This window comes from Deltaproteobacteria bacterium (assembly GCA_019308905.1).
Classification (GTDB): Bacteria; Desulfobacterota; BSN033; order WVXP01; family WVXP01; genus JAFDHF01.
This window is the reverse complement of the sequence record JAFDHF010000035.1, coordinates 1-41,295: the sequence shown is the minus strand read 5'-3', so window position 1 is coordinate 41,295 and position 41,295 is coordinate 1. Positions and strand designations below refer to the sequence as shown.

36 protein-coding genes and 1 pseudogene are annotated in these 41,295 nt (G+C 56.3%); all 37 read left to right on the top strand.

The window, feature by feature from the left end; translation table 11 throughout:
- Positions 1 to 179 (top strand): transcription termination/antitermination factor NusG (locus JRJ26_12255; GenBank protein MBW2058257.1); only part of this gene is annotated, 179 nt, incomplete at its 5' end.
- A 237-nt stretch (positions 180 to 416) separates the two neighbouring features.
- Complete coding sequence (locus JRJ26_12250; GenBank protein MBW2058256.1) at positions 417 to 2,210, top strand: hypothetical protein; 1,794 nt, start codon at positions 417 to 419, stop codon at positions 2,208 to 2,210.
- 51 nt (positions 2,211 to 2,261) lie between these two features.
- Positions 2,262 to 3,137: an ABC transporter permease gene (locus JRJ26_12245; GenBank protein ID MBW2058255.1), complete on the top strand. Its 876-nt coding sequence runs from the start codon at positions 2,262 to 2,264 to the stop codon at positions 3,135 to 3,137.
- 122 nt (positions 3,138 to 3,259) lie between these two features.
- Positions 3,260 to 3,904, top strand: a pseudogene (locus tag JRJ26_12240) (ABC transporter ATP-binding protein).
- Positions 3,905 to 4,444: 540 nt separating this feature from the next.
- Positions 4,445 to 5,746 (top strand): polysaccharide pyruvyl transferase family protein, encoded by a 1,302-nt coding sequence (locus tag JRJ26_12235; GenBank protein MBW2058254.1) that lies wholly within the window; start codon positions 4,445 to 4,447, stop codon positions 5,744 to 5,746.
- A gap of 86 nt (positions 5,747 to 5,832) precedes the next feature.
- A complete protein-coding gene (locus JRJ26_12230) occupies positions 5,833 to 6,861 on the top strand; it encodes a hypothetical protein (GenBank protein MBW2058253.1) in 1,029 nt (342 codons plus the stop codon).
- Entirely contained in the window at positions 6,842 to 8,008 is a 1,167-nt protein-coding gene (locus tag JRJ26_12225) for a phosphotransferase (protein MBW2058252.1), read from the top strand. The genes JRJ26_12230 and JRJ26_12225 overlap by 20 nt, the downstream gene beginning before the upstream one ends.
- Positions 8,005 to 8,655, top strand: coding sequence for an acylneuraminate cytidylyltransferase family protein (locus tag JRJ26_12220; protein MBW2058251.1), 651 nt, complete (start codon positions 8,005 to 8,007; stop codon positions 8,653 to 8,655). Before JRJ26_12225 ends, JRJ26_12220 begins: the two co-directional genes overlap by 4 nt.
- A 2-nt stretch (positions 8,656 to 8,657) precedes the next feature.
- Positions 8,658 to 9,386, top strand: coding sequence for an SDR family oxidoreductase (locus tag JRJ26_12215; GenBank protein MBW2058250.1), 729 nt, complete (start codon positions 8,658 to 8,660; stop codon positions 9,384 to 9,386).
- Entirely contained in the window at positions 9,383 to 10,159 is a 777-nt protein-coding gene (locus JRJ26_12210; GenBank protein ID MBW2058249.1) for an SDR family oxidoreductase, read from the top strand. The genes JRJ26_12215 and JRJ26_12210 overlap by 4 nt, the downstream gene beginning before the upstream one ends.
- A 42-nt stretch (positions 10,160 to 10,201) precedes the next feature.
- On the top strand, positions 10,202 to 11,071 hold the full coding sequence (locus JRJ26_12205) for an N-acetylneuraminate synthase family protein (protein MBW2058248.1): 870 nt from the start codon (positions 10,202 to 10,204) through the stop codon (positions 11,069 to 11,071).
- A 191-nt stretch (positions 11,072 to 11,262) separates the two neighbouring features.
- Positions 11,263 to 12,060: a hypothetical protein gene (locus JRJ26_12200; GenBank protein MBW2058247.1), complete on the top strand. Its 798-nt coding sequence runs from the start codon at positions 11,263 to 11,265 to the stop codon at positions 12,058 to 12,060.
- 9 nt (positions 12,061 to 12,069) lie between these two features.
- A complete protein-coding gene (gene asnB / locus JRJ26_12195) occupies positions 12,070 to 13,989 on the top strand; it encodes an asparagine synthase (glutamine-hydrolyzing) (GenBank protein ID MBW2058246.1) in 1,920 nt (639 codons plus the stop codon).
- Positions 13,962 to 15,020: a glycosyltransferase gene (locus tag JRJ26_12190; protein ID MBW2058245.1), complete on the top strand. Its 1,059-nt coding sequence runs from the start codon at positions 13,962 to 13,964 to the stop codon at positions 15,018 to 15,020. Before asnB ends, JRJ26_12190 begins: the two co-directional genes overlap by 28 nt.
- A 58-nt stretch (positions 15,021 to 15,078) precedes the next feature.
- Positions 15,079 to 16,281: a glycosyltransferase family 4 protein gene (locus JRJ26_12185; protein MBW2058244.1), complete on the top strand. Its 1,203-nt coding sequence runs from the start codon at positions 15,079 to 15,081 to the stop codon at positions 16,279 to 16,281.
- A gap of 35 nt (positions 16,282 to 16,316) precedes the next feature.
- The gene (locus JRJ26_12180) at positions 16,317 to 17,453 is read left to right on the top strand and encodes a GNAT family N-acetyltransferase (GenBank protein ID MBW2058243.1); all 1,137 of its coding nucleotides are present in this window, start codon (positions 16,317 to 16,319) and stop codon (positions 17,451 to 17,453) included.
- A 66-nt stretch (positions 17,454 to 17,519) separates the two neighbouring features.
- The gene (locus JRJ26_12175) at positions 17,520 to 19,043 is read left to right on the top strand and encodes a B12-binding domain-containing radical SAM protein (GenBank protein MBW2058242.1); all 1,524 of its coding nucleotides are present in this window, start codon (positions 17,520 to 17,522) and stop codon (positions 19,041 to 19,043) included.
- A gap of 29 nt (positions 19,044 to 19,072) precedes the next feature.
- Positions 19,073 to 20,086, top strand: coding sequence for a hypothetical protein (locus tag JRJ26_12170; protein MBW2058241.1), 1,014 nt, complete (start codon positions 19,073 to 19,075; stop codon positions 20,084 to 20,086).
- Positions 20,083 to 21,306, top strand: coding sequence for a glycosyltransferase (locus tag JRJ26_12165; GenBank protein ID MBW2058240.1), 1,224 nt, complete (start codon positions 20,083 to 20,085; stop codon positions 21,304 to 21,306). Before JRJ26_12170 ends, JRJ26_12165 begins: the two co-directional genes overlap by 4 nt.
- Positions 21,290 to 22,744, top strand: coding sequence for a DUF362 domain-containing protein (locus JRJ26_12160; protein ID MBW2058239.1), 1,455 nt, complete (start codon positions 21,290 to 21,292; stop codon positions 22,742 to 22,744). Before JRJ26_12165 ends, JRJ26_12160 begins: the two co-directional genes overlap by 17 nt.
- Positions 22,745 to 22,846: 102 nt before the next feature.
- On the top strand, positions 22,847 to 23,950 hold the full coding sequence (locus JRJ26_12155; protein ID MBW2058238.1) for a hypothetical protein: 1,104 nt from the start codon (positions 22,847 to 22,849) through the stop codon (positions 23,948 to 23,950).
- Positions 23,934 to 24,488 carry a methyltransferase domain-containing protein gene (locus tag JRJ26_12150; protein ID MBW2058237.1) on the top strand — a complete coding sequence of 185 codons (555 nt, stop codon included), beginning with the start codon at positions 23,934 to 23,936 and terminating at the stop codon, positions 24,486 to 24,488. Before JRJ26_12155 ends, JRJ26_12150 begins: the two co-directional genes overlap by 17 nt.
- Before the next feature lie 104 nt (positions 24,489 to 24,592).
- Positions 24,593 to 25,720, top strand: a complete 1,128-nt coding sequence (locus tag JRJ26_12145) for a glycosyltransferase family 4 protein (protein ID MBW2058236.1) — start codon at positions 24,593 to 24,595, stop codon at positions 25,718 to 25,720.
- A 101-nt stretch (positions 25,721 to 25,821) separates the two neighbouring features.
- Complete coding sequence (locus JRJ26_12140) at positions 25,822 to 26,901, top strand: glycosyltransferase family 9 protein (protein ID MBW2058235.1); 1,080 nt, start codon at positions 25,822 to 25,824, stop codon at positions 26,899 to 26,901.
- 1 nt (position 26,902) lies between these two features.
- The gene (locus JRJ26_12135; protein ID MBW2058234.1) at positions 26,903 to 28,129 is read left to right on the top strand and encodes a glycosyltransferase family 4 protein; all 1,227 of its coding nucleotides are present in this window, start codon (positions 26,903 to 26,905) and stop codon (positions 28,127 to 28,129) included.
- Between the two features lie 113 nt (positions 28,130 to 28,242).
- Positions 28,243 to 29,526, top strand: a complete 1,284-nt coding sequence (locus tag JRJ26_12130; protein ID MBW2058233.1) for a hypothetical protein — start codon at positions 28,243 to 28,245, stop codon at positions 29,524 to 29,526.
- A complete protein-coding gene (locus JRJ26_12125) occupies positions 29,513 to 30,175 on the top strand; it encodes a class I SAM-dependent methyltransferase (GenBank protein MBW2058232.1) in 663 nt (220 codons plus the stop codon). The genes JRJ26_12130 and JRJ26_12125 overlap by 14 nt, the downstream gene beginning before the upstream one ends.
- Positions 30,172 to 32,313, top strand: a complete 2,142-nt coding sequence (locus JRJ26_12120) for a bi-domain-containing oxidoreductase (GenBank protein MBW2058231.1) — start codon at positions 30,172 to 30,174, stop codon at positions 32,311 to 32,313. Before JRJ26_12125 ends, JRJ26_12120 begins: the two co-directional genes overlap by 4 nt.
- Positions 32,288 to 33,181 carry a sulfotransferase gene (locus tag JRJ26_12115; protein MBW2058230.1) on the top strand — a complete coding sequence of 298 codons (894 nt, stop codon included), beginning with the start codon at positions 32,288 to 32,290 and terminating at the stop codon, positions 33,179 to 33,181. Before JRJ26_12120 ends, JRJ26_12115 begins: the two co-directional genes overlap by 26 nt.
- A gap of 64 nt (positions 33,182 to 33,245) precedes the next feature.
- Positions 33,246 to 34,355, top strand: coding sequence for a glycosyltransferase family 4 protein (locus tag JRJ26_12110; GenBank protein MBW2058229.1), 1,110 nt, complete (start codon positions 33,246 to 33,248; stop codon positions 34,353 to 34,355).
- An 11-nt stretch (positions 34,356 to 34,366) separates the two neighbouring features.
- Complete coding sequence (locus tag JRJ26_12105; GenBank protein MBW2058228.1) at positions 34,367 to 35,524, top strand: delta-aminolevulinic acid dehydratase; 1,158 nt, start codon at positions 34,367 to 34,369, stop codon at positions 35,522 to 35,524.
- A gap of 4 nt (positions 35,525 to 35,528) precedes the next feature.
- The gene (locus JRJ26_12100; protein ID MBW2058227.1) at positions 35,529 to 36,314 is read left to right on the top strand and encodes a WecB/TagA/CpsF family glycosyltransferase; all 786 of its coding nucleotides are present in this window, start codon (positions 35,529 to 35,531) and stop codon (positions 36,312 to 36,314) included.
- Positions 36,311 to 37,921, top strand: coding sequence for an undecaprenyl/decaprenyl-phosphate alpha-N-acetylglucosaminyl 1-phosphate transferase (locus JRJ26_12095; protein ID MBW2058226.1), 1,611 nt, complete (start codon positions 36,311 to 36,313; stop codon positions 37,919 to 37,921). The genes JRJ26_12100 and JRJ26_12095 overlap by 4 nt, the downstream gene beginning before the upstream one ends.
- Before the next feature lie 23 nt (positions 37,922 to 37,944).
- On the top strand, positions 37,945 to 39,093 hold the full coding sequence (locus JRJ26_12090) for a nucleotidyltransferase family protein (GenBank protein MBW2058225.1): 1,149 nt from the start codon (positions 37,945 to 37,947) through the stop codon (positions 39,091 to 39,093).
- Positions 39,094 to 39,367: 274 nt separating this feature from the next.
- The gene (locus JRJ26_12085; GenBank protein MBW2058224.1) at positions 39,368 to 40,024 is read left to right on the top strand and encodes an OmpA family protein; all 657 of its coding nucleotides are present in this window, start codon (positions 39,368 to 39,370) and stop codon (positions 40,022 to 40,024) included.
- Between the two features lie 202 nt (positions 40,025 to 40,226).
- Positions 40,227 to 40,643: a hypothetical protein gene (locus JRJ26_12080; GenBank protein ID MBW2058223.1), complete on the top strand. Its 417-nt coding sequence runs from the start codon at positions 40,227 to 40,229 to the stop codon at positions 40,641 to 40,643.
- 150 nt (positions 40,644 to 40,793) lie between these two features.
- Positions 40,794 to 41,219, top strand: a complete 426-nt coding sequence (locus JRJ26_12075; protein MBW2058222.1) for a transposase — start codon at positions 40,794 to 40,796, stop codon at positions 41,217 to 41,219.
- The last annotated feature ends 76 nt before the right edge of the window (positions 41,220 to 41,295 follow it).

Genomic DNA, 41,295 nt, shown 5'->3' with positions numbered 1-41,295 from the left:
CCTATGAGCTGAAACCGGCAGATCCTGTGAGGATTCGGATCGGGCCCTTGAGGGACCTTATCGGGATTTTTGAGCGGTGGCTTCCCAGGGAGGGGAGAATCAGGATCCTTCTCAATCTGCTTGGTTACCAGACAGGCGTCGAGCTCGACTATCTGCAAGTGGAAAGGATCTGGAACTGACGGCTCTTGCTTTGGTGCAGGCGGCCCGTAGCCTCTAGCCCGTTGCACTTGAACGGACGGACAAACCCCATCTCCTCAGTGGACCGGATGGACGACCCCATACGGAAGGGCGGTAGCCTGCCCTGGGGGCTTTGACCCCGAATTCGAAGCAGCCCGGAGATCCGCTTCGAGAAATTAGCTGTTATATCGAATCCGGAGAGCACACGATGAAGCTTTTTGCCACGATTCCGGTTTGCAATGAAGCCGGCATTAGCGCATACCTTGAAGTTTCCTCCAATAATTAGTCTGGTCAAGAATAGGCCCACGCATCACAACGGTGATGATAGAATCTATTTATACACCGCGATTGTCCTGCTCTTCCTATATCTTTCTCCGAAAATCCTTTTTGGAGAGAATAGCCATGTAATAATACATGATAATCTAGATTGGATCGTAGCTCCCTACAAGTTGCTTGGGGAAAAATACGCGAGATTGGACTTCAAGCTGGAAATTGAGAGTTTCATGATGGGCACCTCTCGGTTTCCTATGCAGAGTGTCTTGAACCCAATCATATGGTTGTATGCGTTTTTCAAACCTTTTGTGGCCTACGTTCTCAATGAAATCATTATCCGTGTTTTTGCCCTTTTCGGGATGTACATATTACTTCGGAAACACATAATACATGATAGAAATAGTGACCTAATTGCAGCTGGTGTTTCATTTTGTTTCTCCATTTTACCATATTACCCATTGTTCGGTTTGACAATAGCAGGACAACCGAGTCTGGTACATGCGTTTTGGAATATCCGGGATGGCAGAGACAAGGCACTTGACTGCATAACCATAGTAATCTTCGCATTCTACTCGTCTCTTGTATTTTCAGGAGTTTTCATTTTGTTCGGTTTGACGATAGTTCTATTGTTAGACTGGTTTAGTAAGCGGAATTTCAATCGACAGTTTTTTGCTGGGATATTGCTCCTATTTTTGCTGTATGTAATATCTGAATACGGCATCATCTCTACTTTCTTAGATTCATCATTCATCTCCCATCGTTCCCTGCGTGACGGAACTTGGGGAAGCAAAACGTTTTTTCAGTCGGCCGTGCAGATATTAGGAAATGCTGTAAACGGACATTATAACGCGGCCAGTCTACATAAATGGATTCTGTTCTTGGCAGTCCCACTGGCGTTCGTTACGTCTGGGACAATGAAATCGAACACACGGCCGTTGTTTGTCCTGTTGACCATTTCCTTCATGATCTCTGGATTTTTCGGATTGTGGTTTTGGCGGGGTCTAGTGCCAGTAAAGAACAGCATTCCCATACTCAAAATCTATGGCTTCTATCGGTTCATCTTTCTCCATCCCTTATTGTGGTATCTGATATTTGCGCTATGCCTGGTTTCGATGTCCGGCCTTGACGGGATATATTCCCACCTCGGAAGAAACCTCATTTACTTTTTGATAATCTTTCAGGCAATATTCATCATAAGCCATAATAGAGAGCTAGTGCTGGACATGAAAAGTGCCTATCTCCTTGTGAGAGGGAAAAAGGATAATTCAATCACTTATAGAAAATTCTTCTCGGAGGGGCTGTTCCGGGATGTGATGGATTACATCGACGAGCCACCTGATGAGTATCGTGTGATTTGTGTTGGTCTCCATCCGGCTGTTGCGCAGTACAATGGATTCTATACATTGGATGGTTATAGTTCGTATTATTCGGCAGAATACCACGAGAGGTTCAGGAGGTTAATAGTCCAAGAATTGAAGAGGAACGGCATATGGAAGAAGTACTATGACAACAGAGGGAGCAGATGCTATGTGACGTCATGGGAATTCAGTCATCCGTTCAACCTCCATGATTATACAAAGTACAAGAATAGGTCGATCAAGGACTTGAATCTCAATTATGATGTTTTTAGGAAGCTTGGAGGAAGATACATCTTGTCCTGCGTCAAAATAGTCAATTTGAAAAGGAATCCAATACGTTTGCTCAAGACTTTTGAGTCGTGGGAATCTCCATGGCGAATCTTCCTCTATCGAATCATGTGAAGGTTGGATTTGTATCAGGATGGTCTTTTTCGGTATTGCCGCGACCTGGACATGGACCATTTCAAGACACGGGAAGACAAATCGGTTGAGGTTCGCATCACCAAAATAAGACCCTCAAAGGGATGGGTCTCTCTCGGCCTGAAGGAACTCTGGGAGTACAGGGAACTCCTCTATTTCCTGATCTGGCGCGACGTAAAGGTCCGTTACAAGCAGACCGTGCTCGGGGCGGCGTGGGCCGTCATCCAGCCATTTTTCACCATGGTGGTTTTCACCATATTCTTCGGCCGCATGGCAAAGATCGGGTCCGACGGGTTACCCTATCCCATTTTTTCCTACACAGGACTCCTCCCGTGGTTGTTCTTCGCCCATGGGCTGAACCAGTGCTCCAACAGCCTGGTCGGTTCATCGAATCTGATCAAGAAGGTCTTTTTCCCCCGTCTCGTGATCCCCGTCTCTGCGGTTCTTTCCGGGGTGGTCGACTCTGTAATCGCTTTCAGTGTGCTTCTCGGGATGATGGCCTGGTATGGGATCTGGCCCACTCCGGCCGCCGTCCTGCTCCCCCTGCTCCTCCTTCTCGCCTTTGCCACCGCTCTTGGCACTGGCATGTGGCTCTCTGCGCTGAACGTTCAGTTTCGTGATATCAGGTACGTGGTCCCCTTCTTTGTCCAGTTATGGCTCTTTGCAACCCCTGTGATCTACCCGATGAGCCGGGTTCTCGCCCTTATCGAAAAACACGGGCTGCCCGGGTGGCTGCTCGGTCTCAATCCCATGGTCGGCGTGGTGGGCGGATTCAGATGGGCTCTTCTGGGTACGGAGACTCCACTCGGGTCGATCATCATTGCATCGAGTCTCGTGGCCCTGAGCCTTCTGACCGGTGGCGCCTTCTACTTCCGACGGATGGAGAAGACCTTTGCAGACGTAGTGTGAAAGGAAGATGGTTGAAAACTCGGGGAAAGACCAATAACCTCGCCATTCGCGTGGAGAACCTTTCAAAAAGATACCAGATCGGCGGCCCCAGGGAGCGGTATCGGACCTTTCGCGACACGCTTATGAATGCCGCGGCTTCTCCCTTTCTCAACGTGTGGAACCTTCTGCGGGGTGCGCATACCCCTCCGGGCACAGGACCCAGAGAAACGATCTGGGCTTTGAAAGATGTGTCATTGGAGGTCAAAAGGGGAGAGGTTGTAGGTATAATCGGCAGTAACGGAGCAGGCAAAACCACACTGCTCAAAGTCCTCTCCCGCATCACGGAACCGACCAGGGGGTGCGCCGATATCTACGGACGGGTAGGATCGTTGCTGGAAGTCGGTACGGGGTTCCATCCGGAATTGACAGGCAGAGAGAATATCTACCTCAACGGGGCGATCCTGGGGATGAAGAAGGCCGTAATCGACCGCAGGTTTGACGAAATCGTGGCCTTTGCAGAGGTTGAGAAGTTTATCGATACCCCGGTGAAACACTATTCCAGCGGCATGTATGTCCGTCTGGCCTTTGCCGTAGCTGCCCACCTGGAGCCTGAGATCCTGCTGGTGGACGAGGTATTGGCAGTGGGCGATGCCTCTTTCCAGAACAAGTGTCTAGGAAAGATGGAGCAAGTGGGGGGAGAAGGCCGTACGGTCTTCTTCGTCAGCCATAACCTGAGCGCTATTCACAGGTTGTGTCACCGTGCCATCCTGTTGGAAGGGGGGAAAGTGGTTTCTGACGGGGCAACAGAGTCAGTCGTGGGCAGATATCTCATGAGAAACACCGAGTACAAGGGCTCTTTCAAGAAAGAACCCGCTGAATCCGGGAAGAACCAGATCCTGGAGGTCGTCGTGAAGACGAGAAACGGCCGGGTGATCAGTTCCGATTTTGACGGGTCGCGGCCTTTCGACTTGTTGATAGGGATAAACATCTCGAAAGTAATGCCGGACGCCTACCTGACTGCCTCGGTGAGGGATGCCTTCGGCACTCTGATCCTGATTTCCGATCTCCGGGACAGCGTCGGCCAGGGCCTGCCCAAGGGTCGCTCGAGCTACCTTGTTGAGTTTCCGGCCAGGCTGTTTGCGCCGGGGGAGTATCTGTTTACCGTGGCGATCTATTCACCAACATACGGGCAGATCGATATAGCGGCCAATGTCGTAAAGATCAGTATTCGCGACTTCACCTCTGAAAGAGGAGAAAAGCGACTCGGCTATTTCGGTGCACGACTCCCCTGGTCAAGACTGCAGCCTAGCAAGAGCTAGAAGAGCGGAATGAGGGTTTTCTTTGTCGGTGACAATTCGGACAACCCCAATTGGGGGTGTCGGTCAACGAGTCTTGCCCTACGTAGAATGGTGGAGGAGTCGGGGGGAGAGATAGCCCATACCTTGTTTTGGAGCCGCATGGGGAAAAGGGATCGTTACGTGCCGGGGAAGGTTCCCCGGCTTATTGAGCATCTTCTTGGAGCCGCCGTCGATTCTATTCCCAGGGCAAGGGGCACGGTCAAGCTCATCGCTCGGAGGGCCTTCGGCTCAACGTGGGATCGGATCTCCGGCGCACACGATACGGTGCCCCGCTCCTTTGCAGAATTCGAACCCTTCGCCGAAAAGGTGATCAAGGATGAGATCTTTCAACCGGAGCGCCGGGCACTGGAGGAGTGTGACCTGGTTGTCATAAACGGTGAGGGAAGCATTTACGACACCCAACGAACGGGTCGGATGAATCTCTTTATCGCATATCTTGCAAAACGCCACTTCGGCAAGCCCTGTATCCTCGTGAACCACACGGCAGACATCGGCAATGAATGCATGGCCGAAATGGTATCGCGTGTCTACCCCCTTTTGGATGATATCGTATTCAGGGAGCATCTTTCCGCCGAGAAATGTTCGGCTTTTGTCAGAGGAGATAACTCCACCCTTGGAGCGGATGCGGCCTTTACTTACAGGCCGGCAAAGAACCCTGCCTGGTCATGTGTTGCCGCGCGGGAAGGTTATTTCAGCGTGTGGCCGGATTCAGCCTCCGGATTCAACCCCCTGGAGCCATACGTATGTGTGGGGGGTAGCTCCATCTACCTCCGCCCGGATCGACCCCAGTACGATCCTGTTCCAGGCTTCATAGCCCTTTGCGAGATGCTGCAGAAAAAGGTCGGCCAAGTCCTGCTTACCGCTCCCTGTACGACGGACGAAAAGATCTTTCGTCCCATATCCAGGGAGTTGCACCTCCCTCTTATAGGGCTCGCCACTCCCACACAACAGGCCGTCGACATTCTGGGCCACGCACGTGCCTACGTGAGTGGGAGATGGCATCCCAGCATCTTCGCCTTGACCGGGGGAACCCCCATTGTCACTCTCACGGCCAACACCTTCAAGACAGACGCACTCAACAGGCAGGCAGGCCTCGAGGGGCAGACCTTCGACGCCCTGAAACTGCATGAAGAGATAGAGCCGATCGTTGAGCTCACGCGAACCTATGTCACACAGGGGGAAGCTCTCCGAAGGAGGCTCCGTAACCGGGTAAGGAGCCTGTCGAAGCTCGCCTGGAGGAACGTCAGGTACCTGAGAGACAGCATGACGTGACCCTTGTGGGCGGGGCTCCGGGATTCCTGCACCGTGAGGTTTGGCGTGAGGAGCCGGCATAGCAGGATCCCCACGCCGGAGGTGTCGTGAAGGCTCGCCTGAGTGTACTGGGTCTCAGATCTGGGATGGCCAGAGGAATAAAGACCGTACTAGGGATCCCATGGTTGAACCGGGCCGTCTCCCGTATTATCGCTACCAGCGGTCTTCTTGAGGAGTACAGGAATCATTTGCTTTCGACTCACCATGATCCGGTTCGTAGAAGCTTACTTGATCGGCTCCTCTATCCAGGTGTTTTGAGATATTGGCTGGCCGAGAAGTACTACCCGGAAAGGGACCCGATGGTTCGCGAGAGGATGAAATCGATCCTGATAGAACCCGGCAGTCGATCGTGGGCTTCAACATACGACAGGCAACCCTTCAACCTGGGATGTCCCTTGACAGCTGAGCTGACACTGGGCGAAGCCGTGCCCCTTTACCTCAGGCTGAGAACCCGTATCGAAGAGTACACGGGCAAACTGGACAGGCAGGAAAAAGAGGGGAGCAAAAAGGGTGCGGCGAGAAAAGATCCCTTGATCATTCAAATCGGAGTCGGCTCGGGCCGGGAGCTAGCGTGGTTTGCACGACAATTTCCTGGCATAACGTGCATCGGGACAGACGCCTTCTTCGGTGCGGTGAGTTACGCCGGAAGCAGGTACAGACTTCCCAACCTCGAGTTTCGCCTTCTTCCCCTTGAAAGGGCTTCCGAACTGCTGGAGGACCAGAGAGAGGGGCGACTGTTTCTCTACACATCGGGTCTCTTCCATTTTGTGCAGCCCGAATCCGTAGATGGTTTTCTCGCCTATGTATCCACCTTCCCGGAACTGGAGCTATTCGTATCAGAACCTGTGTCACTTCCGAGATTGGAGGAAGAGGCTTTCCCTGAGAACTCGATGCCGCGGGCAAAACCTCTTTCCTGGACCCATAACTATCCTCGCCTTGTCAGGAGAAACCATTTGACCATCCACGAACTCATCCTCACGAACCATCCCTATGATGACAGACCGGGAGAATTCGGGAGCGTCAATTGTTTCATCCACGCCACACCGGCGGGAGCCTGTGAGAGTATCGACGAGTAGATCCGGAACTTCGAGGGGCTACAGATACGTCAGGATACGGGGGTGGTATTTCTCTCTGCAGCGGAACCCCACAGTGCTCGGTGCCCTTCTCTACTGGAGAGGAAAGCCCTTTGGTTTTCACAGGGCAGGCCTGGGTGTCAGGCCGAGTTTGCAGAGAATTGCTTTTGTCACGGGAAAACTCCTCTATCACCGGTTTAACCCTCCACGCGGTGAGGTGCTGCTTGACCTGCCCGTCCACGGACATCTCTGCTGCGAAGTCCACAGGGGGTACAAGGTATTTGACCTCGCCAGGGGAGTTGTCACGAAGGTCTTCTCGCCGGAGGTCACCCCTGAGGTTGTCCGGCAAGAAATAGAGCGGGCAAGAATCGCTGGCAGGTTCTGTTTTGCCCCATCCCTTCTTCGGTGCCAGCCCGAGGAAAGCTGGTACGAAGAGGAGTACGTGAACGGTTATCATCTTGATGGTTCCAGCTGGAGTGGTTTTCTAAGGGCACTGGAAGAAGATCTCCTCCCCGTTCTGACGGCCATGATAGTTGGCTCTGAGCCACGTCCTGTCGATCTGTCAGGCTATTGCGGCCAAAGGATGGATCTTCTCCGTCATGAGGAGAGCAGACTGCACGCAGAAGGGCTCGAACCTTCCGAGATCGCCCAAGTCAGAGGCTTTATCGAGGAAGCGGCCAGGGAGGTTTGCGCCATGGGAGGCAGGACAGTCCCTCTGGTCTTCTCTCATGGTGATTTTTCTCCAAAACACGTACTCATCACGAACCGCGGCCACATGGTTGTGGACTGGGAGACTTTCGGGTACAGGAGCGTGCTTTTCGATCTCTATAACGCGTTTTTCCAACAGATCTGGCTTGGACGTGAGGTTCCGGGCATATCCCGTGAAATGAAGAGAGCCATACTCGGTTTGGAATCCACAATTGCCACAAGCGCTCCGTCTATTGCACGGCATCTCACCCCCCTTTCTTCCTCGGCCCGGCTCTATCGGTTGCTCTACTACATCGAAAGGGTGAGCAGAATCCTGGAGTCTCGCGAGCCCTCCCATGAGACATTGGACACCATTTTGAGATGGATCGAGGCTTTCAAACGATACGAAGGGATCGAACCGGGCGAGGGGTCGGCTATGAGAGGCAACGGGGCTGAGCCGTGACTTTCCACGGGAGAGATTCTCGGAAGATAGTCTCCATCATTCCCGCACGGGGGAAGAGCAAGGGGATTCCGAGAAAGAACCTGGTTCTGCTGAGGGGGAGGCCTCTGATCTACTATGCCATCAAGGCCTCCCTCGATTCCCAGGTGGAGCAGACCTGGGTCAGTTCAGAAGACGACGAGATTCTCCGTATCGCAGAGGATCTGGGGGCAAGAGCGCTCAAGAGGCCGGAGGAACTGTCAACCGATACTGCCTCGAGTGACGCCGTCTTGCTCCACTTTGCAGAAAGGGTTTGGTTCGATGTGCTCGTGTTTCTACAGGCCACCTCCCCTTTGACGACCGGCGAAGACATTGACAGGGGGATTTCAATGCTGGATGAGTACGACTCGGTCATCGCGGTTTCCCGACTTACCCAGTTTGTATGGACCGACGGTCGACCCAATTACGACATACAGGACCGGAAGAGGAGGCAGGAGTGGAAGAGTACCTTCCTTGAGACGGGGGGCTTCTTCATAACCACGAGGGACAACCTCTTGAGATACAGAAACCGGATCGGGGGGAGGATAGGGTTCTGTGTGGTACCGAAGATACGGTCTTTTGATATCGATTCATACGAGGATCTGGAAATCGTGGAAAGACTGATGGCCTGACTATGCACGGGGTATTGCAAAATAGGAACTGTTTCCTCACGGGTGCCACAGGCGGACTGGGACGGTGCATCGCTCTGCAGATGGCCGGCGAGTCTTGCAATCTCTTTCTCACCTCCAGGAGCACCAGCAGGCTCAAGGCCCTCAAGAGGGAGTTGGAATCCGCCGGAGGGGGGGAAAAGGTGGGGATCGGTCTTGCTTCAGGAGACCTCAACCGCATCGAAGATGTCGAGAGGATCATCAGAAGTGCAAAAAACCGGTTTGACCACATCGACATTCTGATAAACTGCGCGGGTGTCTTCCCCGTGAAAAGCCTGTTCAGATCGAGGCTGAGTGATTTCGACACCTGTTTCAACGTCAATGTCAGAGCCCCCTTTCTCTTCTCGAAGGCCTTTTCTCCTGGGATGGCAAGGAGGGGATGGGGGAGGATAGTCAACATAGGCTCTTCCTCCGCCTATCAGGGTTTCGGTGAAACCGGAATCTACTGCGCCTCGAAGCACGCACTCCTCGGCCTTTCGAGATCCCTCCATGAGGAGCTCAAGGGGGAGAATGTAAGGACTTTCTGCATCTCTCCTGGTTCCATAAAGACCGAGATGGGAAGAAAGGTGAGAGGGCAGAGCTATGATTCCTTCATCGATCCCCGGGAGGTCGCCCGATTCGTCGCCTTTGTCATCTCCTTTGACGGGGAGATGATTTCCCAAGAGATCAGGTTGAACAGGATGAAGACCCGATGACCTACCTGGAATCGCTGTTTTCCCTGGAAGGAAAGAAAGCCGTGGTCACGGGTGCCGCCAGGGGCAATGGGAAGGCGATTGCAGCGGCCCTTCTGGGGGCGGGTGCCGAGGTTGTCCTGGTCGACATTCTCGGGAGGGAACTGGAAAGGACGACCCGCTTCTTCCGGGCAGAGGGGCTTCGAGCCGTAATGTACCGATGCGACGTAGGGGACCGGACCCAGGTGCAGGAACTTGTCGAATTCCTGAGGAGAGGGCCCGGCCGGGTTGATGTTCTGGTCAACAACGCCGGGGTGACCTTCAGCCACCCCCTCTTCGATTACCCGGATGAGTTTTGGGAGAGGACGTATGCGGTCAATCTGAGAGCCCCCTTTGAACTTTCCAGGGAAATAGGCAAGTTGATGAAAAGGAACAGATCAGGTGTCATTATCAATATTACGAGTCTCAATGCGGAGCTCGCCTTCCCGGACAATCCAGCCTACGTCTCCTTCAAGGGGGCTCTGCGCCAGTTGTCAAAATCCCTTGCCCTCGATCTGGGCAGGTACGGGATCAGGGTCAACAGCGTAGGACCGGGATATTTCAGGACCCACATGACCAGGAAGAGCTGGGGTGATCCGTCCCTTAACAGGACGATCAGAGAAAAGACCGCCCTCCGTCGATGGGGGAGACCGGAAGATCTGGCGGGTATCACCATACTCCTGGCGTCGGACGCCTCTTCCTACATAACGGGCCAGGACATTTACGTCGACGGAGGTTGGCTTGCCAAAGGTCTGTAGAGTCAAGACCTGGACGGAGCGGCCGGATGGAGGAGAGTGGTAATGGCAGAGAGGGTGAGGATAGGAGACCGGTTGGTCGGTGATGGTGAGCCCTGTTTTGTGGTGGCCGAGATCGGCATAAACCACAACGGAGACCTGGACACCGCGAGAAAGCTGATCTCGGCGGCCGTGCTGGCCGGTTGTGACGCGGTCAAGTTTCAGAAGCGCACGGTAGAGGTGGTCTACACACCGGAGGAGCTGGCCAGGCCGAGAGAAAACCCCTTTGGAGAGACCAACGGAGACCTCAAGCGCGGACTGGAACTGGGCTGGGATGAGTACGGGGCGATCGACGATTTCTGCAGGCTCAACCGGATCATGTGGTATGCTTCGTGCTGGGACGAAGAATCTGTCGATTTTATCGCCCGATTCGACCCTCCCTGCTTCAAGATAGCCTCTGCCTGCCTGTCCGACGACGACCTGCTCCGCCATCACCGGCTCTATGGAAAACCGATCATCCTCTCCACGGGTATGAGCACATTGGAACAGATCGACCATGCGGTTGAGATCCTCGGCACCGGGGATCTGATCCTGATGCACTGCACCTCCACCTATCCGGCCAAACCAGAGGAGCTCAACCTGAAGGCCATCCAGACACTCAAGGAGCATTACGGCGTTCCTGTGGGATATTCAGGCCACGAAGTCGGCCTCCCGACTTCCCTGGCCGCTTCCGCGCTGGGGGCGTGCATGATCGAAAGGCACATAACCCTGGACAGGGCAATGTGGGGAAGCGACCAGGCCGCTTCGGTGGAGCCTCACGGGTTGGCCCGGCTGGTGCGCGAGATCCGTGCCATCGAGGCCGCCATGGGAGACGGGGTGAAACGGATCTTTGAGAGCGAACTGCCCGTCATGAGGAAGCTCCGCAGGGTGGGGTAGCCAATGCCCGGAGTCCGGAGTTTCCTCACTTCTCGATCAGAGATTGCCGCGGGCTATCGGCTTTGGAGTTGTTTTTCTCTTTGACATGAGGACATTCCTGTCCTATCCCTTGGCTCCCGACTCCGCGTGGTGACCCTCTCAGTATCCGCCGCGTGATGAGGCAGGCATAGGGCCCGGCCACTTTCAGGACATTGGGCGAGATATTCGTTATAGGCAGCGGAGCTTCTCTGAACAGGATTACAGAGGACGAAGCGTACTACGTCAACGGCGCCGAGGCGGTTATCTCCTTCAACATGTACCTCATATTCTGGAAAAGAGTGGGCATCGTGCCCACGCACCACATCATGCTCGACTACGTCCACAATCGTTTTGTATACGAGATGGTCTTTGATACCTGCAGGAAGAACGGATTCTGGAGAACTCGATTCCTGCTGCACAGATACTGGGAAGGCCGGATCTACACAGATCCCGCGGTATTTTACTGGAGGAAAGTGAAGAGAGCCCTTCGAGGAAGAGGGCCGACCGATATGGTGGTGGTGGACAGCAGATTGGAGATCGGCTATCTCGATATAGGCCCCTGGGACAGACTCGAGTACCTCTGGGGCAGGGGGCTGGACGAGCGGCTGTTCCACTTCCGTGGAACCCTCACCACGGCGATAAACGTGGCCCATGTTCTGGATCCCCATGCCACAATCAAGCTCCTGGGAGTCGATCTCAACACCCCGGACTATTTCTTCCAAGACCAGATGCCCAGACTCATAAGACTCAAGAGGAAGGAGGGTTCTTCAGACCTGGATTGGGAGTACAACCTCAGGGCCGGCCGGCACGGCACGGTGCTTCCCTACGGGGAGCTCCCGCCCATGACGGCCGCTTTTCCCTTTATCAGGCAGCAGGTGGAAGCGACGGGGGGCAGGATCTTCTGTTGCAACAAGGAGAGCCTCCTCGTGGAGGAAGGCCATCTCTCCTACGGCCCTGTGATCGGAGATTGAAGGAACACGATGTGTGGAATTGCCGGAATACTGTCCAGTGACGGACCTGTTGACAGGCAGGCCCTCCGGCGCATGACAGAGGCTCTCCGCCACCGGGGTCCTGACGATGACCGTGTCGTCATCATGGAGGACCGCGTCGGTTTCGGTCATGCCCGTCTCTCGATCATCGATTTGGCCGGAGGCAGACAGCCCATGGCATCGCATGACCGGAGATTCTGGATAACCTATAACGGCGAGATATACAACTACCGGAGCCTGCGGGCTCGGCTCCGGGAAATGGGCTGCTCTTTCCGCACGGATTCCGACACGGAGGTCGTGCTGGAGGCCTTTCGCACCTATGGTTCCCGATCCGTGCACGAGCTCGACGGGATGTATGCCTTCGCCATCTGGGACAGCCGGGAGCAACTCCTCTTTGCCGCCCGTGATCCCTTTGGCAAGAAGCCCTTCTATCATGTAGAGTCCCCGGACGGGACCTGGTTTTTCGCCTCGGAGATCAAAGCCCTTCTTGCCTCCCAATCGATCCGGGGGGTGGTGGATTACGGGGCCCTCGACGACTATCTGAGGCTCTCCTACATTCCACCCCACCGGACGATCTACAGAAACATCTCGGTCCTGCCTCCCGGCCATCATCTTACTCGACAACGGGGGAGATCGATTCTGGAAAGGTACTGGACACCGGAATTCGGCTGTCCGGGCGGGCCCGATGCCCCTGAACCCGAGATGGTTGAAAGGCTCCGGATTCTTGTCACAGAGGCGGTCAAGAAACGGACGCTCGCCTCCGACGTACCTGTGGGGGCTTTTCTCAGCGGGGGACTGGATTCATCGACGGTCGTTGCCCTTATGAGCCGGCTGTCAGAAAGGCCCGTGAAGACCTTCACAGTGGGGTTCGGCAAATGGGTAAACGAGCTCCCCCTTGCAAATGCTGTGGCCCGTCGATACGGGACCGAGCACCATGGGATCCAGCTCGATGTGGATGCGGCCGACCTGCTCGTCGAAATGGGGAGGACCTATGATGAACCCTTTGGCGATTCGTCGAGTATCCCCACCTTCCTGATCTCGAGATTCGCGGGGCAGGAAGTGAAGGTGGTCCTGACAGGGGACGGGGGGGACGAGCTCTTCGGGGGATACACCTGGTGGTACGGCCCCTTGATCATGGCCGAGAGGGTCGACCGATCCGTGAGGGCGGAATCCCGGAGAAGGATGAGGCTGAGACTTTCGAGAAACCTCAAGAGAATTCCGGCTCTGGGTGGTTTTTTCGAGGCCGCGTACAGGCGCCTGCTGAGGGAATCATCGGCTGCCCGGCTGGCCCGGGATTTTCAGGACCCCTGGGATCGCCATCTGGCCCAGATGACTCACTTCGGCCAAGAGGAGCGGGCTTCCCTGTGGAGGTACGGTGACAAGAGGTCTCCCACCGATTTCGAGATGTGGCGTCCCCAGGCGGGTGAGGGAATCGACAGGGCCTTGTATCTCGACGCCTGCCTTTATCTTCCAGGTGACATTCTCCGCAAAGTCGACCGTGCTGCCATGGCGAACTCCCTCGAGGTTCGGGCCCCTCTGCTCGACAGGAGGCTTGCGGAGTTCGCCTTCTCCCTGCCACACACGGTGAAGTTTAACAACGGAACGAGCAAGTACCTCTTCCGAAAAGCCTTTTCCCACCTTCTCCCGGAATCTCTCTTGCACCAGCCCAAGCTGGGATTCGGAGGACCTGTTGCGCAATGGCTGAGAAGTGACAGGGTCCGGCAACTCAGCCACGATCTGATCAATTCCCCTGGTGCCCCCCTCTGGGGCGTACTCAAAAGGGATGCCCTGCTCAGGCATTTCGACCGGTTCTACAAGGAGGGGATAAGGTCCGAAGCCTACCGGGTGTGGGGGCTCCTGTGCCTGCTTGTGTGGGAAAGGGAGTGGAGTGGCCACCAGCAGTGGACGTGACAAGGACGAGAGTCACGGTTCTCATGTCGGTCTACAACGGGGAACGGTTTCTCTGCCCGGCGGTGGAGAGTATCCTGAACCAGAGTTTCGGGGATTTCCACTTTCTCATAATAGACGACGGCTCTACAGACAGCACGCAAGAGATCCTCAAGTCCTATGCAGACCCCAGGATCGAGGTGATAAGAAACCCGTCGAACCTCGGCCTCACCATATCGCTCAACCGTGGGCTCAACCGTGCAAGGGGCGAGTATGTGGCGAGGATGGACGGGGACGACCTATCCATGCCCAGGCGCCTCGCCTGCCAGGTGGAGTTCCTCGACGAGAACCCGGAAGTCGTCATCGCCGGGTCGTACTATATCAAGATAGATACCATTGGCAGGAAGGTCTCGGAGATCATGATCCCCCAGGGGGGAGACCGTATTGTGGCACAGCTCCTTTTTGAAAACCCCTTCTGCCATGGATCCCTCATGTTCAGGACCGATGCGGTCCTCGGCATGGGAGGGTATGACGAGTCCATTCCCTACGGGCAGGACTACAACCTCCTGGTCAGGGCCGCTCGAATCGGCGAGCTCGGGGTCGTCCCCCGCTTCCTCTACCAGCTCCGGCTGGTTCCTGAGGGGATTTCCACACTCAGGCATCGGGAGCAGTTGGATGGCGTTCTGCGGTATTCGTCGGACTTCCTGAGGCTCTGTCTTGACGACCCATCGGGCGAAGAAGTCGACGCCTTTGCCCGTTTTCAACAGGCCCGTCTGACCAAGGATTGGTCCCTTATCCGTTCGGGAGACATGTCCAGGATCAGGCCGGTCTTCTCTTTTATCTCCAAGACCTCCTTTGGCCGCCGGTACTGGCGAAAGCACCTGTTTTCCTGGGCCGTCCACCTGCTCAGGCACAGCAGGACCAGCTCGCTGGAGCTTTTTTCCGTTCTTCTCAGGGAATTTTGCGGGATCTGTGAGCCCAGACAACTCCTCCGCTATGCTTACCACTACGCCAAGGCATGTCTTGCCCATTCCGGTGTCACAGGAAACGGCTAGGGACCTGAAGGCTGCATGGACGGCTTCGGATCGCCGGGATCCTGAATCGAGGGGTGGGTTGTTCGACAAGAGGATAGCCTTTGTGACAAAGAGCCCTTTTGGGCCTGCCACGACGACCATAGGGGGAGTGGGGTCGATCATCCGGTCGGTTGCCACAGAGTCCAAGCGTCTCGGTGCCCGTCCGATGGTGATCGTAGACCAATACGTAAAGGATGCACCTTCCGCCAAGCGGTGGGTTCGGGACGGCATTCCCGTCTATCGATTTCCCCTTCTCAGGAGTATTCCAAGGAGCGCCCATCTTTTCGGAAAGACACGCCGCCGCCAGTTGGCCGCCTGGATGGGCCTCCCCCGGGTCTTGAAATGGATTCGTCCGGATCTAATATACTTCAATGTCTCGGGGGATGGCAGGCTCAGGTTCGCCTACGAGATCAAGCGCCGCTTGGGCTCGAAGATCGTCGGCGCCTCTCACGGCCTGGGCGGGCTGGTCCTCCACAGGGGAGAGAGGTTCAGGGCCAAGGATCTCCATCCATTCTGGATTGAGTCTGTGGAAGCCGTGGATGCCTGGGTTCCCTGCGGGCCCAACGACGAGAGGGGACTGCTCTCATGGGGCATACCGGAGGAGAAGGTGGTGCCCGTATACAACGGCGTCTTTGTCCCGGACGAGCTCCAGCCCCTCGATAAACCCATCCGCCAGGCGGGGAGACTCAGGGTCGTTTTTGCAGGGCGGCTCATAGAGGAGAAGGGGATCCTCGAGCTTGCCGACGCCATGGTCGAGGTCGCCGGACTCCTCCCGGACTTTGATCTCCATCTTTGCCTGGCAGGGGCATTCACGGCCGGGATGGACCGTATCGTGGAGGCAAGGCTCACCAGAGGCGGATGCCGGCTCGACTGGGAGATTCCGGGGGAGGTGCCCCCTGAGGAGGTGGAAAGGCTTCTCTTGTCGTCTGACATCTTCTGCCATCCTTCAAGAGGACCGGAAGGGCTTCCCCTGTCGGTCCTGGAGGCTGGCGCCTACGGGTGCCCCCTGGTCCTTTCGGATATTCCCGCACACCGGAGCGTGTTTGAGGCGGGTGTCCACGCCTTGTTCCACAGGGCGGGCGATGCCTCGGAACTCGCACTTTCCATTGCGCGCCTCGCCACGGACGAAGAGCTCCGCCTGAGGCTGAGGGCCAATGCCCACGGACTCGTCAAGAGGCGGTACAACAGGGAGAAGATGTTGAGACGGTACATGAAGCTCTTCGATGAGCTTCTTTCGTGCTGATCCCTGTTTGCGGGCGCGGCGAGCCCGGCTGATCCATGAAGATACACGAGGTGAGACGTCTCGACGAGGTTTCCGGATTCAGATCCGAATGGGAAGAGATCCTATCCGACCGGGGAGGTGCGAACGTACACTACCTCTATGACTGGATATACCTTCTTTACAAACACATGGGAGACGAAGAGCGCAACAGGCTCTACGTTGTCGAGGACGGCAACAAGGTGATGGGATTCGTTCCCCTGATTCTGACTACCTGGAAAACAGGAGGTCTCCTTCCCCTGAGACAGCTCTCATTCATCGGGGTGGGTAACGGAGTGACCGACTTCTGTGATTTTGTCATAAGAAGAGGCGCAGAGGAGATCATAGAGTATTTTTTCCGTTATATGAGGGAAGAAAACAAGAAGGCATGGCATCTTCTTCACTTCAAATACCTTACCGAGGGTAGTTCGAACCTGACCGAGATTCGGAGGGTCCTGAAAAGAGATTCGATCGACCATGAAGAGACCATTGCATCAAGGATCCTCTACATCGATCTCGAAGCTTACGGAACCTGGGAATCCTATTACCAGAGCCTGGGGAGAAATCTGAGAAGGGATCTGAGAAAGAGATGGAACAGGATCCATGCCTATCACGACTACAGGTACGAAAGAAACGGCCGTCTCTCATCCGGCGAACTTCTCGAGACCATGGGTAGACTCTACACCGGGCGGCAGAGGCAGATGGGAAGGGAAAGCCCCTTCGAGGATCCTGTCACACTGGGATTTCTCAGGGAGATGATCGACCTCTTCAGGAAAAAGGGCATCCTCGATTTCTCGCTTGTCTACCTTGAGGGGAAGCCCGTTTCCTACACACTCGGCTTTGTGTACAACAACATTTATTACCACTGGAGCATCGGCTTCGACACGGGGTATTCGCATCTCTCTCCTAACAAGGCCCACCACGGGATTCTCATCAGGGACTGCTTCGAAGAGGGGATCTCCGAGTTCAATTTCATGCGGGGGGACTCGGAGTACAAGTTCAAGTGGACCAAGACGTATAGAACGAGCTACCAGATAAGGGTGCCCAACGCCTTTTCGTCTTACGGTAAGCTTGTCAACGGCCTGAGAAGAATCAGGGCAAGGCGGGCATCGGTTAGATGCTCACCCCACGATGCGGTTTCTTCTCCTCCTCCATGAAAGTGTGTTTGTGAGGGCAAAAGAACGTCCCCGAGTCCGGGGGATCTGAACCTCCCGAGGCATGGCATGAGGATTCTCTTTGTCTTTCTCTATAGCGGTGTACCCCAGTTTCCCATCGGCATCGGGTCCATCTCTTCGGTACTCAGGCAGGGCGGCCATGAGACGGGGTTGTGCCCGGTCGAATGGAGCCAATCTTCGGAAACAGTAGCCGACAGAGTGGATGCCTGGCAGCCTGAACTAATTGGGTTCACCTCCATGTCGTCCATGTTCAACCGGATAAGGGAGATTTCCCTTTTGCTGAGGCGGAGGTTCCCCGGCCTTTTTCAGGTCTGCGGAGGAATACATCCCACTGTTGTGCCCGGGTGTATCGAGGAGGCGCCATTCGACGCCATATGCCAGGGTGAAGGGGAGTACGGCCTCCTCGAGCTGGCAGACAGGCTGTCGCGATCAGAGGACTACAGGGACGTGGAGGGATTTTGGTTCAGACAGGGGGGAGAAACCATCGAGAACCGGGTGAGACCCCTCATCCAGGATCTGGACCGGCTCCCCATTGCTGACCACGATATCTACCAGTCCTGCGAGATTCCCGGAAGGATCGAGGGACAGGGGGAATTCATGTTCTGCCGGGGCTGCCCTTTCGACTGCACCTATTGTTCGAACCATGCGTTGAGGAGTATCTACCCGGGCCAGAACTACGTGCGGTACCCGAGCGTGGAGAAGGCCGTGGAAGAACTGGTGTGGGTGAAGAAGAGGTACCGAATCCGCCATGTGGTGATTCACGACGACGTTTTTACCCTCAACAGGAAGTGGTTCCATGACTTCTGTGAAGAATACAGGAGAAGAGTCGACCTTCCCTTTTTCTGTTGTATCCGTCCGGGTACCTGCACGGGGGAGATGTTCAGGGCACTGAAGGATGCCAACTGTCAACGGGTATCGATAGGTGTCGAATCCGGCAATCCGTTCATAAGGGAGAAGATCCTCAACCGCAGAATCAGCGATGAGGAGATGGTCGAGACCTTCCGCCTCGCCCGTGAGGCCGGTCTTGAGACCTCCTCTTTCATCATGTTGGGCCTCCCCCATGAGACAAGGAAGGCCCTTGTCGATACGGTGAGACTCACCGCGAGATTGGGGGCTCAGAACAAGACCCAGCGTTACATATTCCACCCCTACCCGGGGACGAGACTCGAAAGGCTCTGCCGCGAACAGGGATGGGAACCCGTTGGGTCGCCGGGTTCGGGCGAGAGGCGCGAGGCGGTCCTGAACCTCCCGTCCATTTCCCGCCGCGATATACAGGCCTACTACGACTATTTCAATACCCTTGTGAAGGTGGAAAGGCTCGCCCTGGCAAAAGGGGAAAAGAGTATCGCCCGGCTCGTGGCAAGGCTCTTCATCCTGCCCAGGCTCTTCTTTTTGATAAGGGCCTACTACCGTGCACACAAGGCACGAACGTATGGATTGCTCGGGACTCTCCGCCGGATCCGCGGGCGGCTGCTTACCACCGGGAGGCCTGCGGCCGTAAAACCGGTGAGACACGGCCCGGAGAGGATCCGACAGGATATCCCTGGTTGTCCGATTCAGAGAATCCGATGAGGCACCGGAGAAACCCTGGGACAGGGCCGTTGGAAACACAGCCGCAGACGGTCTTTGTCTGTGTGACCGTAGATACGGAGTGCGACAGGGATGCCTACTGGGGAGTACGCCGCCCCATCCGGTTCAGGGGTGTGTACGAGGGGATCACAGAGACCCTTCAACCGGTCTTTGACGATTTCGGCGTGCGACCGACCTACCTTCTGAGCCCGGAGGTCATTTTAGACCCCAGGTCTGTTCAGAGCCTCAGGAATCTGGGAGACAGGGTCGAGCTGGGTACCCACCTCCACGGGGAATTCATCGAGCCTGAAGCTCAAATGGATGCTGAAGTAACGTTACAGATGCAGAGTTCACTCCCTCTGACAGGGGAGAAAGAGAAGATCGAGAATCTCACCGGGCTCTTCGAGAAGACCTTCGGCTACCGGCCCTTGTCCTTCCGGGCCGGTAGATTCGGCTTGAGCAGGCATACCCTCTCGATTCTCGAGGAACTGGGCTACAGGGTGGACACAAGCGTCGTCCCCCTCCACGGAGAGGCAGACCCTGGTGGATCCGTGTCCTTTCTTTCTGCCCCGTTCAAGGCATATTTTCCCTCCTCAGATGATTTTTGCAGACCAGGGGGTCTCTCGGTCCTCGAGCTCCCTGTTACTGCTGGCATGTCTATCTGGAGCGAGATACCTTCCGCCTTGAGGCCGTGTGTCATGAAAAGCAGGATCCTGCGGTCGTTGCTGTGCAGGATGGTCGGCAGGAGAAGGTGTGTGCCGGTCTGGCTGCGCCCTACGAGGCGAAGTGCAGAGGAGATGATGAATCTCTCCACGTGGTGGGTGGAGAGAAACCCGAAGGAAAGGGCTGTCATCTTGGTCATGATGTTTCACAATATCGAGGCTGTTCCCGGATGCAGCCCCTACGTGCACACGGAGGGGGACGCAAGGGAGTTCATCGGTTCCCTCAGGACATACCTAGGCCGTGCACTGGAGAGAAACTGGCGATTCGCAACACTCTCAGAGGCAGCTTCCTACCACAGAGAGAGGGGAGCGGTCGATCGATGAAGAGGAGGATAATCCACCTGATCGACAACGGCCGGATGGGCGGGAGAGAGAAGCAGCTCTACCTGGTTGTGCGGTGGCAGTCGGGTAAGCCTTGGAACGAGGTTTCGGTGCTGTTTCAAAGACCATACGGAGAGGCTTTCGAGTGGATAAGGGGGCTCCCAGGGGTGAAGGTATGGGAACTACCCAAAGAGGGGGACCTCAGCCCGGCAAGCATGTGGACGTGCCTCGGCCTGGTGCGCAGGTCTGATCTGGTCTTCCTCCACAGTCCGAGGGCCGTCTTTATGGTCCCCCTTCTTCTTGTCAGAAAACCCCTGGCCTACCGGCTTTCGGGAATGCAGATAGGTCCTCCGTCTTTTTTCAGATTCCTTCAAAAGCACCGGTCCGGAAAGCGTAAGGGCCGCCGGACCGGACCACTTCCACACTCGACGGGTCGGCCGAGAATCCGGCCGGGAGGTCTCTGGTCGAGGAGAATAGGGCGTGTTGTTCGATGGCTTCTCTTTCTATGGGTAGTGAGGCGGAGGGCCGATCTTGTCCTGGTCAATTCGCTTTTCTTGAAAGATCTGGCAACGAGGGAGTACGGTGTTCCCGATTGCAGGATGCGCCTTGTGAGGGGCTTTATCGATCCGGCCTTCGAAAGGAAGCGCATGGACTCTGCCCGGCCGTACCGGAAGGTAGATCGACCCTTCACCGTAAGCTTTGTCGGGAGGTTGGATCCGAGGAAGCGCATAGACCGCCTTATCGACGCTCTTCCGCCACTGTTCCAGCAGGGACTTTGCTTGCGTGTTCTCGTGGCGGGCGACGGTGACGCCGGACTGAAGGAAGATCTGGTAAGGCGGACCCGCATCCTCGGACTCGACGGGCTGGTCGAGTTCCTGGGGGCGGTGGAGAATCCATACACGGTTTTGAAGGTGACCGATCTCTTTGTTCTCCCCTCTGACAACGAGGCCTTCTCGAATGCCGTGCTGGAGGCGATGTTTGCAGATGTTCCGGTCGTGCTCTTCAGAAATGGATGCGGAAACGCCGAGGTTCTTCGCCATGGAAAAGACGCCTTCTTCGTCTCCACGGTGGAAGAGTTGAGCGCACTTATCGGGAGACTCGCAGGTGAAAGGGACACCTGTCTCAAGGTGGGCCGCGGTGGAAGACGAGCTCTTTACAGGCAACGGCTCACCCCGGACAGCCAGATGGAGCAATTGGAGAGGGTTGTTGAAGAACTCGCATGACAGCCGGGTGTTCATTGTTGGGGGCATTACATACCCTCCGAGGCTGCCATTTTCCGCCTCGCGGGCTTATCCGGAGGCTCCGTACAATGAAGCAACTCCCGAGAGTCCGAATCCTGTCTATGGAGGCCTGAGGTCGCTCTTCTACCGGGCCGGCTTGGACAGCACTCATTTTGATACCCCCTGTTGGAATCCTCTCGGGGAGTTCATCAGGCCAGGTGACAAGGTCCTCATCAAGCCGAATTTCGTCAAACACCGGTATCTCCCCGAGGTTGATATCGAATGTCTCGTTACACATCCCTCTCTGATCCGTGCCGTTCTCGATTACGTGGTGATCGCTCTAAAGGGGAAGGGGAGAATCACCGTCGGTGACGCCCCGGTTCAATCCGCGGATTTCGGTAGCCTCGTTGAAGAGAACGGGACCGCCGAGGTGGTACGCCACGTCTCGCAGTCGTCTGGGATGGAGGTCGGGTTGAGGGACTTTCGGGCCGCGGAGAGAGAAATGCTTGGGAATCTCCCCGTGGGCCTCAAAAAGAGAGAGGTGGAGCGGACAGCGGTCAGTCTGGACGAGAGGAGCGCACACTTTGATCTCAAGGGGATGGGCCGTTTTTGTGTGACAGACTATCCCCCTTCGACTCTCCAGGAGCATCACAACACCAAAAGACACGAGTATCTCATTGCAGGGGAGATCCTCGCGGCGGACGTGGTCATCAACATTCCAAAGCTCAAGTCCCACCGGAAGGCCGGCATGACCTGCTGCCTGAAGAATGCGATGGGTATCAACGTCTCAAAGGACTGGCTTCCCCATCACAGGAGAGGGTCGATTCTAAGCGGGGGAGACGAATACCTCTATCCCAGCCTGTTCAAAGCCCTGCGCAGCTCCCTGCTCGCTCTGCGGGAGACCTCTTCAAACCTTACCGCCAAGAGACTGTGGCAGGGTCTGGCAAGGATGGCAAAAAGGATGGATCGGTTCAACCCTGGCAGAAGGGATCCCTTTACCGAGGGGAGTTGGTACGGCAATGACACCCTCTGGCGCACGATCCTCGATATAAACAGGGTTCTCTTCTACGCCGACAAGGACGGGGTGATCCGGGACGAGCCGCAGCGGAGGATCATTTACGTAGTTGACGGGGTGACAATCGGGGAAGGAGAGGGGCCCCTCAACCCCACTCCAAGGCACCTCGGCGTCCTCATGCTCGGAAGGAATCCTGTAGCCGTCGATGCCTGTGCCTCGGGTCTTATCGGATTTGATCCTTGCAAGATCCCGGCAATCGACAAGGCCTTCTCCACGGGAGATCCACCTCTGGCTGGGTTTGGGAAAGAGGATATAGAGGCGATATTCGGGGAGAAGACGGTGCGGCCTTATCTGGATCTGCGCCAAATGGTCCTTACCCGAGCAAGGCCGCCTGATTCATGGGCGGGCCATATCGAGTTGAGATAAGGGCCGTATTGTCCCCCCGGGGATTCTCATGCGAACAGGGTGAGCTTACGGCCGAAACACGCAACGAGGAGGATTCTGTAAGGTCCTGTAAAGGGGTTTTGGGTGCTGATAGGCATACAGCCTGACAGAATGGGAGAGCAGTCCTATAGCGAGAAGTGGTCCGTCTTTCTCCAGGATTGTGGAGTCGATTTTGAGTTCATCGACCTCCTCGGGTTGGAGGACCTGTCACTATTGAGAAGGTACGACGGAATCATGTGGCGGTGGGATCTGTCCCATCCCTGGCGGCAGGTCGCTCCGAGGATTTTGGATGCGATAGAAAAGGAACTCAGGATACCGGTCTATCCTGATTACAATACCCGATGGCCCTGGGACGACAAGATCAAACAGCACTACCTCTTGGGGATTCACGGGATAAGGACGCCCAGGACCTGGATCTTCTGGCATAGAGAGGATGCCCGTAACTGGATCAGGGAGACGGAATTTCCCAAGATCTTCAAGTTGGCCGTGGGAGCCAGTTCGAGGAACGTGGTTCTTGTCAACGACAGGCGGGAGGCCTCTCGGCTGGTGGACAGGATGTTTTCGAGGGGCATATCGACCGCCGAGAGGCTCGATGAAGTAAAATCGGGGCGCATCCTCAGGCCCTTTGCCCGAAACGTCAGGGGCAGGCTCTTTGCCAGACACAGATACGAGGAGAGCAGGCGGAAGGCCATCATTGAGAAAAACTACGCTTACTTCCAGGAGTTTGTACCTGGAAATCCCTGGGATACGAGGGTCACGGTGATCGGAGATAGTGCCTTCGGGTTTAGGAGAATAAACAGACCAGGGGATTTTCGTGCTTCAGGGAGCGGCAGGATCGATTTCGACAGAACCAGAGTCGACCTGAGGATGGTGGAACATGCCTTCTCAATCAGCGAGAAGTTGAAGGTGGACTGCATGGCCTATGATTTTCTTAAGGACAAGAAAGGGGAGATTCTCCTTCTGGAGATGTGTTGGACCTTTGCGGACTCCGCTGTTCAGAAATGCCCGGGGCACTGGGACAGAAGCCTGGCCTGGCATCCGGGAAGCGCCTGGGCAGAGGAATTTCAGATCAAAGAGTTTCTGGCCAGGATAAGGTCGGGTTGCAGACCCGGGCCTCCTGGTCCACACACGTCAGGACAGGTGGAGCCTGGCAAGCCTATGGAAAAAAGAAATGGCATCGAGGCTTAACCTCGGTTGCGGGCTCGATATCCGGAAGGGTTTCATAAATGTCGACCGGTGTGTACTGGAAGGGGTAGACCTGGTGTGTGACCTGAACACGTTTCCCTATCCGTTCAGAGACGACACCTTTGACGAAATACGGGCCTATTCGATCATCGAGCACCTTCACGATACAATCGGAGTGGTGAACGAGTTGCACCGGATATTGAAGGACCGAGGTGTGCTCAGGATCCTGGTCCCGTACTGGAACAGCAGAAGCGCCTTTGGAGACGTGACGCACGTAAGGTATTTCGATTTTGAGAGTTTCGACTTTCTGGACGACAGGAAACCATCTGCAAGAAATAGAGGCTATTACTGCAGGGCTAGGTTCAGAATCGAGCAGATGGACTATCTCGTAAACCTCGGTTTTCTCGGCAGGGGCAAGACCCTCTATTTCCGCGGGTCCTTTTTCAGCGGTATTGTGAAGGAGTGCCTCAAGTATATTCCCAATACGATCCAAGGACTGTTTTTTGAGCTCCGATGCTTGAAATCAGGCAGCCTGCCCTAGCCTATGGATACCCGGAAGACCACGGAATTTACCAAACAGTGAGAAGAGGTAGTTTTGCCTTTGTCATCCACGGATTTCTGAAGGACCCTCGGGGAGGCCCCACCGTGGGCCCCCATGTCCAGACCTACCTCCTTGCAAGAGAGCTTCTGTCCAGAGGCTGGTCAGTCTCATACATCTCGCTGGGTGCTGACCGGGCATCGATCGAATACCGGTGTATCGACGGCATTGGTGTTCACTTCATCCCGAAGAAGTTTCGCCTGCTCCCGGCGAACAGCCTGTGGGAGGGGCTGGAAGTCCAAAAGATCTTGAGAAAGATCACACCTGATGTGGTCTACACTCGGGGGCGTTCGCTCCTGCCCTGGGCGGTTTCGAGATACGGGAGAGGAAACGGGGCCTTGAGCATCTGGAATGCTGCTAAGGACAGGGATTTCAACCGCTACGAATACCCCAGGACCAAGAGCCGTCACGGCGGACCGGTTCAAAGGTGGGCGAAATATCTCCTTTTTTCCTTCACCCATGTTCTTCTCTTCGAGCGGGGAGTCCGATCGACCGGCCTCTGTATATGCCAGAACAGGCTTCAGGAAGAGGTATTTCTCAAATCGTATTCGGGCAGAAAAGCAGAGCTTCTCGGTTCGATCGCGGACATACCGCAGGGCATCGCCCGGAAGGACGAAACTCCCAGGGTTCTCTGGGTGTCCGGCATCAAGGAAGAGAAACAGCCGGAAATGTTCGTAAGGCTCGCAGAAAAGTGCAGGGACGCGGAGATCCGATTCGACTGCATCGGAGACCCTCTGGACAGGAGGCTCGTGGCAGGGCTTGAGAACTGTTCCAGGATCCATGGTAACTTCCACTATCACGGGCATATCGATTACTTCGAGATCGAGAGGTTCTTTCAGAAGGCCCATGTCTTTGTAAACACATCGGTAAGCGAGGGGTTTCCCAATACCTATCTTCAGGCCTGGGCAAACGAGACCCCCGTCATCTCTCTCCAAGCCGATCCAAACCGCCTTCTCTCCGAGAGAAAGCTTGGAGTCCTTGCCGGATCTTTCGAAAGGCTCTGCCGGTCGGTATGTGAATTGCTGAAAGATCCCGAGAAGCGTAGAGAGATCGGGACGCGAGCTCGAGAGTATGTCGTTAGCCACCACTCCCCTGATCTCATCGTCGACCAACTGGAAGAGCATATAGCGTCTGCTCGGCGAGGGCGGGGCCCTACTCTGTGGTCCGACCGATAGGAGGGGGTTTTATGGCAGGTAATATGATGCGTGCTCTAAAGCGCTCAGTCCGCCTCTTTGTTTACCTGTTGTTCCGAGCAAGCCCCCTCAGCAGAGAGGAAATGAGGAGGATATGGGGGCAGACCAAGGCCTGCTGCGTCCTGTCTGCTTCCGGATTCGGGGATTCCCTGATGGCAACACCCCTTGTCGAGGGGATAAAGCGGTGCAACCCCGACATCCGCCTCGTGGTTGCGAGCACGGACGTCTTCTCCGAGGTATTCGAAGGCAATCCCCACGTCGACGCCCTTCTCACATACAGTCTGAGACCGTGGGATCTCATCTCCCTTGCGAGGCTCGTTTGGAGGCTGCGAAGAGAAAGAATCGATGTCTTCCTCGCGGCTCAGCCGGCCAACACCATACGCCACTCTCTGGTAGCAGCCCTTTCAGGTGCCAAGGTACGGTTGAAGCATACTTACGACTACGGATCCGCTTTTGAACGGGACTTCTCCTTTGTATACCACGTCAGGCTCTCGAACAGCATGAAGAGACACAGGGTGGAGCTGAACCTCGATTTGCTTCGATTCTTGGGCGAAGAGATCCCGGAGGGGAGCATTTCGCCCTACCTGAAGGTGGGAAGGGAAGCCCGAGAGAAGGTGGAAGGTTGGCTCCTCTCTGTGAACGGCGGCCAGGAGGCCCGAGACCTCGTGGCCCTACATCCAGGGGGAGTGCGGCAAAACAAGCGTTGGGCCGCACAGGGGTTCTCGGAGGTGGGCAGGGCCATGGTGAACTGGGGATTCTCCCTGTGCCTTGTGGGGGGAAGGGAGGAACGGAACCTCTGCCGGTCCATTGCCGAGGAGATCGGTGCAGAGGGAGTGCTGGACGCCGCCGGTCTGTTCTCACTCGAGGAGACAGCCGCCCTGCTGAAGAAATGCCGCTGTCTCGTCTCGAACGACACTGGAATCATGCACCTTGCAGCGGCTGTGGAGACACCGGTGGTGGCCCTCTTCGGGCCGACCGACTTCCGCCACATCGGACCCTTCTCGATGCAAAGGTGGGTCCTCCAGGGATCCAGGGACATGAAGGACATCAGCCCCATCGACGTGCTCGAGGCGGTCTCCGCGGCGGCAGGCATGGCAGTTCCCGGGAGATCCGCCCCAGGACAGAATTCTTCCAGGCACCGCATATCTCACGACTCCTGGTGAGATGGTGCAGAGGATAGGGGGTACAGGTCTTCAAGTCGTGCGTCATATGGAGGTAGTGATCGTAACAGGGCATTTCATGCCGGAGGTAGGCTACCAGGAGGTCTATCTTGCCAGAGCCTTCAGCAGGCTCGGCCACACGGTCCACGTGATAGCCTCGGACAGGCCTTCACCTTCGGCAAGAGGTGTGATGACCTCGAGTTACCGGAGAGGATTTCAAAGAGACGATAGACATGGATACACGATCCTGAGGTTGCCGGCCACAGTCTCGGCCGGGTCTCTGGTTCTATCACCGGGTCTCAGGAGTGCACTGGCCGAGATCTCCCCGGATCTGGTGGTGGTAATCGGTGTCGGGAAACTCTTCCCCCTTCCGGTCCTTACCGGTCCCGAAAAGAGAAGGCACAGACTGATCGCCCTCTTCGGCGACAATTCTGATTTCTCAAACTTCAACAAGCCGAAGGCGAGGTTGCTGCGATATCTCGTCAAGAACAGGGCCTACCGCCTGGCCGTACGGTCTTGCGACAGGCTCTATCTCTATACACCCGAGACCGAGTCCCTGCTTCTATCCTCTCTTCCCGACAGCCTGAGGGCAAGCTTCCTCGAAAAACGAGTGGCTTCAACCCTGGGCTACGATCCAGAAGAGTTCTACTTTGACGGCAAAGAGCGCCGGAGAGTCCGTGACAAACTGAAGATCACCGAAGAGGAAGTCGTCTTTATCACATCGACCCGTATCACCCCTGAAAAGCGTATCGATGAGGTCGTGCCTCTTGTTTCAAGAATGCGCAAGGAAGGCAAGAAGGTCAGGTACATCATAATCGGCTGCCTGGCCGACCCTTGCGGGAGGCGTTTGAAGTCCCTTCTGGAAAAGCAACCCGATCCAGGCATATTTCTCGCCTACCCCTTTTTGGATCATGGAAGGGTAAGGGAGTTCTGTTGTGCCTCGGATCTGGGGGTGTGGACAAGACCTTCTATCTCTATCCAGGAAGCCATGGGCACGGGGTTGCCCGTGGTTCTCGCACGGAGGCCCGGCCTCATGCATCTGGTGCAACAGGGGGCAAACGGCTGGTATTTTGAGATGGAGTCTCCATCCCCTATTCTGGAAAAAGCGTACTCCGAAGTGGCCGAAAGGGATCAAGAGGCCCGCCTGGCGTGGAGGAGACAGCTTGCTGCAAGGAACAGGCATAATCTCTCCTACCACAGGATCGCGGAGAGCATGCTTGTATGGAGTTGACGCGCCGTAGCGCTTTCACGGCCTCCCCCGGTGTGGCCTCGCGAGAAGGAGAGGTTGAAGCCTTCAGTGGCGGACGATCCAGCAGGGCCACCTGAGAGGCCGGTCCGGTCGCAATGAGAATAGAGAATGCCATAGTTCTTCTTTTCCTTTCAAAACCGCTGATAGATCTCTCTTGGAACAAACCCCTCCTGGCGATCGCGGGAAAAAACATATCCTTCCTGCATTTGACCGGTGCCGGCATTTTTGTTTACTTCGGACTCTACATTCTGAGACTCCGGGGCAGGGCCCCCCTTACCAGGTGGATGTTGCTGTTTCTCGGCTTGAATCTGTGTTCCTTTCTCTACGCCTATTTGCAGGGAATCACGTCGGATGTTGTCCGCTTCGCCGATTTGGTGCTGCGCATGGCAGACTCCTTTCTCATCTACCATGTCACCTTCCTGTCTCGAAGAATCCACCAGAGGGGATCGTATTTCCGCCTTTTCTGGGCCGTCTTCTGGGGAACGGCCGTGGCAGCGGCAATAAATGCGGCAATGATCCTTATGAAGCTTTCCGGGCTGCATGCTTCCCAGGGGGTTCTCCGGATGAGCGGCTTGTATCACGATCCAGGGGTGCTTTCCAACCTGGCTCTCTATAACCTGATCTTTGCATCGATACTGTTTCAGACAAGGATAAGGAACGAGGGGCTCAAGCTCATACTGGCCGCCATGATGTGCATCGACCTTTATCTCATATATTCCGGACTGTCTCGTACGGTAATCGTGCAGCTCTTTTTCTACGGTACCATCTACCTGGTGTTTATCACCAGGGGTGTGAAAAGACTGGGGATTTTCTGTTTCGCCTCTCTTGTGGGCTTGGGCATCGTACTGTCCGGTGTGGATTTCGGTCGGTTTGAAAAGAGGTTCCAGACCGAACTCGCACTGATTCGGGCCAGAACCGGGGGAGACGCGTCATATGAAGAGGAGTATCCTCTCGGTTTGTACGAGCATCTCGGCACGAACCGATTCAAGATGTGGATATTCTCCCTGCGGGAGATACGTGGCAGGGACACCTTTGAGCTCTTCTTCGGGAACTTCAAGTCCACACCGGCTCATTGCGACTATATCGACGTTCTGAGCAGGAACGGAGTCGTGGGCCTGGCCGTCTATTTGTATATCCTTCTTTCCCTCTGGGGGAAGAGCCTTCACCTCTTTCTCCGGACGAGGGAGAGAAGCCGGGAGGATAGGATCATCCACGGCCTGGGATTTGCCTTCATCTCCCTGTATATCCTCTACGGATTTCCCTTCCGTCCCCTCGCGTATACCACGACGGCATGGTACATGTGGGCGGGTCTCGGTCTGTCTCTTGGGAAGGAGTACTGGGTGGAAAGGGAGCGGTCTGCCGGAAATGAATACGGTTAGGGACTACTTCGATAGTCTGGCTCCTGGCTGGAACGGTCGATACCAAAGGAGGAGGGACTACCGCAACAGGGCGGCCGTCTTCGCAATGGAGATAGAAAGGGAGCGGGGGGCAGGGAATGTTGAGACCATACTCGAGATAGGATGCGGGGCTTGCGGGGTGCTGGGACCCGAGAACGATGACGGCATAAGTTACTTTGGGTGTGACCTCTCTTTCCGTATGCTCCGGCTCAATCCACGGCGTGGAAAGATCTTCCAGGCAGATCTTCTGAAAATGCCCGTCAAGGGGAGATTCGACATGGTCGTCATGTCGAGCGTGCTCGAGTGGATGGGGGATCCGCTGGAATCGCCGGGGATTCTATCCGGACTGCTCCGGCCGGGGGGGATCCTCTTGGTGAGCTATCCGAACACCCGGGGTCTTTTCCGGATCGTTGAGAGGCGGGTGGTCCGGCCCCTGAGACGGGCCCTGAAAGGGAGCCACTACACGGACCTTCAGAAGGTGAAAGACTACGGGAACCTGAAACGGGCCTTCCAGAAACACGGGTTTCGGCTGAAGAGGGCGGTTTTTTTCGGGAAAAAGTTGGCTGTCCAAGGTCGATATTCCTCATCCATGGAACTCGACGTCTACCAGTATCGAAGAGGTGGTGAATGAAGATCGCCCTTGAACGACTGGGGGACGGAAAGATCGAGACCTTCGATCTTCCCGCACCTGCCTGGGGGGATCACGAGGTCCTGGTTCAGACACACTGGTCCGTGATCAGTTCGGGTACCGAACTCTCCAGGCTTCTGGCAGCCCGATCCGGCCTTGTCGGAAAGGCCCTCCAAAGGCCGGCAGAGTTCAAGAAGGTGGCAGAGAGTCTGAGGCGCAAGGGGTTTGTCACGACCTGTAGAAAGGTCTCCAATAGGCTGAAGGCCTTCTATCCGATGGGGTATAGCTCCGCAGGTATCGTAGTTGCCCGGGGACGGGGGGTTGACCACCTCTCCGTGGGTGATCGTGTCGCCATGGCGGGCAGTGGTTTTGCTGTTCATGGTGAGTATGCAGCCGTGCCCAAGAGGATCTGCGTGAGGATCCCGGAAGGAGTGAGTACCCGTTCGGCCGCCTTCGCTACCCTTGGCAGCATCGCCCTCCAGGGGATCCGCCGGCTGAATCCCCAGCTGGGGGAGAGGATCCTCGTCCTCGGGCTGGGGCTTATTGGCCAGTTGACGGTCCAGCTCCTCCTTGCCAACGGCATAGAGGTCGTAGGGCTCGACCTCTTCAGGGAGCGGACCTCTCTCGCGGCCGAAGGAGGATGCCGGCACGTCTTGCTCGTCTCGGATCCGAACCTGCAACAGCGGGTGAAGGATCTGACGGAAGGGTTCGGGGTCGACGGGGTGATAGTCACAGCGAGGGCTAGATCGAACGATCCCATCAACCTGGCGGGGAGGTTGGTACGGAAAAGGGGGAAGATAGTCGTTGTGGGTGAAGTGGGGCACGGCTTCGACCGGGCTGTCTTCTACGAGAAGGAACTCTCGATCCTCATGTCGTGCTCCTATGGAGCGGGCCGCTACGATCCCGTTTACGAACGCCAGGGCATCGACTATCCTCGGGCTTACGTGGACTGGACCGTGGAAAGAAACATGAAGACCTTTCTCTGGTTGCTCTCCACGGGTCGGATAAGAGTCGGCCATATGATCAGCAGGGTTTTCTCCATCGACGAGGCACAAGGGGCGTACGATCTGCTCCTCGAAAAAAGGCCCGACACCCTTGCACTGCTCTTCGGATACCGGGAGGAGGGGATGAGAGATCTCAAGGCCCTCCGCGTCGTGGAGGCAGGGCCGGAGCAGGCGGTAAGGAGGCGCGGCCCCCATATCGGCCTCATCGGTTTTGGCAACTACGCGAAGTCTCACATAGTTCCCAATATGAGCCGGAATCTGAGAATCACGGCCCTGGCTGCCCGGAGTCCTTCTTCCCTGAGGTTCAGGAAGAGGGGCGCCCTGGCTGACTGCCGGGTGGTGACAACGGATCCGCAGGTGATTCTCGAAAACGAAGAGATCCGCACGATCGTTGTGGCGACCCGCCACAGCACGCATTCTCTATTCCTCCTTGAAGGGCTCGAGAGAGGAAAGAACGTGTACGTAGAGAAGCCCATGGTGGCAAAAGAGGAGGAGCTCACCCTATTGGCCGGTATGTTGAGGACCCACGGGGGCAACGTCTGTGTCGGGTTCAACAGGAGATACTCACCGGCGGTCAGAAAGCTGCAGGAGAGGATACACGGATCACCTCTTGAATCCAGGTATACCGTCGCGGCCGATCCTTTTCCCGAGGATTACTGGGCGCTGGAAGAAGGGGAAGGGGGAATCATCGTAGGCGAGATCATCCATTTTGTCGACATCCTCTGTGTGCTTCACGGCTCCAGGGTAGCGAGGGTCTTTGCCACATCGAACCTCAAGGCTGTGAACCGGGGTTCGATCCACATAACCCTCTCTTTCGAGAACGGCTCAACCGGGGTGATCTCGTACGTCATGGGATCGTCGGCGAGATCCTCAAAGGAAGAAGTCGAGTTGGTCTATCCTGACGACCGTGTTCTCATTCATGGGTTTAGAAGAGTCATCTCTTCCCGTTATGGGAGCATCTACAGATCCCTCTCGCCTGACATGGGAAGAAAGAGGCTTTTCGGCCATATTCTGGAGGTCTTTTCCAGTGGGGTCAAGGTGCAGGAGGCAGAAGGGCTGTTGAACTCACACGCGGCGGTATTCGCGGCCAGGAGGAGTATTCAGAGCGGCAATGCGGAGCAAGTGGAATACGCCTGATACAAGACCCATCTTTGTCGTCGGGGCGGGAAGATCGGGAACGAAGTTTCTCATGAATATCCTCAACAACAGCCCGTATATCCACATAGCACCCGAGATACACTATTTCAGCTCCCTCGTCCATGAAGGGTTCCTGAAGAATCTCCGCAGGAGGGTGAAGAGGGCCGGGAAGTTCACCCTCGATGAGCTGGTCTGCTGCCTCCAGGGGACCGGGCATTTTGGGACCTACTGGCGGCGGGGCATCCAGTTCCCGGCACGAGAGATAGCGGAATGGTTCGGCCAGGTGGAAATAAACGAGAGGAGTATCCACCGGTTCATCATTGAAAAGGACTATATGGAGAACGGGGGAGACAAGGAAAGGGTCAAATACATGGGGGAGAAAACCCCCTCGAATGTCTTTCATCTCAAGAGACTTTTCAGGTGGTACCCGGAGGCGACCGTGCTGTTTATCTACAGGAACCCCGTCGATGTCCTGAGATCCGAGGTCAACAAAGCCTGCAAACCCGACTATCCATTGCCAAAGGGGAGCCTTCTCTATCCTTACGGCCTGGCCGTCTACGTGTTCTGCGAGTGGCTTGCGGGCGCGATCATCGCCGTCTACTATCGCCTGAAAAGGGGAGACAGTCTCCTCATCGTCTCCTACGAGCAACTCTGTTGCCGTACGAGAGAGATCACCAGGAGGATCTGCGGCAAAATCGGGGTCCCATACGCCCGGGGGCTTTGCAAGGTAGAGCGGATCGACTCCAGTTACTCCCGGGGAACCGGCCGGCCCCACTGGCATCCGCCTGGATGGATCTCTCTGTTCTACCGAATCTCCCTGGCCATCCCCATCAGGATACTGGATGGCCTTTCTCTCGGTCCCCAGTAGGGGGTTCTTCGATCATACGAGAGACCGTTCACATCTCGGGCCTCCTTTCCCCGCCGGTGGGACGGTGAAGTCAAAGGCCAAGATACTCGTTCTAGGCCCGATCCCTCCGCCCTACATGGGGCCGAGTGTCGCCACGGAGATCATTCTCAATTCGGGGTTGAAGGAGGAGTTTGAGCTGATCCATCTCGATACGTCGGATCACAGGGATTTGAGAAGACTCGGCGCCGTCGATTTCCAGAATGTCTCGCTCGCCCTCAGGCATTACCTAGCCCTTTTCTGGAGGGTTCTCACAAAAGAGCCGGACATTGTCTACATGCCTTTGAGCCAGACCACGGTGGGCTATCTGCGCGATGCGGGATTCATCCTGGTATCGAAGGTTTTGGGCAGAAGAGTCGTCTGCCATCTGCGCGGAGGGAACTTCAGGAACTGGTTCGATTCGGCCCGGCCTCTGACCCGGTGGTTCGTCCGTACCGTTCACTCCCTTGTGGATGGACAGATCGTGCTCTGTGAGAGACACAGGAGTCTGTTCTTCAGGATCATGCCTCCAGAGAGGGTTTTTGCAGTCAGTAACGGCAGGGATTTTGAGGTAGGGTTTCGCCGGGTGAATCACCGGAAGAAGGTGCGGATTCTCCACCTGGCCAATAGGATGAAGACAAAGGGGGTCTTGGATACCCTCAGAGCCGTTCCCTCGGTCCACTCAAGCCATAGCCACGCGGAATTCGTTTTTTCCGGGCATTGGGTCGAGGAGAGCACAAGAGCCGAGTTCGAGGCTTTTCTCAAAGAATCTCCACATCTCCCGGTGGTGGTGACGGGGCCCGTTTCGGGAAGGGGGAAACACCGGCTTCTTGCCTCATCCGATATCTTTGTCTTCCCGACCTACTACCCCCCGGAAGGACACCCCTGGGTTCTTGTAGAGGCCATGGCCTATGGGTTGCCCATCGTGAGTACCGACCATGGTTGTATCCGGGAGTGCGTAATCGACGGGTTCAACGGCTTCCTCGTGGAGAAGCAGAACCCCCGGGAGATTGCGGAAAGGCTCAATCTCCTGGTGGCCGATGCCTCTTTGCGCCGGAGGATGGCCGAGAACTCACGGAGACACTACGAAAGCCACTTCACTGAAAGACACCTAGTGGAGGGGCTGGCTGCCTGCTTCAAGGCCGTATGCCGGATGTAGGGGATCTACGCTTGAATCCAGCGGACATAAGCACCTCCCTCCACCGCTTGAGGAAGTACGTAGAAGGAGAAAAATTCAGGGGTTACGATCCCTTTGATGCCCTGACAAGCCCCATGCTGAGGGCCCTGTCCCTCTCCAGAAAATACATCCGAATAGCCATGATCCAGGGGATGAGGAGGTTGCCGGCCAACATAAGACCTTTTCTCTCTATACAGAAAGGGCTCAACCCGAAGGGGATCGGACTTTTCCTCTGGGGCTATGCAAAGCTCTATCGGGTTGAAAGAAAGGTGGAGTACCTGGAAACCATGGAGTCGCTCCTGAATCTGCTGCGGAGGCTGAGAAGCAGGGGATATTCCGGCAATTGCTGGGGTTACAACTTCGACTGGCAGTCCAGGGCGTTCTATATCGCCCGCCATACTCCTACCCTGGTGAACTCCTCCTTCATCGGCCATGCACTGATCGATGCCTACCGGTATGCCCGCCAAGAAAAGGCACTGGAGATGGCGGTCTCCATAAAGGAGTTCATTCTCAAGGACCTGAACAGAAGGGAAGAGGACGGCACCATATGCTTCAGCTATACGCCGGTAGACAACACGGCCGTTCACAACGCAAACCTCCTGGGCGCCTCTCTGCTGATCAGGCTCTATGGATACACGGGAGAAGAGCGGCTGAAGGAAGCCGCTCTCGCGAGTCTCGAATACAGTATAAAGCACCAGAGAGACGACGGTTCCTGGTACTACGCCGAGTCGAAATCTCAGAGGTGGATAGATTCGTTTCACACCGGTTTCAACCTCATGTGCATTCTCTATTTCCTCGAGCAGGGCTTTGGAGACGTCCATCGGCACTCATTCGAAAGGGGAGTGAGCTTTTACTCTGAGAACTTCTTTCTTGAGGACGGCAGGGCGAAGTACTATCACGACAGGCTCTATCCCATCGACATCCATTCCCTGGCACAGGCGGTCGTCTTCTTTTCAAGGATGGGAGAGGGGTACAGAGAGCTGACAGAGAAGATAACCAGGTGGATGATCCTTCATATGCAGGACGGCCGTGGATTCTTCTACTTCCAGAGGAGGAGGCTCTACACGGTCAGGATTCCCTACATCCGTTGGGCCCAGGCATGGGCGTTCCATGCACTTACCGAGTACCTCCTGAATCAAGCATCGGGCTAGAGCCGTGAAAGCAAATCAGAGGGTAAGGATCCTCGGGGTTCCCGTCGACACGGTCGGCGTGCAGGACTGCCTGGAGCTGGTCCGCAGGTGCTTGGAGAGTGACGGGACAGGGAACCATATTCTGGCGGTGAATCCGGAGAAGATAATGGCGGTTCGAGGGGATCCCCTGTTGAGAGAGTTCTTCGAGAGTGCGGCCCTGTTGATTCCGGACGGTGTCGGGGTCGTCCTTGCACTCCGGTGGCTCTACGGTATCAGAGTCGGCCGTGTAGCAGGAGCCGATCTGATGAAACGGATCTGTGCAGAGGCGGCGGGAAACGGGCACAGCATCTATGTCTATGGAGGACATGAAGAGGTGAACCGAAAGGCGGTTGAAAGCCTGAGGAGGCTGTACCCCGCGATCCGGGTGGCCGGGCGTTGTAACGGGTACGTGGGCAGGGAGGGAAGGGACGATCTCATAGCCGCGATCAACCGGTCCAAAGCGGATATTCTCTTCGTTGGTCTGGGAAGCCCCAAGCAGGAGCAGTGGATCGAGAGGTACCTCCCAGAGTTGAAGGTCAAGGTCTGCCAGGGGGTGGGCGGCAGCCTGGACGTTCTGGCGGGAAACAAGGCGAGAGCGCCCTACTGGGTCCAGAGAATAGGTCTTGAGTGGCTGTACAGGCTCTTGAGAGAGCCGGGAAGGATCAGGCGCCAGATCGCCTGTCCCCTTTTTGTTTCAAAGGTTGTGGCCGAGAAACTCCAACAGGTGCGACCCGGCCATGAGGCGATTGGGAGGCCGGATGGGATAGAATGACGACCGTCATTGCCATATTCCTTTTGTCCCTGGCCTTATCCCTGGTCCTGACCCCTGTCGGAGAGAGGGCGGCCAGGAGGCTGGGCCTCATGGACCTCCCCTCTGAGAGAAAGATCCACACCCGTGCGGTTCCGAGGACCGGGGGGGCGGCCATCTACCTGGCCTTCTTCATCTCTCTTTGGTTTGCGTGGCTCTGTTCGGAGCTCTCCTGGGTCCACCCCACCAGTGTCCTGAGTCTTCTCGTTCCGGACAGGCCGGTCGTGGCCATCGCCATCGGGGCTTCCATGGCCTTCGGTTTGGGTCTGTGGGATGATGTGCGCCCTCTCAGGTACAGGGTGAAGTTTGCGGTCCAGATACTGGCTGCCCTGAGTGCCTATCTCGGGGGGGTCCGGATAACCGGCCTCGCCCTGCCCGGTATGCCTCCCTTTTCCCTGGGATGGATTTCCCTGCCTCTGACGGTCTTCTGGTTTCTGCTGGTGATCAACGCCATCAACCTCATCGACGGTTTGGACGGTCTGGCCGCAGGGGTGAGCTTCTTTGTATCCATGGTCCTGTTGGTACTCTGCGTTACAGGGGGGAAGCTTCTCGTGGCCATGGGTCTGGCCGCACTTGGAGGAGCCTCCCTGGGATTTCTCCGATACAATTTCAATCCGGCCTCGATCTTTATGGGCGACAGCGGCAGCTACTTCCTGGGATATATGTTGGCGGCCCTCAGTGTGATGGGATCCATCAAGAGCCAGGCCACGGTGACCCTTCTGATTCCCATTATCGCCATGGGTTTCCCTCTTATGGACACCATGATCGCACCGATTCGCCGTTTTGTATTCGGTGGGGCCGTGTTTCAGCCCGACCGGGACCACGTGCATCACCGGCTGCTCAGTCTCGGTTTCACTCAGCGCCGTGCTGTGGTGATCCTTTACGGTATCACCATTTCTATGGGGATGCTCTCGCTCTTGTTGGTCCACGCCCGAGACGATCTGGCCGCGTTGATTCTCCTGGTAGTAGGGGCAGGTGTGATCCTCGGGATTCGAAAACTCGGCTATCTCGAGCATCTGGCCGCTGGCAAACTCATCGGCTGGTTCCGGGATGTGGGCGATGATCTCGGTTTCCAAAGGGATCGGCGTGCCTTCCTGGCTTGGCAGGTGGCGATCTCTCAGTCCTCCAGCGTGGAAGAGGTATGGGACAGGACCGCATCGGCTGCCCGGTTTCTGGAAATGGATTATGTGGAGCTCGATATCTTTGGGCGCCGGGGCATGTCTCCAAAGGACCGGCCCTTCCTGTGGGAGTTCATCGAAGGGAAGCTCGACTCCCATGCCCTCGACTCCAACCGGTCTCTCTACCTCTCCCTCCCCCTGACCCACAAGGGGCGGCGGCTCGGTTTTCTGATCCTTGCAAAGGACCTTATCGCTTCGCCGCTGACTACTTCTACGCTCCGCCGGGTTGAAGACCTGCGGAGAACCGTTCTGGACACCCTGGCCCAGTTGCTCGATGGGGACCTGTCCCAACTGCCCAAGCTGAGCGAGAGCTGCGACTTGAAGTCGAGGCCCGGCCGTCACCTGTTTCCCTGGGAAGGCAGGCCTGAGAAGTCCAAACTCCCTCTTCATTGATTCGCCCTGTCGCAGAAGAAGCGATGTTTCTCAGGGAATCTCAGAGGATGATTGCACTGGCCGTGGCCGGCCAGAAAAGGGCTCTCCAGAGGGTGGCCCACGAGATCGACCCCTCCCTGGTGGGCCGCCATCGCATGGCCCCGGCCCTGGCCATTCAGGCCCACGCTTCCGGGATCTCAGGACCGTCGGTAGACAAGTGGCGTCGCGGGCTGCTTCTGAGTATGGCCCGCTGGTTGTGCCTCCGGGAAGAAATCAAGCGTGTGGGAGAGACCCTCGGCAGGGAGGGTGTCACATGGATCCCTCTGAAAGGGAACGATCTTGCCACCCGTGTCTATGACCATCCCGAAGAGAGACCGGTGAGTGACCTCGACATACTCATCGCCGGGAGCGATTATTTCAAGGCCCGGGCAGCCCTTGAAGCGGAGGGTTGGGCGGGCCTCTATCCGGGCACGCGTTTTGACCGTTTTATCCTGGAGGAGTGGCACCACTGGGTGGCAAGGAACCAGAGAGGCTTTGTCCTCGAACTTCACATCCGTCTATGGAATCTTGTCCCTCCCGGGCTCGAGGCGGAGCTTATCGAAAAAGCCGGCCCGGATCCCACACTCGGTCCAGGGGGCAGAAGGATTCGTCTCTCCCATGCCTTTGTTGTGGCGGGCGTTCAGGCCCAGATCAACCACACTCCCCGCCCGCTTTTGAGCTGGTGGGATCTCGTTCGGATCGCGCAAAGAACCGGAAAAACCCTCGCGCCGGAGGTGGTCGAGCTGGCAAGAAGGTGGGAGATCCAGTTGCCCGTGGCACTTGCCGCTGCTACGGCCGCGGGGCTCTGGCAGAACGATGCGTGCCGGGAGATTGCCAGCGACCTGGCGCACGATATGCGCCTGCCGGAACTGGTGGCGCAAAGGCGCGCCCTGCAGGGGGGGATAGATGCCCTGTCCAGGAGAGACCTTGCACTGGCGCGTCTCCTTTCCTTTCGCGGCAGACGCGGCGGACTGGGAGGACTCCGGAGGATGGTGTGGCCCCACCCGGGCGTCGTGGAGCGAGACACACCCTGGAATTGGCCATGGGCCAAGAGGCGGATCTTCCATACTCTCTGGAAGCTAGGCCTTGCCAAACCCGGCAGGTTCACCCCTCCGGGGGGACAGGTCCCCGCACGGCCCGGCCCTATGGATTGACCGGAGGTGCAGGGACGGGTCTGAAGGATTCCGCGAAGAACAAAGGACCTCCAGGTTGGCCCTGTGGAGATTCGCGAACTCTCCGGCTCTCAGGTGCTTGACAGGTCTTCGGGTCTGGTGGTTTCATGAGGTTCGGGGGTGGCGAGTCTCGGGACGTGCGTTCAGGCTGAATTGCCGGAGTCGCAAGGATTATCAGTCTCTGTTTTCGTGTCGGCGGGGAGTTCTGCCGCCGTTTGTTCCCGTGTTGCAAAAAAACTCTGTTGGAGGGCTTACGATGAACAAAAGATCTAGTCTCGTATTCGCACTGGGCGTCTTTTTGTTGATTGCTGGCTGTGCACAGACAAGGGAGGTTGCCAAGACAAAGACCGCGAAAGGTGCCGCCATCGGGGCGGCGAGCGGTGCGGTCGTGGGAGGGATCATCGGCCATCAATCGGGCCACACCGCCACCGGAGCGGTGATCGGCGGGGTCGCCGGAGGTGTTATCGGCGGGGCCATCGGGCACAGACTCGACAAGCAGGCCAAGGAACTGGAGCAGATACCAAACACCGAGGTTGAGAGAAAGGAAGATCGGTTGGTTGTCACCATGGCTGATGCGGTCCTGTTCGACGTGAATTCGGCTGCCCTTAAGCCCGGGGCCAGGGAGACCCTTACCAGGATGGCGGAAGTGATGATCAGGTACCCTGACACGGATATTCTGGTCAAGGGCCACACGGACAGCAGGGGATCTGAAAAGTACAACCAGGAGCTCTCGGAGAGACGCGCGAAGACCGTGAAGAACTATCTTATCGACAAAGGGGTGTCGGGCAGTAGGGTGACGGCTATCGGGTTTGGGGAAACCATGCCTATAGCGTCGAACGATACTCCTGAGGGCAGGCAAAAAAACAGGAGGGTCGAGATAGAGATCAAGCCCAGACCTGAAGCCGGCTCCTGACAGGCGGCAGGCAAGGAGCGTTGCAGAGAGAGGCCTCTTTTGACGGGCGGATGCCTGGGTGTGCGTTGCTCATTCAAGCTCATGGGCCGGCCAGGCGCTGGAATTGCCGGCCTCCGGCAGTGAGCATGGCCTGGCTTCTCCAGGATTCTGCCGGGGCCTCTTGATTCAGGGGACGGAGAGACAAGGACGCGAGGATGAGAAGATGAGGAAGGACCTTTTCAGTGCTGTCGTGATTGTAGCAGTCTGTACCATGTATTTTGCCCTCTTTTCAGGATGCGGAATCGAGGGTGGAGGCGTTGTCATCGGTTCGCCCGGCCACCCGCCGCCGAAATCGGGGCCTCCACCCTGGGCGCCTGCCCACGGATATCGGGCAAAACACAGATATCGATACTATCCCAAACACTATGTATATTTTGACTTGACCAGGAAGGTCTACTTCTACCTTGACGGGGACAGGTGGAAGGTATCCGTTCACCTGCCGGGCAGAATCGACCTCGCTTACGCGAGTTATGTTACCCTTGAGATGGAAACCGACAAGCCCTATGAACACTTCTCGGAGCACAAGAGGAAGTACCCCCCCGGACAGATGAAGAAAAAGAACAAACACAAAAAGAAGTAGACACCGAGAAGACCCTTCCTTTGAAAGGGGGGGAGAGCTACTTGGGCGGCTCTCCCCCCCTTTTTTGCTAGATATCCGAGGTTAGGAGGTTAGGGGACGCCTATGATTTTATGCTTTGCTTCCTATCAATTTTCATAGTACCATGGGCGCATGCCAAGAAGGACGAGAATAGACGCTGCCGGTGCCGTCCATCACGTCATCATCCGGGGGATTGAGCGGAGAAGGATATTCTATAATGATGCCGATAGGAACAGCTTCACCGAACGGCTGGGCAAGGTAATTTCCGAAACCCGGACTGCATGCCTGGGGTGGGTCCTCATGCCCAATCATGCCCATCTGTTGTTTCGAACGGGTCTGGTGCCCCTCGCGACTGTCATGCGCCGGCTCTTGACCGGGTACGCTGTTTCATTCAATCGCAAACACCTTCGTCACGGGCATTTGTTTCAAAACCGATACAAATCGATTCTGTGCCAGGAGGATCTTTATCTGAGAGAGCTGGTTCGATATATCCATCTAAATCCCCTGCGGGCGGGGTTGGTGTCTGATATGAGAGGCTGGGTGTTGACACTGTCCTGAGTCGCGGCAAGAATCCCCGGACTGTCAAAGCCCGAAGTCTCCTTTGCTACTGGGCCAATCGTGAACTGGGAATGAG

Coding starts and splice junctions, on each gene's coding strand:
- JRJ26_12250 (MBW2058256.1), top strand. CDS start 417: ATGAAGCCGGCATTAGCGCATACCTTGAAGTTTCCTCCAATAATTAGT.
- JRJ26_12245 (MBW2058255.1), top strand. CDS start 2,262: ATGGACCATTTCAAGACACGGGAAGACAAATCGGTTGAGGTTCGCATC.
- JRJ26_12235 (MBW2058254.1), top strand. CDS start 4,445: ATGAGGGTTTTCTTTGTCGGTGACAATTCGGACAACCCCAATTGGGGG.
- JRJ26_12215 (MBW2058250.1), top strand. CDS start 8,658: ATGCACGGGGTATTGCAAAATAGGAACTGTTTCCTCACGGGTGCCACA.
- JRJ26_12210 (MBW2058249.1), top strand. CDS start 9,383: ATGACCTACCTGGAATCGCTGTTTTCCCTGGAAGGAAAGAAAGCCGTG.
- JRJ26_12205 (MBW2058248.1), top strand. CDS start 10,202: ATGGCAGAGAGGGTGAGGATAGGAGACCGGTTGGTCGGTGATGGTGAG.
- asnB (MBW2058246.1), top strand. CDS start 12,070: ATGTGTGGAATTGCCGGAATACTGTCCAGTGACGGACCTGTTGACAGG.
- JRJ26_12180 (MBW2058243.1), top strand. CDS start 16,317: ATGAAGATACACGAGGTGAGACGTCTCGACGAGGTTTCCGGATTCAGA.
- JRJ26_12175 (MBW2058242.1), top strand. CDS start 17,520: ATGAGGATTCTCTTTGTCTTTCTCTATAGCGGTGTACCCCAGTTTCCC.
- JRJ26_12165 (MBW2058240.1), top strand. CDS start 20,083: ATGAAGAGGAGGATAATCCACCTGATCGACAACGGCCGGATGGGCGGG.
- JRJ26_12150 (MBW2058237.1), top strand. CDS start 23,934: ATGGCATCGAGGCTTAACCTCGGTTGCGGGCTCGATATCCGGAAGGGT.
- JRJ26_12140 (MBW2058235.1), top strand. CDS start 25,822: ATGAGGAGGATATGGGGGCAGACCAAGGCCTGCTGCGTCCTGTCTGCT.
- JRJ26_12135 (MBW2058234.1), top strand. CDS start 26,903: ATGGTGCAGAGGATAGGGGGTACAGGTCTTCAAGTCGTGCGTCATATG.
- JRJ26_12130 (MBW2058233.1), top strand. CDS start 28,243: ATGAGAATAGAGAATGCCATAGTTCTTCTTTTCCTTTCAAAACCGCTG.
- JRJ26_12125 (MBW2058232.1), top strand. CDS start 29,513: ATGAATACGGTTAGGGACTACTTCGATAGTCTGGCTCCTGGCTGGAAC.
- JRJ26_12120 (MBW2058231.1), top strand. CDS start 30,172: ATGAAGATCGCCCTTGAACGACTGGGGGACGGAAAGATCGAGACCTTC.
- JRJ26_12115 (MBW2058230.1), top strand. CDS start 32,288: ATGCGGAGCAAGTGGAATACGCCTGATACAAGACCCATCTTTGTCGTC.
- JRJ26_12095 (MBW2058226.1), top strand. CDS start 36,311: ATGACGACCGTCATTGCCATATTCCTTTTGTCCCTGGCCTTATCCCTG.
- JRJ26_12090 (MBW2058225.1), top strand. CDS start 37,945: ATGTTTCTCAGGGAATCTCAGAGGATGATTGCACTGGCCGTGGCCGGC.
- JRJ26_12085 (MBW2058224.1), top strand. CDS start 39,368: ATGAACAAAAGATCTAGTCTCGTATTCGCACTGGGCGTCTTTTTGTTG.
- JRJ26_12080 (MBW2058223.1), top strand. CDS start 40,227: ATGAGGAAGGACCTTTTCAGTGCTGTCGTGATTGTAGCAGTCTGTACC.
- JRJ26_12075 (MBW2058222.1), top strand. CDS start 40,794: ATGCCAAGAAGGACGAGAATAGACGCTGCCGGTGCCGTCCATCACGTC.